Annotated in this window: 62 protein-coding genes and 1 tRNA gene (2 of these 63 running past the window's edge); 31 read left to right on the top strand and 32 right to left on the bottom strand. The window is 63.5% G+C overall.

The features are described 5' to 3' along the window. Window positions 1-981, bottom strand: partial view of an acetyl-CoA acetyltransferase gene (locus ACOQOU_RS13500; RefSeq protein WP_306025266.1) — the 5' portion only. 189 nt of this gene lie to the left of the window's left edge; only the first 981 of its 1,170 coding nucleotides appear in the window; it begins with the start codon at window positions 979-981; the stop codon falls past the left edge of the window. Window positions 982-1,105: 124 nt separating this feature from the next. On the opposite strand from ACOQOU_RS13500, the gene ACOQOU_RS13495 reads away from it, so the two are divergent. The 7 genes from ACOQOU_RS13495 (at window position 1,106) to ACOQOU_RS13465 (ending at window position 5,246) form a co-directional block, all read left to right on the top strand. Continuing rightward, complete coding sequence (locus tag ACOQOU_RS13495; protein WP_109766539.1) at window positions 1,106-1,567, top strand: Lrp/AsnC family transcriptional regulator; 462 nt, start codon at window positions 1,106-1,108, stop codon at window positions 1,565-1,567. Between the two features lie 171 nt (window positions 1,568-1,738). Continuing rightward, complete coding sequence (locus tag ACOQOU_RS13490; protein ID WP_306025265.1) at window positions 1,739-2,800, top strand: YihY/virulence factor BrkB family protein; 1,062 nt, start codon at window positions 1,739-1,741, stop codon at window positions 2,798-2,800. Next, entirely contained in the window at window positions 2,784-3,005 is a 222-nt protein-coding gene (locus ACOQOU_RS13485; protein WP_306025264.1) for a hypothetical protein, read from the top strand. Before ACOQOU_RS13490 ends, ACOQOU_RS13485 begins: the two co-directional genes overlap by 17 nt. A 39-nt stretch (window positions 3,006-3,044) precedes the next feature. Further along, window positions 3,045-3,710: an FAD-binding oxidoreductase gene (locus ACOQOU_RS13480; RefSeq protein ID WP_109766536.1), complete on the top strand. Its 666-nt coding sequence runs from the start codon at window positions 3,045-3,047 to the stop codon at window positions 3,708-3,710. Between the two features lie 237 nt (window positions 3,711-3,947). Further along, window positions 3,948-4,136 carry a hypothetical protein gene (locus ACOQOU_RS13475; RefSeq protein ID WP_109766535.1) on the top strand — a complete coding sequence of 63 codons (189 nt, stop codon included), beginning with the start codon at window positions 3,948-3,950 and terminating at the stop codon, window positions 4,134-4,136. Between the two features lie 73 nt (window positions 4,137-4,209). Beyond that, window positions 4,210-4,689 (top strand): DUF992 domain-containing protein, encoded by a 480-nt coding sequence (locus ACOQOU_RS13470; RefSeq protein ID WP_306025263.1) that lies wholly within the window; start codon window positions 4,210-4,212, stop codon window positions 4,687-4,689. A gap of 74 nt (window positions 4,690-4,763) precedes the next feature. Then, window positions 4,764-5,246, top strand: a complete 483-nt coding sequence (locus ACOQOU_RS13465) for a DUF2383 domain-containing protein (protein WP_306025262.1) — start codon at window positions 4,764-4,766, stop codon at window positions 5,244-5,246. Between the two features lie 318 nt (window positions 5,247-5,564). Here ACOQOU_RS13465 and ACOQOU_RS13460 read toward each other — a convergent pair whose 3' ends face one another. Genes ACOQOU_RS13460 through ACOQOU_RS13440 form a run of 5 tightly spaced genes read right to left on the bottom strand, consistent with a single transcriptional unit; the run spans window position 5,565 to window position 9,424 of the window. After that, window positions 5,565-6,476, bottom strand: a complete 912-nt coding sequence (locus ACOQOU_RS13460) for a mechanosensitive ion channel family protein (RefSeq protein ID WP_306025261.1) — start codon at window positions 6,474-6,476, stop codon at window positions 5,565-5,567. Between the two features lie 23 nt (window positions 6,477-6,499). Further along, complete coding sequence (locus tag ACOQOU_RS13455) at window positions 6,500-6,925, bottom strand: hypothetical protein (RefSeq protein ID WP_109766531.1); 426 nt, start codon at window positions 6,923-6,925, stop codon at window positions 6,500-6,502. Between the two features lies 1 nt (window position 6,926). Further along, on the bottom strand, window positions 6,927-7,277 hold the full coding sequence (locus ACOQOU_RS13450; RefSeq protein ID WP_109766530.1) for a DUF883 family protein: 351 nt from the start codon (window positions 7,275-7,277) through the stop codon (window positions 6,927-6,929). Next, entirely contained in the window at window positions 7,274-8,431 is a 1,158-nt protein-coding gene (locus tag ACOQOU_RS13445; RefSeq protein WP_306025260.1) for an AI-2E family transporter, read from the bottom strand. Before ACOQOU_RS13445 ends, ACOQOU_RS13450 begins: the two co-directional genes overlap by 4 nt. 45 nt (window positions 8,432-8,476) lie before the next feature. Next, window positions 8,477-9,424 (bottom strand): PRC-barrel domain-containing protein, encoded by a 948-nt coding sequence (locus tag ACOQOU_RS13440; RefSeq protein WP_109766528.1) that lies wholly within the window; start codon window positions 9,422-9,424, stop codon window positions 8,477-8,479. A gap of 190 nt (window positions 9,425-9,614) precedes the next feature. On the opposite strand from ACOQOU_RS13440, the gene ACOQOU_RS13435 reads away from it, so the two are divergent. After that, entirely contained in the window at window positions 9,615-9,938 is a 324-nt protein-coding gene (locus ACOQOU_RS13435; RefSeq protein WP_109766527.1) for a hypothetical protein, read from the top strand. A gap of 8 nt (window positions 9,939-9,946) precedes the next feature. Here the strand turns inward: ACOQOU_RS13435 and ACOQOU_RS13430 are convergent, their stop codons facing one another. Continuing rightward, complete coding sequence (locus ACOQOU_RS13430) at window positions 9,947-11,044, bottom strand: sensor histidine kinase (protein ID WP_306025259.1); 1,098 nt, start codon at window positions 11,042-11,044, stop codon at window positions 9,947-9,949. A gap of 83 nt (window positions 11,045-11,127) precedes the next feature. Between ACOQOU_RS13430 and ACOQOU_RS13425 the strand changes: the two genes are divergently transcribed. The 5 genes from ACOQOU_RS13425 to ACOQOU_RS13405 all read left to right on the top strand — a co-directional run bounded on the left by ACOQOU_RS13425 (window position 11,128) and on the right by ACOQOU_RS13405 (window position 14,063). Continuing rightward, window positions 11,128-12,762, top strand: a complete 1,635-nt coding sequence (locus ACOQOU_RS13425) for a phospholipase D family protein (protein ID WP_306025258.1) — start codon at window positions 11,128-11,130, stop codon at window positions 12,760-12,762. A gap of 70 nt (window positions 12,763-12,832) precedes the next feature. After that, window positions 12,833-12,994, top strand: a complete 162-nt coding sequence (locus ACOQOU_RS13420) for a hypothetical protein (protein WP_158585229.1) — start codon at window positions 12,833-12,835, stop codon at window positions 12,992-12,994. Between the two features lie 57 nt (window positions 12,995-13,051). Further along, window positions 13,052-13,558 carry a Dps family protein gene (locus ACOQOU_RS13415; RefSeq protein WP_306025257.1) on the top strand — a complete coding sequence of 169 codons (507 nt, stop codon included), beginning with the start codon at window positions 13,052-13,054 and terminating at the stop codon, window positions 13,556-13,558. A 5-nt stretch (window positions 13,559-13,563) separates the two neighbouring features. After that, window positions 13,564-13,761 carry a PLD nuclease N-terminal domain-containing protein gene (locus ACOQOU_RS13410; protein WP_109766523.1) on the top strand — a complete coding sequence of 66 codons (198 nt, stop codon included), beginning with the start codon at window positions 13,564-13,566 and terminating at the stop codon, window positions 13,759-13,761. A 14-nt stretch (window positions 13,762-13,775) separates the two neighbouring features. After that, window positions 13,776-14,063 (top strand): hypothetical protein, encoded by a 288-nt coding sequence (locus tag ACOQOU_RS13405; protein WP_109766522.1) that lies wholly within the window; start codon window positions 13,776-13,778, stop codon window positions 14,061-14,063. Between the two features lie 153 nt (window positions 14,064-14,216). On the opposite strand, the gene ACOQOU_RS13400 is transcribed toward ACOQOU_RS13405, so the two are convergent. Continuing rightward, complete coding sequence (locus ACOQOU_RS13400; RefSeq protein ID WP_109766674.1) at window positions 14,217-14,984, bottom strand: Crp/Fnr family transcriptional regulator; 768 nt, start codon at window positions 14,982-14,984, stop codon at window positions 14,217-14,219. Window positions 14,985-15,087: 103 nt separating this feature from the next. Between ACOQOU_RS13400 and ACOQOU_RS13395 the strand changes: the two genes are divergently transcribed. Then, window positions 15,088-15,492, top strand: a complete 405-nt coding sequence (locus ACOQOU_RS13395; RefSeq protein WP_306025256.1) for a hypothetical protein — start codon at window positions 15,088-15,090, stop codon at window positions 15,490-15,492. Here the strand turns inward: ACOQOU_RS13395 and ACOQOU_RS13390 are convergent. Both ACOQOU_RS13390 and ACOQOU_RS13385 read right to left on the bottom strand, forming a co-directional pair. Further along, on the bottom strand, window positions 15,489-16,034 hold the full coding sequence (locus ACOQOU_RS13390; RefSeq protein ID WP_109766520.1) for a sigma-70 family RNA polymerase sigma factor: 546 nt from the start codon (window positions 16,032-16,034) through the stop codon (window positions 15,489-15,491). The two genes, ACOQOU_RS13395 and ACOQOU_RS13390, sit on opposite strands and share 4 nt — an antisense overlap. After that, complete coding sequence (locus tag ACOQOU_RS13385; protein WP_420578732.1) at window positions 16,031-16,207, bottom strand: NepR family anti-sigma factor; 177 nt, start codon at window positions 16,205-16,207, stop codon at window positions 16,031-16,033. Before ACOQOU_RS13385 ends, ACOQOU_RS13390 begins: the two co-directional genes overlap by 4 nt. A gap of 143 nt (window positions 16,208-16,350) precedes the next feature. Here ACOQOU_RS13385 and ACOQOU_RS13380 point away from each other — a divergent pair, with 143 nt between their 5' ends. The 3 genes from ACOQOU_RS13380 to ACOQOU_RS13370 all read left to right on the top strand — a co-directional run bounded on the left by ACOQOU_RS13380 (window position 16,351) and on the right by ACOQOU_RS13370 (window position 18,434). Further along, window positions 16,351-17,145: a response regulator gene (locus ACOQOU_RS13380; protein WP_306025255.1), complete on the top strand. Its 795-nt coding sequence runs from the start codon at window positions 16,351-16,353 to the stop codon at window positions 17,143-17,145. A gap of 71 nt (window positions 17,146-17,216) precedes the next feature. Further along, a complete protein-coding gene (locus ACOQOU_RS13375) occupies window positions 17,217-17,381 on the top strand; it encodes a DUF1328 domain-containing protein (RefSeq protein WP_109766517.1) in 165 nt (54 codons plus the stop codon). A gap of 66 nt (window positions 17,382-17,447) precedes the next feature. Next, the gene (locus tag ACOQOU_RS13370) at window positions 17,448-18,434 is read left to right on the top strand and encodes a PAS domain-containing sensor histidine kinase (protein WP_306025254.1); all 987 of its coding nucleotides are present in this window, start codon (window positions 17,448-17,450) and stop codon (window positions 18,432-18,434) included. 67 nt (window positions 18,435-18,501) lie between these two features. Here ACOQOU_RS13370 and ACOQOU_RS13365 read toward each other — a convergent pair whose 3' ends face one another. Further along, a complete protein-coding gene (locus ACOQOU_RS13365; RefSeq protein WP_109766673.1) occupies window positions 18,502-18,765 on the bottom strand; it encodes a DUF7218 family protein in 264 nt (87 codons plus the stop codon). A gap of 40 nt (window positions 18,766-18,805) precedes the next feature. Continuing rightward, on the bottom strand, window positions 18,806-19,111 hold the full coding sequence (locus ACOQOU_RS13360) for a hypothetical protein (protein ID WP_306025253.1): 306 nt from the start codon (window positions 19,109-19,111) through the stop codon (window positions 18,806-18,808). A gap of 83 nt (window positions 19,112-19,194) precedes the next feature. Here ACOQOU_RS13360 and ACOQOU_RS13355 point away from each other — a divergent pair, with 83 nt between their 5' ends. Continuing rightward, window positions 19,195-20,490 carry a DUF2254 domain-containing protein gene (locus ACOQOU_RS13355; RefSeq protein ID WP_306025252.1) on the top strand — a complete coding sequence of 432 codons (1,296 nt, stop codon included), beginning with the start codon at window positions 19,195-19,197 and terminating at the stop codon, window positions 20,488-20,490. 76 nt (window positions 20,491-20,566) lie between these two features. Here ACOQOU_RS13355 and ACOQOU_RS13350 read toward each other — a convergent pair whose 3' ends face one another. The 7 genes from ACOQOU_RS13350 to ACOQOU_RS13320 all read right to left on the bottom strand — a co-directional run bounded on the left by ACOQOU_RS13350 (window position 20,567) and on the right by ACOQOU_RS13320 (window position 28,505). Then, a complete protein-coding gene (locus tag ACOQOU_RS13350; RefSeq protein ID WP_109766513.1) occupies window positions 20,567-20,764 on the bottom strand; it encodes a CsbD family protein in 198 nt (65 codons plus the stop codon). 313 nt (window positions 20,765-21,077) lie between these two features. Then, window positions 21,078-22,559 (bottom strand): aldehyde dehydrogenase family protein, encoded by a 1,482-nt coding sequence (locus ACOQOU_RS13345; RefSeq protein WP_306025373.1) that lies wholly within the window; start codon window positions 22,557-22,559, stop codon window positions 21,078-21,080. A gap of 65 nt (window positions 22,560-22,624) precedes the next feature. Next, the gene (locus ACOQOU_RS13340; RefSeq protein ID WP_158585232.1) at window positions 22,625-23,395 is read right to left on the bottom strand and encodes an ABC transporter permease; all 771 of its coding nucleotides are present in this window, start codon (window positions 23,393-23,395) and stop codon (window positions 22,625-22,627) included. Then, entirely contained in the window at window positions 23,395-24,570 is a 1,176-nt protein-coding gene (locus ACOQOU_RS13335) for an ABC transporter permease (RefSeq protein ID WP_306025251.1), read from the bottom strand. The genes ACOQOU_RS13340 and ACOQOU_RS13335 overlap by 1 nt, the downstream gene beginning before the upstream one ends. 77 nt (window positions 24,571-24,647) lie before the next feature. After that, window positions 24,648-25,715 carry an ABC transporter substrate-binding protein gene (locus ACOQOU_RS13330; protein ID WP_306025250.1) on the bottom strand — a complete coding sequence of 356 codons (1,068 nt, stop codon included), beginning with the start codon at window positions 25,713-25,715 and terminating at the stop codon, window positions 24,648-24,650. Between the two features lie 37 nt (window positions 25,716-25,752). Further along, entirely contained in the window at window positions 25,753-26,895 is a 1,143-nt protein-coding gene (locus ACOQOU_RS13325) for an ABC transporter ATP-binding protein (RefSeq protein WP_306025249.1), read from the bottom strand. 119 nt (window positions 26,896-27,014) lie between these two features. After that, window positions 27,015-28,505 (bottom strand): aspartate aminotransferase family protein, encoded by a 1,491-nt coding sequence (locus ACOQOU_RS13320; RefSeq protein WP_306025248.1) that lies wholly within the window; start codon window positions 28,503-28,505, stop codon window positions 27,015-27,017. Between the two features lie 74 nt (window positions 28,506-28,579). Between ACOQOU_RS13320 and ACOQOU_RS13315 the strand changes: the two genes are divergently transcribed. Continuing rightward, complete coding sequence (locus tag ACOQOU_RS13315; RefSeq protein WP_158585235.1) at window positions 28,580-30,097, top strand: PLP-dependent aminotransferase family protein; 1,518 nt, start codon at window positions 28,580-28,582, stop codon at window positions 30,095-30,097. A 343-nt stretch (window positions 30,098-30,440) separates the two neighbouring features. On the opposite strand, the gene pcaF is transcribed toward ACOQOU_RS13315, so the two are convergent. The 3 genes from pcaF to ACOQOU_RS13300 are packed head-to-tail and all read right to left on the bottom strand — an operon-like array spanning window position 30,441 to window position 33,045. Beyond that, window positions 30,441-31,643, bottom strand: a complete 1,203-nt coding sequence (pcaF, locus tag ACOQOU_RS13310) for a 3-oxoadipyl-CoA thiolase (RefSeq protein ID WP_306025247.1) — start codon at window positions 31,641-31,643, stop codon at window positions 30,441-30,443. 11 nt (window positions 31,644-31,654) lie between these two features. Further along, on the bottom strand, window positions 31,655-32,341 hold the full coding sequence (locus ACOQOU_RS13305) for a 3-oxoacid CoA-transferase subunit B (protein ID WP_306025246.1): 687 nt from the start codon (window positions 32,339-32,341) through the stop codon (window positions 31,655-31,657). Continuing rightward, window positions 32,338-33,045, bottom strand: a complete 708-nt coding sequence (locus ACOQOU_RS13300) for a 3-oxoacid CoA-transferase subunit A (protein WP_306025245.1) — start codon at window positions 33,043-33,045, stop codon at window positions 32,338-32,340. Before ACOQOU_RS13300 ends, ACOQOU_RS13305 begins: the two co-directional genes overlap by 4 nt. 115 nt (window positions 33,046-33,160) lie before the next feature. Between ACOQOU_RS13300 and ACOQOU_RS13295 the strand changes: the two genes are divergently transcribed. After that, window positions 33,161-33,919, top strand: coding sequence for an IclR family transcriptional regulator (locus ACOQOU_RS13295; RefSeq protein ID WP_109769296.1), 759 nt, complete (start codon window positions 33,161-33,163; stop codon window positions 33,917-33,919). Between the two features lie 436 nt (window positions 33,920-34,355). Then, the gene (locus ACOQOU_RS13290; protein ID WP_420578731.1) at window positions 34,356-34,682 is read left to right on the top strand and encodes a hypothetical protein; all 327 of its coding nucleotides are present in this window, start codon (window positions 34,356-34,358) and stop codon (window positions 34,680-34,682) included. Between the two features lie 2 nt (window positions 34,683-34,684). On the opposite strand, the gene ACOQOU_RS13285 is transcribed toward ACOQOU_RS13290, so the two are convergent. Further along, window positions 34,685-34,761 (bottom strand) — tRNA-Arg (locus ACOQOU_RS13285). A gap of 313 nt (window positions 34,762-35,074) precedes the next feature. On the opposite strand from ACOQOU_RS13285, the gene ACOQOU_RS13280 reads away from it, so the two are divergent. The 4 genes from ACOQOU_RS13280 (at window position 35,075) to ACOQOU_RS13265 (ending at window position 40,551) form a co-directional block, all read left to right on the top strand. Continuing rightward, the gene (locus ACOQOU_RS13280; RefSeq protein WP_109768712.1) at window positions 35,075-36,043 is read left to right on the top strand and encodes a TAXI family TRAP transporter solute-binding subunit; all 969 of its coding nucleotides are present in this window, start codon (window positions 35,075-35,077) and stop codon (window positions 36,041-36,043) included. Between the two features lie 90 nt (window positions 36,044-36,133). Further along, the gene (locus ACOQOU_RS13275) at window positions 36,134-38,770 is read left to right on the top strand and encodes a TRAP transporter permease (protein ID WP_306025243.1); all 2,637 of its coding nucleotides are present in this window, start codon (window positions 36,134-36,136) and stop codon (window positions 38,768-38,770) included. Between the two features lie 20 nt (window positions 38,771-38,790). After that, window positions 38,791-39,222 (top strand): universal stress protein, encoded by a 432-nt coding sequence (locus ACOQOU_RS13270; protein ID WP_109768714.1) that lies wholly within the window; start codon window positions 38,791-38,793, stop codon window positions 39,220-39,222. A 3-nt stretch (window positions 39,223-39,225) separates the two neighbouring features. After that, window positions 39,226-40,551: an aspartate aminotransferase family protein gene (locus tag ACOQOU_RS13265; RefSeq protein ID WP_306025242.1), complete on the top strand. Its 1,326-nt coding sequence runs from the start codon at window positions 39,226-39,228 to the stop codon at window positions 40,549-40,551. Between the two features lie 48 nt (window positions 40,552-40,599). Here ACOQOU_RS13265 and guaA read toward each other — a convergent pair whose 3' ends face one another. The 6 genes from guaA to ACOQOU_RS13235 all read right to left on the bottom strand — a co-directional run bounded on the left by guaA (window position 40,600) and on the right by ACOQOU_RS13235 (window position 45,554). Beyond that, window positions 40,600-42,162, bottom strand: a complete 1,563-nt coding sequence (guaA, locus tag ACOQOU_RS13260) for a glutamine-hydrolyzing GMP synthase (RefSeq protein ID WP_306025241.1) — start codon at window positions 42,160-42,162, stop codon at window positions 40,600-40,602. Continuing rightward, a complete protein-coding gene (locus ACOQOU_RS13255; RefSeq protein ID WP_306025240.1) occupies window positions 42,159-42,593 on the bottom strand; it encodes a GFA family protein in 435 nt (144 codons plus the stop codon). Before ACOQOU_RS13255 ends, guaA begins: the two co-directional genes overlap by 4 nt. Before the next feature lie 37 nt (window positions 42,594-42,630). Next, complete coding sequence (locus tag ACOQOU_RS13250) at window positions 42,631-43,242, bottom strand: 5'-methylthioadenosine/S-adenosylhomocysteine nucleosidase (RefSeq protein WP_306025239.1); 612 nt, start codon at window positions 43,240-43,242, stop codon at window positions 42,631-42,633. Window positions 43,243-43,300: 58 nt separating this feature from the next. After that, on the bottom strand, window positions 43,301-43,825 hold the full coding sequence (locus tag ACOQOU_RS13245) for a TspO/MBR family protein (RefSeq protein WP_306025238.1): 525 nt from the start codon (window positions 43,823-43,825) through the stop codon (window positions 43,301-43,303). An 86-nt stretch (window positions 43,826-43,911) separates the two neighbouring features. Then, complete coding sequence (locus ACOQOU_RS13240) at window positions 43,912-45,204, bottom strand: RsmB/NOP family class I SAM-dependent RNA methyltransferase (RefSeq protein WP_306025237.1); 1,293 nt, start codon at window positions 45,202-45,204, stop codon at window positions 43,912-43,914. 71 nt (window positions 45,205-45,275) lie between these two features. After that, window positions 45,276-45,554, bottom strand: a complete 279-nt coding sequence (locus ACOQOU_RS13235; protein ID WP_306025236.1) for a hypothetical protein — start codon at window positions 45,552-45,554, stop codon at window positions 45,276-45,278. A 189-nt stretch (window positions 45,555-45,743) separates the two neighbouring features. On the opposite strand from ACOQOU_RS13235, the gene ACOQOU_RS13230 reads away from it, so the two are divergent. Next, the gene (locus tag ACOQOU_RS13230; protein WP_420578730.1) at window positions 45,744-46,598 is read left to right on the top strand and encodes a hypothetical protein; all 855 of its coding nucleotides are present in this window, start codon (window positions 45,744-45,746) and stop codon (window positions 46,596-46,598) included. Between the two features lie 45 nt (window positions 46,599-46,643). Here the strand turns inward: ACOQOU_RS13230 and ACOQOU_RS13225 are convergent, their stop codons facing one another. Next, the gene (locus ACOQOU_RS13225; RefSeq protein ID WP_306025234.1) at window positions 46,644-47,060 is read right to left on the bottom strand and encodes a hypothetical protein; all 417 of its coding nucleotides are present in this window, start codon (window positions 47,058-47,060) and stop codon (window positions 46,644-46,646) included. Window positions 47,061-47,122: 62 nt separating this feature from the next. On the opposite strand from ACOQOU_RS13225, the gene ACOQOU_RS13220 reads away from it, so the two are divergent. The 3 genes from ACOQOU_RS13220 (at window position 47,123) to ACOQOU_RS13210 (ending at window position 50,182) form a co-directional block, all read left to right on the top strand. Beyond that, complete coding sequence (locus ACOQOU_RS13220; RefSeq protein WP_375566836.1) at window positions 47,123-47,911, top strand: hypothetical protein; 789 nt, start codon at window positions 47,123-47,125, stop codon at window positions 47,909-47,911. A gap of 123 nt (window positions 47,912-48,034) precedes the next feature. Beyond that, a complete protein-coding gene (locus tag ACOQOU_RS13215; protein ID WP_306025233.1) occupies window positions 48,035-48,565 on the top strand; it encodes a hypothetical protein in 531 nt (176 codons plus the stop codon). 72 nt (window positions 48,566-48,637) lie between these two features. Beyond that, a complete protein-coding gene (locus ACOQOU_RS13210) occupies window positions 48,638-50,182 on the top strand; it encodes a hypothetical protein (protein ID WP_306025232.1) in 1,545 nt (514 codons plus the stop codon). Window positions 50,183-50,187: 5 nt separating this feature from the next. Here the strand turns inward: ACOQOU_RS13210 and ACOQOU_RS13205 are convergent, their stop codons facing one another. Both ACOQOU_RS13205 and guaB read right to left on the bottom strand, forming a co-directional pair. Beyond that, window positions 50,188-50,724 carry a hypothetical protein gene (locus ACOQOU_RS13205; RefSeq protein ID WP_306025231.1) on the bottom strand — a complete coding sequence of 179 codons (537 nt, stop codon included), beginning with the start codon at window positions 50,722-50,724 and terminating at the stop codon, window positions 50,188-50,190. Window positions 50,725-50,732: 8 nt separating this feature from the next. Continuing rightward, entirely contained in the window at window positions 50,733-52,235 is a 1,503-nt protein-coding gene (guaB, locus tag ACOQOU_RS13200; RefSeq protein WP_306025230.1) for an IMP dehydrogenase, read from the bottom strand. Window positions 52,236-52,392: 157 nt separating this feature from the next. Between guaB and ACOQOU_RS13195 the strand changes: the two genes are divergently transcribed. Continuing rightward, window positions 52,393-52,704 (top strand): ArsR/SmtB family transcription factor, encoded by a 312-nt coding sequence (locus tag ACOQOU_RS13195; RefSeq protein ID WP_109768728.1) that lies wholly within the window; start codon window positions 52,393-52,395, stop codon window positions 52,702-52,704. After that, window positions 52,701-52,794: the beginning of a permease gene (locus ACOQOU_RS13190; protein ID WP_306025229.1), read on the top strand. 950 nt of this gene lie beyond the right edge of the window; only the first 94 of its 1,044 coding nucleotides appear in the window; it begins with the start codon at window positions 52,701-52,703; its stop codon lies beyond the right edge, outside the window. Before ACOQOU_RS13195 ends, ACOQOU_RS13190 begins: the two co-directional genes overlap by 4 nt.

Genomic DNA, 52,794 nt, shown 5'->3' with positions numbered 1-52,794 from the left:
CGGGTTGACCGGCAAGCGCCCGTCGCGCGCCGAAATGCCCTCGTCGATGACGCGGGCTCCCTCGCCCGGCTCGGCCAGACCCATCGCCTCGTACTCGATCAGTTCGGCGATGGTGAAACAGTCATGGGTCTCGACGAACGAAAGATCCTCGTTCGTGACGCCAGCGGCGGTGCGGGCCGCCGACCATGCGCGTGCCGCGCCCTCGAACACGGTTGCCGACTTGAGGCTCAACGGGAGATAGTCGTTGACCTGTTCGGCCGCACGAAAATGAACGGCTTTGCTTGCCGTACGAAGTGCCGTCTCCGTGCCGGTCAGAACGAGCGCCGCCGCGCCGTCGGAAATCAGCGAGCAATCGCTGCGCCTGAGCGGGTCGGCAACGAGCGGGTTCTTGTCGGACACCTGCCGGCAGAATTCATAGTCCAATGCCTTGCGCATGTGCGCACAGGGGTTTTTTGCACCGTTCTGGTGGTTCTTGGCCGCGATCCGGGCCAGGCTGTCGCTCTTGTCGCCATATTTCTGGAAATAGGCGCGGGCGATCCCGGCAAAGACGCCGGCGAACCCGCCCTGAACGCCCGCTTCCTGCTTGTGATATGATGCGCCGAGCAGGATTTCGCCCACTTCGGAGGTCGGCGTTGCTGTCATCTTCTCGACGCCGACGACAAGAACATGCCGCGCCGTCCCGCTTTCCAGCGCGCGCAAACCCGCATGGATGGCCGCTGAGCCGGTGGCGCAGGCGTTTTCCACGCGAACAGCCGGCACATGGCGCAATTCCGGCACGGCAAGGGCAACCAGCGCACCCAGAAAATCCTGCCGCCCGAATCCGTTGTTGAAGGCACCGACAATGACGGTGTCTATGTCTGCCGGCTCCAGCCCGGCGTCGGCAATGGCCGGACCAGCGACCTCGGCGATCAGCGCCTCGGCATCGACGGCCTCGGACTTGCCGAACCGTGAATGTGCCCATCCGGTGATGCATGCTGACATGTTGCCCTCCCGCCTGTCAGCCGCATGTTATGGTCGGTATGGAGCAAATTCTTGCCTGATTATCTTGATATGCATACTAATTGAACATACTATGTGCTTGATTTTCCAATTATGAGCATGTGCGATGCCTCACATTGACGATACGGATCGCCGGATTCTGCGTGTGATGCAGGAGGACGGATCGTTGACCGTCTCGGAGATCGCGGAGCGGGTAGGACTGTCGCAATCACCCTGTTCCAGGCGCATCAGCCGGCTGACAGAGGAAGGCATTATCCGCGGCAAGGCCATCCAGCTCGACCGCAAGAAGCTCGGTTTCGACGTTATCGTTCTGGTCCGGATCAAGCTGACCGAGCATGGCCGCCAGGCGCTGAACGTGTTTCAGGAAGCCGCAATGCTGATCCCCGAGGTGCAGGTGATCCAGCTCATGCTTGGCGAGTTTGATTTCAATGTTCGCGTCGTGGTGCGCGACATGGACCATTTCCAGACGCTGCTGCGCGAGAAGCTGGTCATGCTTCCCGGCGTCCAGGAAATCCAGAGCACGGTCATTCTCGAGGAGATGAAGTACACGACCTCGCTGCCGCTTTGAGAGGCCCGGGCGTTGTTCGTGCTCTCATGACCAAGCGGTGGGACGCCCTCTTGCCCGGATGCTGCCGTCTGCACATGCGACGCCGCAACCGGCGCCATGGCCGAGCAGGGAACCATAACGCCGGCAATGCGTTTTCAGCGCGTGGCCGATACCAACCAGCAAAAGTTGAGCATGGCGCAACGATCGGCGGTTCCGGGCGACACTGGCCTCGGTGCCGCAGCATCGCTTGACCGGGACGCGCCAACATCGCCGCGCCGGCTCAGCGCGCGCGCATGGTGGTCGGCCCTGAAGGCAACGGCGACCCGGGCGGCCGATATGGATGTCAGCTTGCGGTGTGCCGGCGTGGCGTTTTTCGGCTTCTTGTCTGTCTTTCCCGCCCTGAGCGCGGCGGTCTCGCTGTTCGGCCTGATCGCCAACCCGCTGGCGATCGCCGACGCAAACCTGGCGATCGCCATCGCCTTGCCGGTCGAGATCACGACCGTCATCACCGAACAGGCGGCTGCCTTTGCCGCTCGCGAAACCAAGCTGGGCATCGGGCTGGCCGTCAGCCTGGCGATCGCACTGTGGACCGGTTCGCGCGGCATGAACGCGCTGATTTTCGCGATCACCAAGGCGCATCGGGAAACCGATACACGTGGCTTTGTTGCCGGTGCCGTCACCTCGTTCATCGCGACCGTCAGCGCCTTCGTCACGCTCGGCATCCTGCTCATCGCCGTGACCGTGCTGCCGACGCTTGCGCTCATCTGGCCATTCGCCGAATCCCGCGAAAGCGCCATTTTGTGGCTGCGCTGGCCGGTGGTCGCGGTCGTGCTGTGGGTGGCTGTGCTGCTGCTTTTCCGCAATGCGCCCCACCGGCGGTCGCCCGAAACGCGCTGGGTGGTGCCCGGCGCGATCCTGGCGACGGCGCTGTGGCTGCTCGGTTCGGCCGCCCTTTCCTTCTTCATCGAGAATTTCGGCCGCTACGACGCGACCTTCGGCTCCATCGCCGCGGCCGCCGTGTTCATGCTGTGGCTGTACGTCTCGGCCATCGTCCTGGTCTCGGGCGCGGCGCTCAACGCCGAACTGGAATGGCGCACGCGAAAGGACACCACTGTGGGGCCGGACCGGCCGATGGGTCAGCGCAACGCCTATGTGGCGGACACGCTGGCCGCCGATACGGCGGATCCAATGTGCGAGCGAACACATCCGACCAACAATCGACATGAGGAGACTGGCGATGGCCAAACCCGATAGCAAAACGACGAAACTCACCCGCAGCGATCTGGCGTCCGACGAGATGGGCAACAATCGGTTGCAGGCAAAGGATCAATCCGATGTCCGCAACCAGCGGAAGGCGGTACCCGACGTCAAGCAGGAGACGGACGGCGTCATCGAGAGTTTCCAAAAGCTGGACAAGGATGAACGTGCAGAGCGCGATCTGGGCAAGGGTAACGCCTGAGCGGAGCCGGATCGTTCGTACCAACACCGAGGAAACCGCATGATCCATCGCCTGAAGATCACTGCCATAACGCCATTGGCGCGCAACGTCTTCCAATACGATCTCGAAAAGCCGGAAGGGCTCGTCTTCGAGCCCGGTCAGGCCGTCGATGTCTCCATCGGCAAGGAAGGATGGGAAGACGAGAAGCGCCCGTTCACCTTCACATCTCTGCCCTGCGACGACCGGCTTCAGTTCATGATAAAGAGCTATCCCGATCATGGTGGCGTGACCGAGCAGCTTGCGCGTCTGATCGTCGGCGACATGCTGATCATCGACGAGCCGTTCGGCACCATCGCCCACAGGGGTGAAGGCACGTTCATTGCCGGCGGCGCCGGGGTGACACCGTTCATCGCGATCCTGCGTGATCTCCAACGGCAGGGCCGGCTGGCCGGCCATCGACTGCTGCTGGCCAACAGGACCGAGCGCGACATCTTCCCGCAGGCCGAACTCGACGCGATGGCCGGCCTCGACGTCACCCACATATTGAGCGAAGAGCAAGGAACGCAGCACGAAACCGGACGCATAGACCGCGCTTTCCTCGAGCGCTCGATCGACGACCTGTCGCAGAAATTCTATGTGTGCGGCCCGCCGCAAATGGTCGAGGATGTCAACGACGCGCTCAAACAACTGGGTGCCGAACCGGACGGGCTGGTCTTCGAGGAGTGACCAGAGGACGGAGGCTCCGTCCTTGCTTTTCATATGTCCGGCCCGGCCTGCCCCTCTCCGCAGCGGGCCCAATCCGCGCCGCGTTCCAACTTCCAAACACCCGAGCGGTTAGGGTGGGCCGTCCCGACCTGCCGGCCACGCATCCATAGGCATTTTTTGCGCGATAACATGAAACCGATGTGGTCACACGGGCGTTTGTTACGCGACGGCAACCACTTCGCGCGGAGGTATATCGCGATGGCGCAAAAAGAACATGACACGACAGTTATTCGCACCGGAGGCGGAGGGGCAGGATGGTTCATCGCCGCCGTTCTGGCCGTGATCCTGCTCCTTGGCGGGTATTTTCTTCTGACCGGCGGCGTCTTCGAGACGCAGCGCTCGGTCGACATCGACGTCCAACTGCCTGCCGCCGAGGGCCAGCAGTAACACCCCAGCCGGAGGCTCCTGCCTTCTGACCAAGCCGGATGCCATCCGGCAATCAATCGAGAGGAAAACTTCGATGACCTTCAAGAACGCCACACTTGCCGCACTCGTGGGGGCCGCGGCCATCGCCGCCACGCCTGCCGCCGCTCAGACTGCCGGCGTGCAACTGGGCCAACTGGTCTGCCAGGTCGATGACGGAACCGGCTTCATTTTCGGTTCGTCCAAGGACCTTTTGTGCACCTTCACGCCGGCCAATGACAGTTTCGCCGAGGAAACCTACACCGGTGTCATCAACAAGTACGGCATCGATGTCGGCGTGACGGGCGAAGCCGTCATCCTGTGGACGGTTGTGGCTGCCGAGGAGGACGTCTACGAGCCCCGCGCGTTGACCGGCACCTACACGGGCGCCACCGCATCGGCGGCCTTCGCCGCCGGCCTGGGCGCCAATGTGCTGGTCGGCGGCTCGGACACGTCCTTCGCGCTGCAGCCGGTCAGCGTTTCGGTCACCGAGGGCGTCAATGTGGCCGTCGGCATTGCCGAAGTCATCCTGAACTGATCGGCAGACCGGCCTGCACGGCGGGGCGCACGCCCCGCCGTAAGCGACCGTACGACAATTGAAAGACCACCAACATGATGATGCAGCCCCCGGACGATCCGAAAATCAAGCGAGACGAGCGGCTGTCCGAACTGGCGACCCTTCAGGTCCGCCACACCGACGCCGCCAACGGGTACGATGCCGGCCTGGAAAACGCCGATGCGACAATGGACCCGGTTCTGCGCCGGCTGTCGGACATGCATCGCGATTGTGCCGAGCAGACGGCACGCATCCTGGTCGCCCATGGCGGCGAACCCGATCCCGACGGGTCCTGGTTGTCATGGGTGCACCGGTCGGTGATGGTGGCCCGCGGCATGATCGACGGGCTGGGCGCGGACGTCATTCCGGGCCTGATCGACGGGGAAAAGCGGGTACTCGAACAGCTCGACCGGGTTCTGGAACGAACCCATTGGACCGACGTCGATCGCAATGCGCTGATCGGCCAGCGTGACCGGATCGAGGCCGAAATCGCCGAACTGAACGCCATGAAAGCCGACACCGGCGGTGCAACATCATAAGAAAGCCGACCAGCCGGCGCAGCCCTCTTTGAAGCTGGCCGCTGGCGCGCCGTCGCGCAACGACGCATCCGTGACACGCCGACCGGCTCCCCGAAGGCGAGCTCGGTCAATACATCGAAACGCTGACGGGATCCTGGCCGGTGCGTTGACTGCTGCTGCTTCCCTGGGATCCGGTCTGACGCCCCGATCGTGTGCCGGTCGCCCACCAAACAAGATTCTGATCTCTGCAGAATGAAAGGACCACGACAACGAAGCCATGCGACCCCCTGGGAGCCGCCTGGGTTCGACCGGCTGTGTTCTGGCACGTCTCCGGTGCGGTCACTCCGCCGCCTGCCCCTGCCGCTGCCGCGCGATGGGCAGCGGTTCCTGCGGATCGAACAGGAGCTGGCGCTGCGGGAACGGAATGTCGATTCCCGCATCGTCCAGCGCCTCCTTGACAGCCTTGATCACATCGAGCTTGGTTCGGTAGAAATCGTCATTGGTCGTCCACCAGCGGGCGCGAATGTTGACCGAGGAACCGGCAAGATCGGCAACGCCGGCGTCGGGCGCCGGATCGTCGAGTACCGTGTCGAACGAGCCGATGGCATCAAGGATGACCGCCATCGCCCGATCGAGATCGGTATCGTAGGCGACGCCGAACTCGTACTGCGCGCGGATGGTGGGCGTGCGCGTGACCACCGTCATCGCATTGGTGAACACTTCGCCGTTCGGAATGGCGATGTCGCGGCCGTCGAAGGTGCGGATCCATGTCGAGCGTGTCGAGATCGCCGTGACAATGCCCTCATGATCACCAAGCTGGACCCAGTCGCCCCGGCTGAAAGGCTCGCGCAGCAGGATCAGGATGCCCGCGAGGAAGTTCTGCAATATGTCGCGGAAAGCAAAACCGATCGCCACCGAGCCGACGCCCAGGACCGAAAGGAGTTCGGCGGCACCGACGCTTGGCGCAACAATGCCGACAGCGGCCAGGAAACCGGCGAAGACGACGCCCAGATGCGCCAGACGTCCCAGCGCGTTGCCAAGGCCATCATGGTTCTTGGTGCTGGCGACCCTCCGGACAATACGGCGAACGCCCATCGCGACGAGATAGAACAACGCGAACACGACGAGCGCGATCGCCAGTTTGGGGAGCATGGCGAAAAAACCGTCGACCAGCGTTGCCAACGTTCCCCATGCGTTTTCGACTTCGTCGGACAGGGCGCCGACGACCTCGGTATTGCCTTGGTCTTCCAATGATTTCTCCGGAATTCAGGGGTTTATTCGTCGCCTGCCTCGTCTTCGCCGACCAGCCGGCTGGCGAGGAGGAGCCCCGCGATCGCGGCGATCAGAGGCAGCGCGGTGGTGCCCGAACGGCGAATGGCGACGAGGCCGGTGGCGAGCGCCGCGCTCTTGACGGCGGCGGATCGCGAATTGCGGCGACGGGCGCGCGCTGCGAGGGCGGCATTGACGATAACGGCCAGCGCCGCGATCGCCAGGAAGATGGCGGACATGATGACCAGCGCGACCAGCAGATCGTAGCTGCGCGCGATCGCCACGGTTCCGGCGGCCGCGCCGAAGCCGACGGCGAAAAGGCCGGCGATGCCGCCCACCGCATAGAACGCCGCAGCCGAAATCCAGCGCTGCTTGCGGCGCTTGAAATCGGCTGCGGTCAATTGCGTGATCGTTGTCAGCGCGGTGATCATGTTACCTGCGCATCAGGATGGCGGCGAGAAAACCGATGCCCGCGGCGATGCCCAGCGCCTGGATCGGGTGCTGCCGCACGGCGGTACCGGCCTTCACCTCGATCTCGTTGAGTTGGCGCGTCAGGTCGTCGATGAGCTGATCGCTGGTCTTCTGCAAGGCCATCGCGGATTCGTCGCCCCGTTGCTTGGCTTCTCGGACACCGGCACCGGCCACCTTACTCAGGCGGTCCGTCACGGCGGCGACCTCCTCGCGCAAGGCTGCGATCTCGGCGCCAAGATTCTCGGACTTGGTCGTCGAGGCGCTGCTGCGCGCCTTGCTCCGGCCCGTGGATTTGGTAGCGGTTGCGGTCATAGGACCCTCCTTTCGCGGGCTAAACGCGCCGCCCGCGAACGGGTTCCATACAGATTTGCTGCAATGCGCCCATCACGGCGGGCCCGCGGCGTCAGCATGCGGTTGAGCGCCGACAGGGCCTCGACGCGCTCGGCGACGGCATTGAGGACGACGAGCATGGGAATGGAGACCAGAAGGCCGGCAAAACCCCAGAGCCAGCCCCAGAACAACAGCGACAGGATGATCGCCAGCGGCGCGATGTTGACGCGGCGTCCCACCATGTTGGGCGTGACGAAATTGGCCTCGATGAAATTGATCACCAGATAGGCCGCTGCCGGCATCAGCATCTGAAAGATCGTGCCGAATTGGACGATACTGACCGCCAGAAGCAAGGCCGCACCGATCGTCGGACCGACGAACGGCATATAGTTGAGCACGCCGACGACGAATCCCCAGAAGATCGGCATCGGCACATCGAGCGCCCAAAGGACGAGCCCGACCACCGTGCCAAGACCGATGTTGATCAATGTCGTTACGAAGAAATAGTGGCTGACATCGCTCTCGACGCCTTTCCACAACCGCGCGGCATCGAGTTTGGAGGCCATCGTGCTTGCAGGAATGGTCGCCAGCGTGAGGAACGGGTTTCGGATGGCGAAGATGAAGCCGAAAATCGTCAGCGTCACCGCGATGCTGCCCAGGCCGCCGGCGAAGTTCGATGCGATCTGCATCCACAGATTGCCCTCGCGCACCACCACCTGCTCGACCTCGGTTGCTTCGCCCTCAAGAGCGCCACCCACCTCCTTGCCGACATCGACGATCGCTTCGCCGACCTTCTGCGCCTCGGCAAGCGATGTCTGGAGGCTGAACACCTTGCCGCGCAACTCGCCGATCATCTGCGGATAATCCTGGATCAGAGTGCGGGCGGGCGCGGAGACAAACAGTGCGAACAGCACCAAAGCGCCACACAGGATGGCGATCATCACGATCGCGGCGGCAAAGCGCGGCAGGCCGGCCTTCTGCAGCGCCGCCAGCGGAAGGTGCAGAAGAATCGCCAGCAAGAGCGCCACGAAGATCGGAATGAAAACGGCCTTGGCCAAAGACAAGGCGGCGACGATGGCGATCAGAAGCGCAATCGTCGCAAGCGAGCGGAACAGGTAGCTGTCATATCCGATCATTGGCAGAACCGCGCCCCGTCAAACGGGGCGCGGCCTCTCTTCTGGTTACATCGCCGGGGCGACCAGGATCACCGCGTCGGGATCGTTCTCATAACCAGAGCGCGAAAATGCCTGATGGCTTTCAAGCTGCTCGGCCGTCAGGCTGGTCTTGATCACCGACCAGTCGAACGCACCTTCGGCGCGCGCGATCATGAGGTTTTCGAGCGACACGGCAACGGGCTTCTCGCCAAGGCCGAGGAATCCGCCCACATCGATGATCACGGCCTGAACCTGGCCGTCGCCGCCGATCAGCACATCGCCGACTTCGCCGACATCCTCGTCGTTGGCTCCATGAACGTCCATGCCGATCAGACGGTCAGCCTCGAACGAGGCCTCGACGATCGGCACATAGTCGCGATCGTCGCCGGCCATCGCGGTTTCGGTGTCGGGCATGGGGTCGCTTTCGGCGGCGGTTTCCGTTTCGGTCATGTTCTCGGCCTCGGCGTTGGCATCGGCCGCCGCCATGGTCTCTTCTTCGGCCCCGCGGTCATCGGTCATCATCGCCTGCTCGCGGTTGGTGAGAACCGAGCGGTCGAAGCCGGGAGCTTCATTGAGCTGCTCGTCGGTCAGATCGCCGACCAGCCAACGCTCGCCGTCCGGTCCGGCCCGCCAGCTCAATTGATCGATGGAGATCGCCACTTCCTTTTCGCCGATGCCCAAAAAGCCGCCGACGCCGGCAATCACGGCCATCACATCGCCGCTCGTCGAAAAGACGACATCGTTGACGTCGCCGATGCTTTCGGCGTCATCGCCGGTGCCGTTGTAGATGTAAGAGCCGATCAGATTGGTGGCGAGCATGTGGGCCGCGTCGGCATCGTAGAAGGTGGACGCGTCTGCCGCCATCTCGCGGTCGAAGACGCCGCGTGTCGCGTCGGTGCCCGCCTCCGCGGCAAAGGCCGCAGCGCTGCCCAGTGTGACCAGGGCGGTGGTAGTGGTCATAAGGCGTTTCAGCATGATAGTCTCCCTTGTGGGTTGCTAAACTCACCCGCCCGGCTGAAGCAATTTCGCGGTTGTGATGCCGGGCGGACTTCTCTTTAACGCCGAGCCTGGCATTTGCGTTCCGCGCCCTCTCATCAGATGTTTCGCAGGGTCACCGGGAACCGTTTGACGGCCCTTTCCGTTATCAACGCGAAGGAGAGCCGAAATGGAAAATGCTGTCTTTGCCCTGTTCATGATGGGATGCGGCCATCAGCTGGACGTGTGCCGCCCGGTCGATACACATGCCGAACTCTTTGAGGATCGGACGACTTGCGAAGCCGGGCTCGAGAGCGCTGCCCGCAATGTCGACACCCATCCGATGGCCGTCGGCAAATGCGTGGCTGTCGATCCCGCCAGCGCAACGGCGGACATGCGGTTCAAATGGTTCTTCGCCGCCAACGGCGAGCTGGTCGTCGACCCGCTTTACGGAACGTCGAACGGCACCGTCATCGCGGACCGCGCCGATCGCCTGCCCGAACGGCAGGGTTGATCCGGCACCTAGGAGTTGACGTCGAGCGGGAAGGCGAGCCTTACGCGATAGCCGTCTTCGGTCGGCCCGCGCTCGATCGACCCACGCTCGGCCCGTATCAGCCGGTCGATGAGCTTGGAGCCGAACCCGGTGCTCTGGGCCCGCATGGCGATCTGGTCCCCCACATGGGTCTCCGTCCATTCGATGGTCAGCAGTCCGGCCCTGTCATCGGGCATGCAGCGCAGCACGATCGTGCCGTCGTCGAAACGCAGGGCGCCATATTTGATGGCATTGGTTGCCAGCTCATAGATTGTCAGGGCCAGAGCCTGGCCCAGCGATGGCGTCACGCCGACATCGACGATGTCCGTGCGGATACGGCGGCTCCAGTCGGCCGTATCTGTGAACGGGCCCATTGCCCCCTCCACCGCGGACCGCAGATCCACCAAATGCGTATCGCCTGTCGTGCCGATCGCACGTTGCGCAGCCGCAAGCGCGTCGATCCTGCCCCTGAACCGCTCCACGAACGCATCGACCGCGTCCGTCTCCCGCGCCGTCGCCGCGGCGAGAGAGTTGACCATGGCCAGCGAATTCTTGATGCGGTGGCGCATTTCGCTGACCACTGCCTCCAGCCGTTCCTCGCTCTCCACCAGCGCGGTGATATCCATGTTCAGGCCGATGATGACCGACGCCTTTCCGTCCTTGTAGCGCCTGTGGACCTCGCCGATGCCGCGCAGCCACTTCACGGTCCCGTCCTGGTGCGTGACGCGGAACCGGCAGTCGAACACAACCCCGGTCTCGATCGTCTCGTTCAAAGCCTCGCTGACGCCGAGGCGGTCGTCGGGATGGATGGAGCCGATGAATTCAGTGGCGGTAAAGTTGCCGGTATCCGACAGGCCGAACAACCGGTAGGTCGCCTGGTCGGCGTCCACGAGGTCGGTGCGCACATCCCACGCCCAGGTGGCCAGGCCGGCATAGCGCAGCGCGAGCCGGTGCCTGTCCTCGATCGACAGGCGCTCGAAGGTCGGCGAGGGGGTCATGTCCAGCGATTGCGTTGCGAATGATCCGGCGTCAGGTGGCGAGCCGGCGATCGGGTTTCTGTCGTCAAGACCATCGGCGAGTTGCCCCATGGCACACCTTTCATGAAATCGTGATGCCGCACGACTGACGGAACCCTTCGCCCCATATAGTAGTTGCAGCGGGGTAAAAGGCAATGCGAGGCGCGCGTGTGACGGACGAACTGACCAGTGCGCAACCGCTGGTGACCGCAGAACAGGCCTTCCCGGCCATGGAGGAGCTGGTCCTTGAAGCGCGCGAACGGCTCGACCTGGCGCTGCACATCTTTTCGCCGCGCACCAAGACGCGGTCTTCCGCGGCGCATTCGCGGCACATCGGCGACTGGGGCGCACTGATCGCCGATGCGCTGCGGCGCGGCGTGCGGACGCGGTTGCTGCTCAACGATTTCGATCCGGTGGGCGCGCCGGAAATGCATGCGGCGGTCTGGGAGCGGCTGCGCCTGCTCGCCGACGCCGTCAAGCCGCTGCCGCACGGCGCCCGGACGCATCTGACCGTCCTCGTCGCCCACCCGGGTGGCCAGAGCGGGATGGCGCTCAGGACGCTGATATGGCCTGTGGCACGCGTCAAGCAGGCGCGCATCGTCTCCCAGTTTCGCCGCAAGGGGCGGAACCTGCCGCCGGGACTTGCCGGACGGGCCGACCGGATCCCCCGATGGCCGCCACGGCGCAACTTCACCGCGACACTGCACCAGAAATTCCTGGTCGCCGACAAAAGCCTTGCCATCGTGGGCGGGCTCGACATCGACGAGCGCCGCTATGACGACCCCGATCACAACCGGTCGGCACCGGAAACCTGGCACGATGTCAGCGTCGGCGTCGCCGGCGGCACGGCATCGGACCTGGCGGACCATTTTGACCGGTGCTGGAACATCGTGCGGGCCGAAGGGGCCAGCCATGCGCCGACATTCGTCGCCATGAACCCCGATTGCCCGCTGCGGTTCGCCGCCATCGAAAAACGAAGCGTGCCCCGAACCGGGGAGCCAAAGCCGGCAACGCCAGAGAAGGGCATGGCGGTGGCGGCAACATTGCCCCGGCCAGGCCGGAGCCCGTTCCGGTTCGGCCCGGTGGCCGACCTGTGCGAACTCGAACGGGCCCATCTGGACCTGATCGCCCGTGCCCGCCGCTATGTCTATCTGGAGAGCCAGTTCTTCCGCTCTTCGACCATCCGCGACGGCCTGATCGCGGCACTCGGGCGCAACCGCGCTCTGCATGCGATGCTGCTGCTGCCCGGCGCACCCGACGTGATCGCCTACGAGGGCGAGAAATCGGGCGTCCAACGTTACGGCGAATGGCTGCAGATGCGGTCGCTGAACCGGCTGACGGACCTTTTTGGCGATCGCTTCGCGGCCTATTGCATCACCAACGACCGGACGCGCGAGGAAGAGATCGAGCGCGACGCACTTTACGGCAAGTCGATGGTCTATGTGCATTCCAAGGTCGCCATCGCCGACGACGACACCGCGATCGTCTCCTCGGCCAATCTCAACGGCCGTTCAATGCGATGGGACACCGAAGCCGGGATCGTTGCCCGCGACGCGACCTTTGCCGCCAGTTTGCGCGAAGCGTTGTGGCGCGCCCATATCGGGGGCGATACGCCGACACCCGATCCTGTCGACGATCCCGCAGGCGCGTTCGGACACTGGCGCACCATCGCCGACGCGCGCCGGATAGCTGGTGCCGAAGCCAACGGCACCGGCATCGTACCCTTCCCGCTGGAAAAGACACGGCGCTTCGCCAAGCGCCACATCCTCATTCCGCAGGAAATGGTGTGAACGCGGCGGAACGATCCGCCGGATCATGCGTTGTCTCCTCGTCCGCTCACAGACGGACGAAGGAGTTGTGATGAAAACGATTGATTCTGGTCAAGCACGCCAGGGCGGCCGCGGCCGCCGCGTACTTGTCATCCTGCTCGCCGCCATGGTGCTGGCGGGCGCGAGCGCGTTGGCGCTCGACCTTTTCGACCGTGACCCGGTGAGCGCCGACATCGGCGAACCCGGCGTCTGATCGACGGCCGAATTTCGGCCTCAACCTGCAACAAACTCAAGAGAAGGAGCTGTTTTCATGGCACAAGCTGCCCTCAAACCCGAATTGAGCGATGAACCCGTTTCCACCGGCATCGACGAGGCCGCGCGCGAGAAGATCGCCCAGGCGCTGTCGGCCATCCTGACCGACACCTACTATCTGGTGATCAAGTCGCACATCTATCATTGGAACGTCGTCGGCCCCATGTTTCACGCGATCCACAACATGACCGAGGAGCAGTACACGAACCTGTTTCAGGCAGCCGACGATATCGCCGAACGCATCCGCGCCCTGGGGCACAAGGCGCCGATCGCCGATGCGGCCGGTCCGAACCAGGCGGTGGTTTCGATGGACGCATCGGCCAAGTCGGCACACGACATGGTCGCCGATCTCATCGACGATCACGAAGCGGCCATCCGCAAGATGCGCGAAGCGGCCGACATGGCCGAGGAAATGAGCGATTTTGTCACCCACGACCTTTTGGTCGGGCGGATGACCTACCATGAGCAGGTCGTCTGGATGTGGCGCTCGCTGATTACGGAGTAAGACAGATGGGTATCGAAGTCGGCGGCCTTTTGGGCCTCATCCTGCTGATCGCCATGGTATGGGCGATTTACAGCACCTTTCAATCGAGCGCGTCCACGGGGGCAAAGGCACTCTGGACCGTCCTCATTCTCGTTTTGCCGGTGATCGGCCTGATCCTGTGGTTCATCTTCGGACCCAAGGGCGGACGCCGCGCAGCGGTCTGAGCGGAGGTGACGTCATGTCAACCAATCAAGACCCATCCATCGTCGGTGGCGCCCTGGGCGTCGAGAAGGACCTGACGCCGGAACAGATCGTCGAACGCGGCGACTGGTCGGAGCAGCAGAAGCTGGACCGTCTTGAGAAAATGAAACTCGACGCTATCGAAAAGCAGCGCGCCGCCAACGAAGGCATGGCCGGCGACGAGCCGGCGAATCTGCGGGCCATCGAACTGGCCATCGACGCGGTGAAAAGCGACGCAGCAGGCGGTCCGGAAACGGACGCGATAGCCGGACGGCGACTCGGCTGACCGGCACGACAGGCGCCGAAAACGACGCGCCCGGCGGGGATACAATCCGCCGGGCGTTTTCCTGAGCTTTCATGTGACCTTTACCTGGCGCGGCGGTGACCGCTCTTTGCCGCGGCTGCCCCCCTCACGCCTGCGAGCGCTCTGCGGCGCCGCTCAGATGAACGGCCGCATACCGTCCGGAAGTCCGTCCCATCGCGCAATGTCCTTCAACCTGGCGATGTCGCTGATACGGAAGCCGGCTTCTTTCCAACGGATTGCCTGCCGATCCTGCAGTTTGCGCAGCGTCTTGTTTGTATGCACAAGTGACAAGCCGAGCGTATCGGCCACATGCTGTTGAGTCAGCGGCGAGATCTCCGGTGCGTCCTTGAACAGGCCCACCCGGCTCGCACGGTCGTGCAGGTAGGCCAGAAGATAGGCCGCTCTTTCCAGGGCGCTGCGCTGGCCGACGCTCAGCAGGTGCTCGTCGAGAATTTGCTCCTCGCGGGCAGCCAGCCAGGTGATGTCGAAGCCGAGAGCGGGATTGGACTTGTAGAGGTCGCCGAGCCGGTCGCGCTCGAACATGCACAGCACCATGTCCGAAAGGCATTCGAGCGAATGCTCCATCTCGCCGAGCAGCGTGCCCTGGAGGCCCACCAGATCGCCCGGCAACACATAGTTCAGGATCTGCCGCCGGCCGTCTTCGAGCGTCTTGTAGCGAAAGCCCCATCCCGAAATCACCGTGTAGAGGTGCGGGCTGTGGCTGCCTTCCACGAAGATCGTCGATCCGGCCTCCGCTGTCAGTTCGCCCCGCTTGAAACCGGAAACGAACGACACTTCCTGTTCGGTGAAATCGCGAAACCGGCCGCTCTCGCGGAGCGGACATGCCTCGCAGGCGATCTTTCGGGTGCGTGAGGGTGCCGATGTGTCGGGTGATGCGCTCATGGCTTTCGTCATTGCTCGCTGCGATATGTCAAAGTTTAAAGACGGGCGGATGCGGAGCGGGTAATGAGACCGCTCCCAGGAACGGTAAGGGGAATGATTCCCCATGTTGAACCCGATGGCCATGCCGCAATTGCTTGCCGACAAAACCGTTCTCATCATCGAGGACGAGATGCTGATCGCCATGGATGTCGAACAGATCGCCAATGATCTGGGCGCCCGTCATGTCCTCGTTCTGCGGGTTCGCGAGGCGCTGCGTCACATGCTGGAAAATGTCGTCTCTCCCGATGTTTGCTTTGTCGACTACCGGTCGGCCGATGGCGAGCGTCGCAGCGTCGCCGAATTCTTTGGCTCAACCGGCGGAAAACTGATCGTCATGACGACGGACGGCGACCCGGAAAAGGATCCGTTGGTGGCAAATGCCGACGCCGTTTTGCGCAAGCCGTTTGGCGCCGAAGAGGTCGGCCAGGCTTTTCGCGATGCGCTCGGCGCCAGATCGAACGACACTTAGGCCGTTTTCGCCATTACATGGGTCGCCACTGCATCCGGACCGTACTCCGACGCGTCATCGATGTCGAGAATGGCCGCCAGGCGGGCCCTGGCGCGCGAAACCCGGCTCTTGACGGTGCCCGTCGCGCAGCCGCAAACCTCGGCCGCCTCCTCGTAGCTCATGCCCGACGCGCCGATCAGGATGATCGCTTCGCGCTGGTCGTCGGGCAGCATCTGCAAAGCCCGCTGCATGTCGGCCAGATCGAGTTTTCCCATCTGGTCGGGATGAACCGCCATGGCTTCGGTCAGCGTGCCTTCCGCATCCGAAACCTCACGCCCCTTCTTGCGCATCTGCGAGTAGAACTCGTTTCGCAGGATGGTGAAGAGCCATGCCTTGATGTTCGTACCGGGCTGGAAACTTGCCTGCTTGTGCCAGGCCTTGACCAGCGTCTCCTGGACGAGATCGTCCGCCCGATCGCCGGCTCCGGTCAACGACAGGGCGAATGCGCGCAGATTGGGAATGGCGCCCAGCAGATCCGCCTTGAAGTCCGCATGAGCGGTCATTGGTCCTGGCCCTGCTGTCCTTCGGACTTTTCAAGTTCGTCCAACAGGGCCGCAAACCGGTCGGGGACCGGTTCCTTGACGACCTCGTCGAACGATTCCCGTAACTTTTTCCCGATCTGCCGCACAGCCATCTCGTTGAGCGGACGGGCCTTTCCGTCTTTCGATGTGTCCATTGCCAAGCCCATTGATTGCATCTTTCCTCAATCCATCTATCCCGGAACGCCGCGTTGGCAAAAAAGTTCCGAAAAAATGGAACCACTTTGTCTCGCGCGCGTTCAAATACCGTTCATCTCTCAAGAGCCGGCAGGGAGTTCACATGTCGCTAGCCGCACAGATTTCACCCCATGTCCCTCTTTTGCGCCGCTTCGCGCGGGCGCTCACCGGATCCCAGCGCGCCGGCGACACGTATGTCGCCGCCTTGCTGGAGGCACTGGTGGCCGACCGGGCCAATTTTCCCGATCTCGATGATGTAAAGCTCGCACTGTACAAATCGTTCCTCGATTTGTGGTCCTCGGTCGATATCAATCTGAAGGCGGACCCGGATGTACCGGCCGAACAGGCCCGCGGCGAGCGCAATCTGCAGGCTATCGCGCCCATGGCCCGCCAGGCTTTTCTGCTGACAGCGGTCGAGGGGTTTTCGCCCAAGCAAACCGCACAGATTCTCGGCATCGAGGCCGGAAAGGCGGACGAACTGCTGGAACAGGCCGCTCGAGACATTGCGGGACAAGTGGCGACCAGCGTCCTGATCATCGAGGACGAACCGCTCATCGCGATGGATGTGGAGGCGATGGTCGAGGATCTGGGACACCGGGTCACCGGTATCGCGCGCACCCATACCGAAGCGGTGGCGCTCTTCGGCAAGGAGCGCCCGGGTATCGTTCTTGCCGACATTCACCTGGCCGACGGCAGCTCGGGCCTCGATGCCGTCAACGAGATCCTGCAGTCGGTCGAGGTGCCGGTCATCTTCATCACCGCCTATCCGGAACGCCTGCTGACTGGCGAGCGCCCCGAGCCGGCCTATCTCGTCACCAAGCCGTTCCAGCCGGCCATGGTCTCGGCACTGATCAGCCAGGCACTTTTTTTCGACGAATCATCAAAAAAGGCGGCGTAAGCCGCGCCATGGGCGGAACCCGATGCGCGCTCAAGCCGTTAGACAGGTGATCACATCGAAGGAGGATCATCATGCTTGGTTGGGCACTCATGTTTCTTATCGTGGCACTGGTTGCCGGCGTCTTGGGGTTCGGCGGCGTCGCCGGCGCCTCGGCCGGCATCGCGCAGGTTCTTTTCTTCCTGTTTCTGGTGCTGTTCGTCGTCAGCCTGGCTTTCCGCTTCTTCCGGAAAGTCTGAGGCGCGACTGTCTGACAACTGATCAATCGGGCGGGTTTTCCCGCCCGTTTTTCGTCCACTGATTCCATGAACGTCCACGAGCCCGATCACAACAGTCTCGCCATCGCACTGGAAGGATCGCCTGTCACGATCTTCTTTCAGACCGCAGACGGCCGGTTTGCATGGTTCGAGAACCAGCAATCGGTCTGGGCACGCAAAGACCTGGTCGGCCTGAGCGACGCCGATGTGTTCAATGGCGCCAGCGCTTCCGCGTTCGCAACAGCAAAAGATGATGCCCGACGATCGGGCCAGCCTGTGACGCTGGAACTGCAGACGCTGTCGTCGGTCGCCGCGGACGGCAAGGATTGCTTCCTGAAAGTCACGGTGAGGCCGGCCTGTGACGAGGCTGGCCGGACGTCGGGTTTCTTGTGCTCCTCGGTGGAGATCACCGAGGAGAAGATTCGCGAACAAACGCTCAAGACGCTGCTGATGGAGGTGGCCCACCGGTCCAAGAACATGCTCGCCATGGTTTTGAGCCTTGCCTCGCAAACCGCGCGGTCGTCGCGATCCGTGGACGGGTTCGTACGCGCCTTCACCGGCCGGATCCAGTCGCTCGCCAAGTCGCAGAATGCGGTGACGGACAGCGACTGGCGCGGCGCGCGTTTCAGCGAACTGGTCAAGTTGCAGGTGACCGATGTGGTGCCGCTCGGGGCAAGCCGCATCGAGATCGCGGGCGACGATCCCACTTTCTCGCCGTCGGCGGCGGTCCATATCGGGCTGGCCCTGCACGAACTGGTGACAGACGCACTTGTGAACGGCGCGCTCCTCGATTCCCGGGGCACCATCCGGATCGACTGCAACATCCTGACCCAGGAAGGCAGCACTCCTGTCGCCGAAATCCGATGGACCGAGGAACGCCGCGTCCAGCCAGAGGACGCGGAAACGCAGAAAGGATTCAGTCGCACCGTGCTCGAACGGGTGGTCCCGTCCGCAGTCAACGGCGAAGCCCAACTCGACGTGGACAATCATACCGTCAGCTACCGGCTGTCCGTCAATTTTACCGAATTCCGGTAATGCGAGGATCGCTGCGCGCGGGCGTGCTTCAGCCTTGCTACCCTCCCGGGCGCCTGCCTTGGCCAGTTCAATGATTGCGCAATGCGTCGATCAGTTCACTCTTCGACATGTAGGAACGGCCTTCGATGTCGAGTTCGCGCGCACGATCGTAAAGGTCGGCTTTCGACCAGTCCTCATAGGCCTTGGCGGACCCGCCCTTTGCGGACGGGTCCTGATCTTCGGAGGCTTGTGCATTGGCGATGCGCGCCGCCTTTTCCTTCGACGCGCCCTTGTCGCGGAGCGCCTCATAGGTTTCATCGTCCTTGACGGACGGCCCGTGGCTGGAGGCCATGTTCATTTCCGTTTTTCGTTGAGGGTCTCAGGCCGGCGGCTCATTCGGACGCCGTCGCCGACCGCACGCCGGCTTCGCCGCCGGGGCCTGACAGGTTCTCGATCGCATTGTCGACTTCCTCGACCAGCGGAGCCAGATCGCCGCCGCCATCGGCCGAAAGCCGGGCCTCGAGCTCGGTTTTCATGCTCTTGAGCGCCGCCAGCCGTTCATCGACCGGTTCGGCGGAAATCGCGACGGCCCTGATGTCCCGCGAAGTGATCGACTGGGCCGTTTTGTCGGCATCGTCTCCGGTACCGTCCCCGGTGTGTTTGCGGTCCGACTGGTTCATGTCCTTCATCACTGTCATTATCGATCTCCTCTCTTTACCTTCACAACGCGGGAACCGGGTTGGGGGTTCCCGCGTTTTCGATGCGGATGGTGGCAGGATCGATGATCGGACGTGCATTGAGGCAGTTGGGCAGCGTCCGGGGGCTGATCACCGTGCCCGGCGCGCTTGCGCTGACACTTTGGCTGAGCGCGTTCATCGCGCTTCGGCTCGACCGGATGCTGGCGCGCAGCGATGCGGTCGAACTCTACCGCATCCTCCAGACCGACTACGAAACGGCGGTCACAATCCTGTCGACGATCTCCGGCGCTTCGATTACGACGCTGAGCCTTGTCTATTCGCTGGTGCTGGTCGTCTTCACCCTGGCCGCCGGCAACATCGCGCCGCGGCTGTTGCGGCGATTCACCGGCGACCGTGTCAATCAGGTGACCGCCGGCCTTCTCGGCGGCACCTTCCTGTTCTCCCTGACCATCCTGCACCAGACCGGCCCCGATACGGTGCCGGGCGTTTCGATCGCCATCGCGTTCTGCCTCGCCGTGATCGCGGTGCTGCAATTGATCTTCTTCGTTCACACCGTTTCGCGCAGCGTGACGATCGACGAGGAGATCGCCGCCATTTCCACCCAACTGGAAGAGCGCCTCACCGGAATCGTCGCCGATAATGATGACAAAGCCCTGGATGCGTCGTTCGACCGGGGTGACGCGGCGGCGTTCGAGATCACCGCCGGTGAAAACGGCTATATTGTCGGCATCGACGAACAGCGTCTGACCGCGCTGGCCGACCAGTTCGACGTGCGCGTCGAGATCGTCGACAAGCCGGGAACCTTCGTCCTCAGGGGGCAGGCTCTGGCCAGCATTTTCGGCGATGCGGGCGATGGCAAACGCGGTGCCATCGAAGAAGCGTTTGCCGGTTCGGTGACCCTCTCCCCGGTGCGCGGGTCGGGCGACGACATCGAGTATGCGATCAGCGTGCTGCTTGAGATCGCGCTGCGCGCGCTGTCGCCGGGCGTCAACGACACGTTCACGGCCATCGCCTGCGTCGATCGGCTCAGCGCAGCCTTCGTGACGCCGGTCTACAGGGGATTGCGCCAGCGCCTTATCAGCGACGGGGACGGCGTCGTCCGCGTCAGCATTCCCGGCCTGACGGTCGAGGACATCGTCAACACGGCATTCCACCCGCTGCGACGCGCGGCGGCCGGCAATCTCCTGATGGTGCAGAACATCGCCGACGCGCTGATGCGGCTGCATGACATTGCCGATGATGAAGTCGGGCCGATCTTCGAGCGGCACGCCATGCTGCTGATGGCCTCGTTCGAAAGAACCGATCCACTCGATGCCGACCGCGATTTTCTGGCAAACCGGCTTGCCCCGATCTTGGGCCGCGACGGCACGACCGGCTGATGCGAGCGACGCTTTTCCGCCGCACAGCAAAAAGCCGCCCCGAAGGGCGGCCTCCTGACTGGCCTGCGCGACGCGATCAGACCGAGTCGGCCCATTCGTCGATTTCGCGTTTGGCTTCCTCGCGGGTCTTGCCGTATTTGGCTTGGATCTTGCCGGCCAGTTCCTCGCGATTGCCCTGCACCTGATCGAGTTCGTCGTCGGTCAACTCGCCCCATTTCTGGCGCGCCTTGCCCTTGAACTCGGTCCATTTGCCTTCGATCTGGTCCCAATTCATGGATAACTCCTTTGCGGTTGATGTCCTTGGAGGAAACGCCGGACAGGGCCAGCCGTTCCCTGAAAAGACTCTTGCCGCCCGCCGCAGGCTTCCATTCCCAGCGGCGGCTACGAAGTAGCGTATTTCGGAAAGCCGCGGCAGTTTTCGGCAGTCAGTGCCAACAAGAAGGCTTCGACTTGACGAAAAGACTCGGACGTCCAGCTCATCACGCTCCTTACCGGAGCACATCCATGAGCGCTCCCCAGTGTTTGACCTGTTGTGGCCATCGCTCCTCACCGGTTTTCAATTGGCAGACCCTCGAGTTTTGCCACCGTCAACCGACCATTGCCGGCCAGCCCGATACGGACTTCAGCTCGAGAAATTCCTCGATACCCCAGATGCCGCCCTCGCGCCCCACGCCGGAGAGCTTATAGCCGCCGAATGGCGTGCCCGAGGCTCTCAGATGGCCGTTGATATGCACCATGCCGGACTGCAGCCGGTTGGTGACGTGGCGAATACGCTCGGCGGACCCGCCATGCACATAGGCGGCCAGCCCGTATTCGGTATCGTTGGCGAGCGCGATCGCCTCGTCCTCGTCACGGAAGGCGCGCATGCACATCACGGGACCGAAAACCTCTTCGGCATAGGCGGCCAGCGTGTCATCCGCATCGGCGAAGATCGTCGGCCGGACGAAATATCCGGTTTCGAAACCCTCGGGTCGGCCCGGTCCACCCGCGACGACGCGCCCTCCGGCGGCGACCGATCGGGTGATGAAGTCCTGCACGCGGCTGTACTGCAGCGCCGATGCGACGGGGCCGATATGGCCTCCTGGTTGCCGGGGCGAACCGACGACGGTTTCATTGGCGAAACGTGCCGCGATCTCGACGGCACGCTCGTAGAGGCTTTCATCGACAAGTATCCGCGAGGGCGCGTTGCACGACTGGCCCGAATTGCGCATGCCCTGCTCGACGATGAAGCGGATGGCCGGTTCAAGATCCGCATCCTTCAATACGATTGCCGGATTGTTGCCGCCCAGTTCCAGCGTCATTCGCTTCAGCGCACGCGACGCCGTGGCCGCAACTCCGAGGCCGGCGCGCGTCGACCCCGTAAACGACACCAGGTCGACCTCGTCATGGGCCACGAGAGGCGCACCGCCCCCCTCGCCCGTTCCATTCACCATGTTGAAGACACCGGCCGGCACGCCGGCGTCGTGGAGAATTTCGGCAAAGATGCGATGGGTCACCGGCAGATGCTCCGAGGGTTTGAGAATCATCGTCGCCCCGGCGGCCAGCGCCGCTCCGACCTTGAGCGTCACCTGGTTCATTGGCCAATTCCAAGGCGTGATGAGCGCACAAACGCCGACCGGCTCCTTGAAAAGCATGTCGGTCTTGCTGCCCGCGACAGACGGCGTGCAGAGTTCCATACTCGAAAGAGCCGCGGCATAGGCGCGTAAATTAGACAGCCCGCCCGCGACCTGAGCGCTCCGTGCAAGATCGATCGGAGCGCCGAGTTCCAGCGAGATGGCGGCGGCCAGTTCGGTTTCCCTGGCGGCATATCCCTCGATCACCCTGTTGAGGAGATCGAGACGTTGTTCACGCCCGGTGGCCGCCCAATCCGGAAAAGCCTGACGGGCGGCCGCGACCGCGCGGTCGACGTCGGCGGCGGAACCGCAGGCCACGTGATTGATGACGTTTTCCGTTGCCGGATCGATATTGGCGAGCATCTCGCCTGCCTGCGGCGTCTGCCATTGCCCGCCGATATAGAACGCCCCGTCGTCTGCGTGGGTGTCGCGATCCGGGTGCGGTTCGATGTTCATGGGATTTCTCCGGTCAGGTAGAAAACATGTGGTGATGGGGCCTGCTTCTGGGCGACGCGAACGAATTAGCGCCGAATGAGGGCGAGCAGGCCGAGCAGGCAGCACGAGAGCCCGATCGTCACAGTCGCCGCGGCGACCACGGCGGGGCTGATCGATTCACGAATGCCGCTGAAGATCTCGCGCGGCAGCGTGGTGTGTTCCGGGGAGGCCAGGAACAGTGTCACCACCACCTCGTCGAGCGATACGGCAAAGGCGAACACGGCGCCCGACAAAACGCCCGGCGCAATGAGCGGCAGCGTCACCGTGAGGAAGGTGCGCAGACGACCGGCGCCAAGGCTTAGGGCAGCACGGTCGAGCGTGAAGTTGTAGTTTCGCAAGGTCGCAAGAACAGTGACAACGACGAAGGGAAGGCCGAGCGTGGCATGACCGAGAATCAAGCCGGTCCGCGTGCCGACCAGCCCAAGCTTGCTGTAGAAGTAGAAGAGCGAGACCGAGACAATGACCACCGGCACGAGCATCGGCAGCAGCAGAAGCCCGAAGGCGATGCGGGAAAAGATCGAGCGCATATGCACCAGGCTCAGCGCGGCCAGCGTCCCGAGCACCGTGGCGATGGCGGCGCTGCTGACGCCGATCACGAGCGAGTTGACGAAGGCGCGCTGCCAGCGGGCGTCGCTCAAAATCTCGCCATACCATCCCAGGGAGAACCCGGGCAGCGGGTAAATGAAGAACTCGCCGGAGGAAAACGACATCGGAATGATCGCGATCACCGGCGCCACCAGGAAGAAAAGCGTGGCCGCCACGAAGGTGCCGTACAGGATCCTCGAGAGATGGGGCATTAGGAAACAGCCCATTTCTTGCTGGAAAGCGTGCCGCCCACGACAGCGATGAATGCCATGGCGAACACGATCAGCCAGAGCCCGAGCGCGGCGGCGAGACCCCAGTTGAGGCTACGATTGACGAAGGTGGCGACGAGATTGCTGATCATCTGGTCGCCGCCGCCGCCCAGTAGCATCGGCGTCACGTAGAAGCCGAGAGACAGCGTCATCACCAGAACGACCCCGGCACTGAGACCCGGCAGGGTCAGCGGCAGGTAGACGCTGACCAATGCCCGTATTCGGCCGGCGCCGAGGGACTCGGCGGCGTTCATATAGTTGGGCGGAATCTTCTTCATCACGCTGATGAGCGGCAGCACGACGAAGGGAAGCATGATGTGAGTCATCGACACGATCACCGCGAAGCGCGTGCGCAGGAATTGCAGCCCTTCCGACATCAGGCCCGCCTCGATGAGAACGCCGTTGAGAATGCCCTGCCGCTGGAAGATGACCATCCATGCGAGCGTCCGCACCAGAAGCGACGTCCAGAAAGGCAAAAGCACCAACAGCATGAGGATGGCCGCCGTCCGGGCCGGCGCGTTGGCCACGGCATAGGCCAGCGGATAGCCGAGCAGAACGCAGATCACGGTGACCGTCAGCGAGATCGTGAGGGTCCGGGCATAGACGCCCAGAAACAGCCTGTCATCGACGGGTTTGACGGAGACGCCGCCGTCAGGACCCGCTTCGAGGTCGAGGGATTCGAGGATGTTGTAGGTCGTGAACGTGCGCGCGCTCTGCCGGATCACCCGCCAGATTTCCGGACTTGCCCATGCGCCGTTGATTGCTTCGAGCCGCGCGCGCGCTTCGCCCCCCAGATCGGCCTCCAGTTCTCTGGCGGCTTGCAGGATGAGGCGTCTGTTGCCCGCTTGCCTGAAATTGAGTTCCCGGGCGAGCGAAGCGACATCCGCCGGCTCGGCTTGTGTCAGATCCCGGACCAGCGCCTCGAAGACATCGTCTTGCGGAAGGCCCACCCCGTCCCAGCCGGCAATCGCCTCGGCCGTTGCGGGAATGACGGAGACGACCGGACTGCCGTTGGTGGCCTGGGAGAGAAACCACAGGATGGGCAGAAGGAACGCGAAGACGACGAACAGCAGCGCAGGCATCAGGGGAAGCGCGATATGCGCGTTTTTGGCAAACATACGGACCGTTCCGACTGCGATTAAGGTCTGAAGACCACTGTCTCCCGGGCGCACGGTGCGCCCGGGAGACAGAAAGCTCATCTCGAGGCCCAGGCGAGGAACCGCTCGTTGAGCGTGTCGAAGTTGTTGAGCCAGAAATTCGCGTTCGGCGGCACCGCATCGTCTTCAAGAGCGGGGTTTCCCGGCATGATCGCGAGCCGTTCCGGCGAGATCAGTTCATGTGCCTTGCGGCTGATGACGCCGTAGTCGATGCCGTTCATGAAATCGGCCTGTTGTTCGGGACGCAGCGCGAAAGCCAGGAAGCCCATCGCGGCCGCCTTGTGCTTGCTCCCCTTGAGGACCACCCACTGGTTTCCGGTCAAGATATGACCGGCTTCCCAGGCCATGGCGAGATCCGCGCCCTCGGTCTTCGCCGCGCTTGCCACGCGACCGTTCCAGGCCGCAGCCATCACATACTCGCCCGAAAGGAGACCCTGGATCTGTTCCGTGCCCGAACGCCACCAGATGATGTGATCGCGCAGTTCATCGAGTTTTGCGAAGGCACGGTCCTGTCCGTCCTTGGTTTCCAGAACCTCATAGACCTCATCCACCGCCACACCGTCGGCGAGGAGCGCGACGATGAGCGTGTCGGTGACCGAAAAGTTGAGCCCGCGACGTCCGGGAAAGCGGTCGACATCCCAGAAATCCACCCAGCTTCGCGGACCCTCGCCTTCGAATTCGGCCGCGTTGTAGGCAAGCACCGTCGAGGCGAGAAGGGACGTGACGGAACAGCGGGTGACATGCGCAGCCGGGATGTCGTCAACGTCGATGATGCTGGTATCGAGCGGTTCGAAAAGCCCCTCCTCGCAACCCAGCGCCGCTTCCGCGAATTCCGGCTCGGCGATGTCCCAAAGGATGGTGCCGCTTTCGACCTGGGCACGGATGTTGCTCAGTTCGCCGTTGAAGGAGTCGTCCAGGATCTTGATGCCGCTCTCTTCCGTGAACGGGTCCCAGAAGGATTTCCTGTGCGCCTCGGAAACAACGCCGCCCCATGACACGATCGTCAGGCTCTCTTCCGCGGACGCAGTGCCGACAGCACCGCCGCATACCGCGAGAAGGGCCATGCCTGCGGCCCCGCTGATACTCTGTTTCAAGATATGTTTCATTCTTCTCTCCTGTCAGGTTGAACTTTTTTGACGCTTTTCAGGTTGCGGCCTCTTCAAGCGGGTAGGCCCTCACGTAATCGGGGAGAAACCGGATTCCGACGTCGGCGCCGATTTCGTATTTCTGATCGGTTGCGTGCTGTTCGATCTTCGCCACGAGCGAGCCGCCACCGCTCGTCGCGATGGTCAGTCGAAGGTGATCGCCGTAGAAAATCCGCTCCTCGACGCGCCCGGGCAGAGTGTCGAAATGCCCTGTTTCGGTGGAACTCTGTCGCGCCTCGACGCAGACATGCTCGGGGCGGACCAGAAGCTTGACTCCCTGCCCCGGAACCATCCCGCCACTCACCTGACATGTCAGCCGGACGCCATTCGGAAGACGAACGCTGCCCTTGCCCTCCGCGATCTCGTCGAGCGTCGCCTCGATGACGTTCGTCTCGCCGATAAAGGTCGCGACGAAGAAGCTACCGGAGCGGTGATAAACGTCCTCGGGCTTGCCGACCTGCTCTATCGCACCGTCGTTGAGAACAACGACGCGATCCGACATGGTCAGCGCTTCGGCCTGATCGTGGGTGACGAACAGCACCGTGAGGCCCAGCTTCTCGTGCAGCCGCTTGAGCTCGATTTGCATGTGATCGCGCAACTGCCGGTCAAGCGCGCTCAACGGTTCATCCATCAGAACGAGGTCGGGATCGAAGACCAGAGCCCGCGCCAAGGCGACCCGCTGGCGCTGACCTCCGGAGAGCTCGGAGGGCCGGCGATGGCCATAACCCTCCAGCCTGACGAGAGACAGCGCCGCATTCACCTTCTCGACCTGCTGATCGCGCGGAACCCGGCGGGCGCGGAGCGCGTATCCCACGTTTTCGGCAACCGTCATGTGCGGGAACAGGGCATAATCCTGGAAGACCACGCCGATGTTGCGCTTGTTCGGGGGCATATGCGTGAAATCCCGGCCACCCACCACGATCGTGCCGGCCGTCGGCTTTTCGAAACCCGCCAGCATCATCAGAAGGGTTGATTTTCCCGAGCCAGACGGACCCAGAAGCGTCATGAACTCACCCTTCCTTACGGAAAGGTCGAGATTGGCAATCACATCGACCCCGCCGGGGTAGCTCTTCTTCACAGCCTGAAAACGAATGAAGTCGTCGTCCCCCTGCGCAATCTCTATGTCGGTTCCGTCGTTCAAAGGTGTTTCCTTGTTTCGATGTCCCGGCGGTCGCGCCGGGACATCCGATCGCCGAGCAAAGCCTCCCATCCTATTTGTCCCTGAAACAGAGCCATTTTTCTGATTTTGGGAGGTCCACTTTATGCGAGGGAGGCTTGGCCCTCCTCCACTTCGTGCGCGACTTCGGCGGCGACCTGGTCAAGCGATGCGCGCAGAGCGCCGAACAGCACCTCCAACTCGTCCTCGGAGATAACAAGCGGCGGGCACAAGTTGACGGTCTCGCGTGTCCAGCGAGTGATGACTCCGTTTTTCTGGAGAGCGCGGCCGATCTTCAGCGTGACGTTTTCCATCGCATCAAAGCGCCGGCGCGTCGTCTTGTCCGCCACGATTTCGAGCGCTCCGAGCAAGCCGGCATTACGCGTTTCGCCGACGATCGGGCAATCGGCGATCGCGGCCAGATGCCGCTCGAATGTCGCGATGGTTGCGTGCAGGTTTGCCCGGAAATCCGCTTGCGCATAGATCTCCAGCGCCGCGCTGGCGACCGCGCAGCCAATCGGATGACCGCCATAGGTCAGCCCATGTCCCAGCAACCCCGATTTGGCGCTTTCAAGCGTCAACGTATCGTAGATCTCGTCGGTCATCAGCACCGCGGACAGCGGGAAATAGCCCCCGGTCAGCGGTTTGGCGAGCGTCATCAGATTCGGTCGAAGACCGTATCTGGTCGAGCCGAAAGGCGAATCCAGGCGACCGAGCGCGCAAACCACCTCGTCTGCGATCAGAGCAACATCATGGCGCCGAAGCACCTCGTCGACCAACTGAAAGTACCCCTTCGGAGGAAGGAGACAGCCCGCCGATGCCATGACCGGCTCGGCGATGAATGCCGCCACGGTATCGGGCCCGACCGCAAGGATCGCCGCCTCCAGTTCCGCCGCGCATCGCGCCGCATAGGCCTCTTCGCTCTCGCCGTCGTGGCCGTGGCGGTAGTGGCAGACCTCCGGAATGAAGCTGACATCGGGGGACACGCTGTCCGACCCGAAACGCATGTGGGCCTGCCCGGTGACGGACGCGCTGAGCGTCGTCGAGCCGTGATAGCCGGCATGCCGCGCAATCACCCGCCGCTTTTCGGGCTTTCCGCGGCTGATATTGACGGCGCGGACGATCCTGATCGCCGCGTCATTCGCCTCGGAACCGGAATTGGCGAAGAGCACGTGGTTCAGATGCTCGGGCGCCATCGCGCTGAGCTGCCGTGCAAGGCGCTCCGCGGGCTCATGAGACTTCTGCGCGAAGAGGTGATAATACGGCAGTTTCCCGGCCTGTTCCGTCATCGCCTGGACAAGACGCTCGTCGCGGAATCCCAGACTGGCGCAGGACGACCCCGACATCGCATCGATGTAGCGGTTGCCCTCGGCATCGAAGACATGAACGCCCTCACCCCTGACGATTGTGGTCGTTTCGCCGTTTCGATGGGCCTGAAGATCCGAGAACTGGTGAACGAGATCCAATCCGTGTCGCGCCGATGCCGTCATTCGTCGTGCCTTTCGGTTTCTCACATCGAAACCGAGAGCTACCGACCAACTGGATCTGGAAACAGAGCCAATTATCTGTTTATAATTGGACCACTTCGCGGCCATTCGGTCGCAAAGGAGATCTTCTGCCCCCGCGCGGTGCGGCAAGGCGACAGAATACGAGGACAAGGGGGAGTGCCGTGGCGCGGTTTGTTGGGCTGTTCGAATTCCTCGACCTTGATCGCAACAGCCAGCGCACGCTCGCGACGCAGCTCTTCGACGGCATCCGCGAGGCAATTCTCGACGGCACCCTGTTGCCCGGCACCGATCTTCCCTCGACACGCAAGCTCGCCAAACAACTGAACCTGTCGCGCAACACGGTCACCGCAGCCTACGAGCAGCTCTGCGTGGAGCAGTATCTGGTTTCGGTTCAGGGCGCGGGCACGAAGGTCGCCGATTTACCGGCGCTGCGGGAGGTCCGCCCCGGCAAGGAAGTCATCGACGAACCGTCCCTTTCACGCATTCGGCTCTCGCGCCGCGGAGAGAGCCTGAGCGACAGTCCGCGCTATCTTCCGCAATACAAGGACAGATCGTTCGCCGCCGGACTGCCGGCGCTGGACCTCTTTCCCCACCAGCTTTGGGCCCGCTACATCAACCGCGCCGCCCGACGGTCCGCCATCAGGCGGTTCGACTACGGCGAAATCGCCGGGACCCTGGAACTCAAGCGCTCCATTGCCGACCATCTGGCGACAACCCGTGGGTTCCGCCCGGAGACGGATCAGATCGTGGTGCTGAACGGAGCGCAGGCCGCTCTCGATCTGCTGGCGCGGGTCACCACCGACATCGGCGATACGGCCTGGATCGAAGAGCCGGGCTATCTCGGCGCGCGCGGCGCCTTTCGCGGCGCGGGTTTGACCATACGGCCGATAGAGGTCGACAGTCAGGGCCTTCACCCCCCTGACGACATCACCCCCGCGCCGAAGCTGATTTATACCAGCCCCTCGCACCAGTGTCCGACAGGCGTGCTGCTCTCACTGGTACGGCGCCTAAAGCTTCTCGATGCGGCGCGGCGCTCTGGAGCGCTGATAATAGAAGACGATTACGACAGTGAATTCCGCTATGCGGGTCCGTCGATCTCCACACTCTGGAGCCTCGATCAGGGACGTTCGGTGGTCTATATGGGCACCTTTTCCAAGACCATGTTGCCCGGGATCAGGATTGGATACCTCGTCGCTCCGCCGCAGCTGTGCGCCGCCATCACCAACGCCCTGCACCACACAGGTCAGGCGGCCAGCAAGGTGGTCCAGTTCGCCCTGGCAGAGTTCATCGACGACGGCCGGTTCTCCGAGCATGTTCGGCAGATGAAGAAGGCCTATCTCGCGCGCCGCGCCACCTTCCTCAGGGAGATAGAGCGCCAGATCGGAGGCGCCGTCACCTACAAGCCGACGAGTACGGGAATGCAGCAGACGGTTTACCTGAACGGAGATCTGTCGGATGTCGCCCTTTCGGCCGCGGCACGCGACAAAGGCGTCGTAGCGCCGACGCTGTCGCGCTTCTATATCGGCCGAGATAAGACAAATGGCCTTTTGCTCGGATTTGCCTCTTCCGAAGAGCCGGAAATCAGGAAAGGCATGGAGAAACTGGCCTCGGCTTTTGACCAGATCACCAGATCGGGGCAAACCACGCGAAGTGCTTGTACCAACGGTCATAACGATTGACCGCCGTGGGCCCATTCACGCATTCCGATGGAGGAGATCGTGCATGGGTTCACCGTCAGCTTGCGCCATGCCTCGCAGACTGCATCTGGTATGGCCTCGTAGTTTTTTGTGCACGCGATTTGAGAGCCAATTGGCGCGCATGTCGAAGCAGGCGAAGCGGTGCGTCATTTTTCCTGGGCAGATGTTTTAATATAGTAAAGAAATGATGCTTCGAACAAAACAGTGTCCCTTTACCTAGCTGATTGATGGAATAATGCCTCTAGCGTTCATAATGAAGAGACTATGCAGAAAGGCGCCAGAAATTCATAAAAAATGATGTAATACTTCTGAATAATGCAAGATATCATACGGCGGCGAGCGCAATGGCTATGCCCTGGCCGACGCCGATGCACATGGTGGCCAGTGCGCGCCTGCCGCCGCGCATCTGCATTTCGAGCGCCGCCGTCCCGGTGATCCGCGCGCCCGACATGCCGAGCGGATGACCGAGCGCGATCGCCCCGCCATTCGGATTGACGTGATCCGCGTCCTCGGCAATGCCCAGATCGCGCAGGACCGCGATGCCTTGGCTGGCAAAGGCCTCGTTCAGTTCGATCACGTCTAAATCCTGCGGCGTCCAGCCGATGCGGGCGCACAGCTTCTTCGTCGCAGGCGCCGGGCCGATGCCCATGATCCGCGGCGGAACGCCCGCCGTCGCCCCGCCGACGATGCGCGCGATCGGCGTCAGCCCGTATTTCTTCATCGCTGCCTCCGAGGCGATGACCAGCGCCGCCGCGCCGTCATTGACGCCGGACGCATTGCCCGCGGTCACGCTGCCATTCTCACGGAACGGCGTGCGCAACCTGGCAAGCGCCTCCATCGAGGTCTCGCGCGGATGCTCGTCCGTGTCGACGATCACCGGGGCACCCTTGCGCTGCGGGATCGTCACCGGCGCGATCTCTTTCGCCAGCCGGCCGTTGTTTTGCGCCGCTGCGGCCTTGGCCTGCGAACGCAACGAGAAGGCGTCCTGATCCTCGCGCGTGACCTTGAAGTCCTCGGCGACGTTCTCGCCGGTCTCCGGCATCGAGTCGACGCCGTACTGTTTCTTCATCACCGGGTTGACGAAGCGCCAGCCGATGGTCGTGTCGTAGATCTCGGCCTTGCGCGAAAACGCCGTGTCGGCCTTGGGCACAACGAAGGGTGCGCGGCTCATGCTTTCCACGCCGCCTGCGATCGCAATCTCGATCTCGCCTGCCTTGATGGCCCGCGCCGCCATGATGACGGCGTCCATGCCCGAGCCGCACAGGCGGTTGATCGTCGTGCCCGAAACGCTGACCGGCAGGCCCGCGAGCAGCGAACTCATGCGCGCGACATTGCGGTTGTCCTCGCCGGCCTGGTTGGCGCAGCCGTAATAGACCTCGTCGACGGCTTCCCAGTCGATGCCGCGATTGCGTTCCGTCAACGCCTTGATCGGGATCGCGCCAAGGTCGTCCGCGCGGACCGGGGAGAGCACACCACCGAAACGGCCGATCGGCGTGCGGATGTAGTCACAGATGTAAGCGTCGGGCATGACATCGTCCTTCAGAGTTCCGGCACGGCGAGGTCCGCGACATCACCGTGGACTTTCAGCTCAGCGCCGGTTACCGACTGAAGATCCTCGAATGACAATTGCGGCAGCTTCTCCCGCAGAACGAAGCGGCCGTCCTCGACATCGATCACCGCGAGCGAGGTGTAGACCCTGGTCACGCATCCAAGCCCCGTCAGCGGCAAGGCGCATCGCTTCAAGAGCTTCGGTTCGCCTTTCCGGGTCACGTGATCGGTGACGACAGCGACACGTCTCGCGCCATGAACCAGGTCCATTGCGCCGCCGACGGCGGGCACGCCGCCCTTGCCCGTCGACCAGTTGGCGAGATCGCCGTTCTCGGCAACCTGGTAGGCGCCGAGCACGGCAAGGTCGAGATGGCCGCCGCGCACCATGGCGAAGCTGTCCGCGTGGTGGAAGAACGCCGCACCCGGCTTGAGCGTGATCGCCTTTTTGCCGGCGTTGATCAGGTCCCAGTCTTCCTCGCCCGCCGCCGGCGCCTCGCCGAAGCCGAGCACGCCGTTTTCGGTGTGGTAGACAACGTCGCGGCCTTCCGGCTGGAACTTCGCGATCATCTCCGGAAAGCCGATGCCCAGATTGACATAGGCGCCGTCTTCCATGTCCTGCGCTGCGCGCCAGGCGATCTGCGCGCTGGACAGCTTGAGTGTATCGAGTGCGGCGCTCATGGATAAACGGCTCCCTCGCGGTTGAGGCTCTCTTCCTGTTCCGGATCGGGCACTTCCACGATGCCGTCGACGAAAATGCCCGGCGTGACAACCTGTTCGGGATCGATCTCGCCAGCCGCGACGATGCGCGTGACCTGCGCGACCGTGCGCGTGGCCGCCGTCGCCATCAGCGGATTGAAGTTGCGCGCGGCCATCCGGTAGGTGAGATTGCCGAGCGGGTCGCCCAGTTCCGCCTTGATCAGCGCGAAATCGGCCTTCAGCCAGCGTTCCTGCACGTAGTGGCGGCCTTCGAACTCGGCCACCAGCTTGCCCTCGGCGAGTTCCGTGCCGTAGCTCGTCGGGGTGTAAAAGGCGGGGATGCCCGCGCCGCCGGCGCGGATGCGCTCGGCAAGCGTCCCCTGCGGCACGATCTCCAGTTCGATCTGTCCGGCGAGATAGAGATCCGTGAATACCTTGGGATCGGCCGAACGCGGAAACGAGCAGATCATCTTCGCGACCATGCCCTGCTCGATGAGCGCAGCCAGCCCCACATGGCCGTTGCCGGCATTGTTGTTGATGATCGTCAGGTTCTTCGGGCCCGCATCGATCAGGGCGTGGATCAATTCGATCGGTGCGCCGGAACCGCCGAAGCCGCCGATCATGACGGTCGTGCCGTCACCGATACCGGCGACCGCTTCGCTCGGGGAGGCGATTGTCTTGTTCATGTCGCGGATCCCTCAAACGTGGCTTCCGCGGTCGTGATCGGCGGGATAGACAGCCAAGACAAGGAAATTTGTGCGCATATTGACATTTGTTCAATAACTGCACCAGCGTGTGCGCATGGTGAACAACACCGACATAATCGCCTCCTTTGCAAAGGGATTGCGCGTTCTGGAGTGTTTTGGCGCAGAGCATCCGCGCCTGACGATCGCCGACGTGGCCGAAGCGACGGGGCTCGATCGCGCGACGGCGCGGCGGTGCCTGCTGACGCTGCACAAGTTCGGCTACGCCGAGTATGACGGCAAGTTCTTCGGTTTGACGCCACGGGTTCTCAGGCTTGGTATGGGCGCGCTGGCCGCCCTGCCCCTGCCGCAGATCGTGCAGCCCTGGCTGGACCAGTTGTCGGAACAGATCGGCCAGTCTGTCTCCACGTCCATCCTCGACGGCACCGACATCGTTTATGTCGCGCGCGCCGCCCAGCGCCGGGTCATGTCAATCGGTCTGATGCCGGGATCGCGGCTTCCCGCCCATTGCACGTCGATGGGCCGCGTGCTCCTGGCCGCACTGCCTGAAGAAGAGGCCCGCGCGGTGGTCGAAGCGTCCGATCTCACACCGCGTACGCCGTACTCCCTGACCGACCCGAAAGACATCATGGACACGATCGCCGATGTGCGGGTGAATGGATATGCCGTGATCGACCAGGAAGTTGAACTCGGTCTGCGCTCACTCGCGGTTCCAGTGTACAACGCCCGAGGCAAGGTGATTGCGGCTCTGAATACCGGGATGGCCGCGATACATTCCGAGACGAGAAAGATCGTGAACGACTACCTGCCGGCGTTGCTGAAGGTTCAGGACGGTCTGCGGCGGATGGTAAACTGATTGACGACCGTCTGCATCCACGAAGGACCTAAACCGACCAAAGAGCGAGGGCAGCAGTTCGGCAAGGACTGGAGTTGCAGTTCCCCCGGTTTGATGGACACTTTTGACTGCGATGGAAAGGGGCTCACATGCCCGGAACGAGAAACCCGTAGCCGGCGGAATTCCGGGAACAGATTGTCGAGCTTCACAGAGCTGGTCGTAGCGCTGATGACCTTGCCCGCGAGTTTAAACCGTGCGTTGCAACGATCCACGGTTGGATCAAGCAAGCCGCACGTGACGATGGCAAGCAGGCCGGCATTCTGAGCAGCACAGAACGAGAAGAGCTCGGTCGCCTCCGTGGAGAGAACAAGCAGTTGCGGCAGGAGCGCGACATACTCTCAAAGGCGGCGGCCTGGTTCGCACAGAACGACACGACCGGTCCGAGGTCTTCGAGTTCATGATGCCGAACCAGGCCGAGTTCCCAGTTCAGACTTTGGCGCGCAGCATGGGTGTATCACGCAGCGGCTTCTATGCTTGGCAGACGCGAGAACCATCCGCCCGGGATATCGCCGACCGGGAACTGACGGAGCTGATCCGCCAGATCCATGCTGCTTCAGGGAAAGCTATGGTGCGCCACGCATCCACGCTGGACTGGCTGATGCCGGAGTCCATGTCGCTCGCAAGCGTGTCGAACGGAGAACCTGCCACCGGGAGAAGGGGTATTCGAACCCCAAATAATCCTACCATTCAATATGTTAGGAGGTATCGAGATGGGAAAATGTGAAATGGCGCACCCGACAGGATTCGAACCTGTGACCTCTGCCTTCGGAGGGCAGCGCTCTATCCAGCTGAGCTACGGGTGCTTTACCGGCGCGGCTCTGCCATATCAAAGCGCTGCGCATGCGTCCAACGCAAATTGACCAACGGGGCGGCCCGGCTGCCGGACGGCCGCAAGGCGCCGCCCCGGCGGGCACGAGCGAGCGCCACGGCCTGATGTTGGCGCGCCGGCCAAGCCTGGGCCAGGCGGCAGGCCGCATGACGTAACGTGAGGAAAACCGGGGCACAGTCCCGGTAACCGTTTCATCGGCCCGGGCGACTTGACGGCGCATCCGTTATTCGGTGTTGTCTGGGGACCGCCATCGCAAGTGGCGGCCAAGAAAACAGGGAGTTCGCGCAATGAGAAACAAGATGATAGGCGTGCTGGTTGCAACTGCGACAGCGCTCGCAGCCGGCGCAGCCTTTGCGCAGGATAGTTTTATCGCCATCGGTACCGGCGGCGTGACCGGGGTCTACTACCCCACCGGCGGCGCGATCTGCCGGTTGGTCAACCGCGACCGTGCGGAGCATGGCATTCGCTGCGGCGTGGAATCGACCGGCGGCTCGGTCTTCAACATCAACGCGATCCGCAATGGCGAACTGGAATTCGGCGTGGCCCAGTCCGACTGGCAGTTCCATGCCTATAACGGCTCGTCGCGTTTTGAAGAGCAGGGACCGTTCGAAAACCTGCGCGCGGTCTTCTCGGTCCACCCCGAGCCGTTCACCGTGGTCGCGCGGGCCGATGCGGGCATCGAAACCTTCGAGGACCTGCAGGGCAAGCGTGTCAATGTCGGCAATCCCGGTTCCGGCCAGCGCGGCACGATGGAAGTGGTGATGGAAGCCATGGGCTGGACCATGGACGATTTCGCGCTGGCATCGGAACTGCAGGCCGCCGAACAGAGCCAGGCGCTGTGCGACAACAATATCGACGCCATGATCTACACGGTCGGCCACCCGTCCGGTTCGATCCAGGAAGCGACCACGGCCTGTGACAGCGTGCTGGTCGACGTCTCCAACGACGCGGTGAATGGTCTGGTCGAAGAGCGGCCCTATTATCGCACGGCGACCATCCCCGGCGGCATGTATCGCGGCAATGACGAGGACACGACGACCTTCGGCGTCGGCGCAACCTTCGTGACCTCGGCCGACGTGCCCGAGGAGACCGTCTATGTCGTGGTCAAGGCGGTGTTCGAGAACCTCGACCAGTTCAAGGGTCTGCATCCGGCATTTGCCAACCTGACCGCCGAGGAAATGGCCAATGACGGCCTGTCGGCGCCGCTGCATCCGGGTGCCGAGCGCTACTTCCGCGAAGCGGGCCTGATCGAGTGATCACCCCCGTCATGGACTGATTGGTTTCCGCGGCCGGCGCCCGTCGGCCGCGGATTTTGTTTTTGGGATCGATTTTTGCGGGGGCGCGCAATGAGTGAAGCGACCGGTAGCCAAGGCAGGCAATATACCGACGAGGAACTGCAGGATCTGGTGGCCAGTGCCGACAGCGGCGCGCGGGTCCCGATCAACAAGACAGTCGCCGGCCTGATCGCCGGCCTTGCGCTGGTCTGGTCGCTGTTCCAGCTCTGGATCGCGCAGCCTCAATTGTGGTTCGGCGAGTATCTGCCGGTCCTCAACTCGTCGCAAACCCGGCCCATCCACCTGACCTTTGCCGTGGTGCTGGCGTTCCTGGCCTATCCGGCGCTCAAATCCTCGCCACGCCACCATGTTCCCATTCTCGACTGGGTTCTGGCGGCGATTGCGGGGTTTTGTGCCTTCTACGTGTTCTGGTTCTCGGACGAGCTGGCGCTGACCGCCCGCTCCGGCCTGCCGACCCAGGCGCAGGTGATCATCGGCGCGGTGGGCCTTGTCGTCCTGCTCGAAGCCAGCCGGCGCGCGCTCGGCCCGGCGCTGACGGTGGTCGGCTCGCTTTTCCTCGCCTATGCCTATTTCGGGCAAGGCTTGCTGATCCCGGACCTGATCGAGCATGAGGGGCTGTCGTTCACGGCTTTGATCAACGCTCAATGGCTGGATACGGGTGGCGTGTTCGGCATTCCGCTGGGCGTTTCGACGGCGTTCGTCTTCCTCTTCGTCCTGTTCGGCTCGCTGCTCGACAAGGCCGGCGCCGGCAATTACTTCATCAAGCTCGCTTTTGCCGGGCTTGGCCATCTGCGCGGCGGTCCGGCCAAGGCCGCCGTCGTCGGCTCGGCCATGACAGGCGTGATTTCCGGCTCGTCGATCGCCAATGTCGTCACCACCGGCACCTTCACCATCCCGCTGATGAAACGGGTCGGCTTCACCAACGAACAGGCCGGTTCGGTGGAAGTCGCCTCGTCCGTCAACGGGCAGATCATGCCGCCGGTGATGGGCGCAGCCGCGTTCCTGATGGTCGAATTCATCGGCATTCCCTATGTGGAGGTGATCAAGCACGCCTTCATACCGGCGGTGATCTCCTACATCGCGCTCGTCTATATCGTGCATCTGGAAGCGCTGAAAAAGGAAATGCCGGCGCTCGGCGAATCCAAGTCCATGACCGGCATGCTGGCCAAGTTCCTTGCCGGCTTCATCGTTGCCGGCGTCGCCTTCACCGCGCTGATCTACGGCGTCGATGCGCTGGAGACGGCCCTGCCGGACCTGTCGGCGCCGATCATGATGATCGTTCTGGTCGCCCTCTATATCGGCCTGGTCATGGTCGCGTCGCGCCGGCCGGACCTTGAGATCGACGACCCGAACGAGAGCGAATTCAAGCTGCCGACGGTGGGCGAAGTCTATGCGACGGGCCTGCACTATGTGCTGCCGATCGTCGTCCTGATCTGGTTCCTGATGGTCGAGCGCCAGAGCCCGGCCAAGTCGGCCTTCTACGCCACCTCGCTGATGTTGCTGATCATCGTCACGCAACGGCCCCTCAAGACGGTGTTCCGGGGCGAAGGCGGTGAGCTGGTGAACGAGTTCATGGCCGGCCTGGTCGATCTGCGCGAGGGCCTGATCGCCGGCGCCCGCAACATGATCGGCATCGGCGTCGCAACGGCAGCGGCCGGCATCATCGTCGCCACGGTCACCAAGACGCCGATCGGCACGGAACTGGCCGGCCTCGTCGAACAGCTTTCGGGCGGCATTTTGCTGGTCATGCTGGTGCTGATCGCGATCTTCTCGCTGATCCTCGGCATGGGGCTTCCGACCACGGCCAACTATATCGTGGTCTCGTCGCTGATGGCCTCGGTCGTCGTCTCGCTCGGCGCCCAGGAAGGGCTGATCGTGCCGCTGATCGCGGCGCATCTGTTCGTCTTCTATTTCGGCATCATGGCCGATGTGACGCCGCCGGTCGGCCTTGCCAGTTTTGCCGCGGCCGCCGTTTCGGGCGGCGATCCGATCAAGACCGGCTTCACCGCTTTCTTCTACAGCCTGCGGACGGTGGCGCTGCCGTTCCTCTTCATCTTCAACCCGACACTGATCCTTTACGGTGTCGATCTGGGGACATGGGAGGGAATCGCTCAGGCCGTGTTCGTCTTCATAACGGCGACGTTCGCCATGCTGCTTTTCGCAGCGGCGACACAGGGCTATTTCCTCGCCCGGTCGCGCATTTACGAGAGCGCGGCCCTGCTTCTGGTCGCCTTCACCCTGTTTGTGCCCAATGTCTGGCTCAACATGGTGCAGAGCCCCTATCGCGACGTGCCTCCGGTGCAGTTCGAACAGGTGGTCGGCGATGTGGCGGAAGGCGACCGCATCCGACTTCTGGTGCGCGGTCCCGACTTCAACACGGGAGAAACGGCCGAGACGACGCTGGTCATGTATGCCGAAGGCGCAACGGCGGCCGAACGGGTCGCCAATTCGGGCCTGCTGCTGATCCCCGACGGCGACACGGTGCGTATGGACGAGCCGATGTTCGGCACCACCACCGCCGAGAAGCTCGCCGATTTCGATTTCTATTCCGACACGCCGGTGGAACTGGCCTCGGTGCAGGTGCCCAACCAGCGCATGCCGGCGCAGGTCTTCTACATTCCGGCACTGCTCCTGCTTGGCGTGGTCATCATGTTGCAGCGCCGCCGCCAGACCCAGCCGGCCTTTTGACGATTTGAGGATCACGAGCCATGTTCAAGACCGTATTGCTGCCCATCGACCTGTCCGCCGACGCCTCCTGGAAGAAGGCGCTGCCCGCGGCGCTGCGGCTCAGCAAGCCGGAAAACCCGGTATTGCACGTGGTCACCGTCATGCCGGACTTCGGCATGTCGGTGGTCAGCGGCTATTTCGACAAGGATTTCGAGGACAAGGCGCTGCGTGAGGTCGGCGAGAAGCTCACCGAATGGGTGCGCGTCAACGTGCCCGACGATATCGAAGTGCACCCGCACGTCATGCACGGCAGGGTCTACGACCAGATCATCACGGCGGCGAACAAGCTGGGCGTCGATGCCATCGTCATGGCCTCGCATACGCCGGAGCTGAGCGATTATCTGCTCGGGCCGAATTCGGCGCGTGTCGTCCGCCACGCAAAGCAGTCCGTGTTCGTGGTTCGCGGAGAGTGACCGATGACGAGCCGTATCTTCGGGCGGGGGGCCGCCGCCCTGCCCGCCGCCGTACGCGGTGAGGGGTGCTACATCGTCGATGAGGCCGGCCGGCGCTATCTGGACGGATCGGGCGGCGCGGCGGTCTCCTGTCTGGGCCACTCCGATCCCGACGTGCGGGCGGCAATTCACGACCAGCTGGACCGGATCGCTTTCGCGCACACCGGCTTTTTCACATCGAAGGCCGCCGAAGAGCTGGCGGACCGCCTGGTGGCGAACGCGCCGGAGGGAATCGGCAAGGTCTATCTTCTATCCGGCGGATCGGAAGCGGTCGAAGCGGCGATCAAGCTGGCGCGCCAATACTATCTGGAGATCGGCCAGCCCGAGCGGCGCCATCTGATCGCCCGGCGACAGAGCTATCACGGCAACACGCTCGGCGCGCTGGCCGCCGGCGGCAATGCCTGGCGGCGCGAGAAGTACCAGCCGCTTCTGGTCGAGACCCATCATGTCGCGCCGTGCTTTGAGTATCACTTCCGTGAAGAGGGCGAGAGCGCCTTCGATTATGGCCAGCGCGTCGCCAACGAACTGGAAACGGAGATCGAACGGCTCGGAGCAGAGACCGTCATGGCGTTCATCGCCGAGCCGGTCGTCGGCGCGACGGCAGGCGCGGTGCCGGCCGTTGACGGCTATTTCCGGCGCATTCGCGAAATCTGCGACCGTCACGGCGTACTGCTGATCCTCGACGAGGTGATGTGCGGCATGGGCCGGACCGGCACCTTGTTCGCCTGCGAGCAGGACGGGATCGCGCCCGACATCGTGACCTTCGCCAAGGGGCTCGGCGCCGGCTATGCGCCGATTGGCGCGATGCTGTGTTCGGACGAAATCTACGGGGCGATCGCGAGCGGCTCGGGCAGCTTCCAGCACGGGCACACCTATCACGGCCATCCGCTGGCCGCAGCCGCCGGCAAGGCGGTGCTCGATGCCATTCTGGACCGCGACCTGCTGCACCGGGTCCGCGCGCGAGGCGAAGCACTGGAAGCGGCCTTGAATGCGGCCTTCGGCCAGCATCCGCATGTCGGCGACATTCGCGGCCGGGGCCTGTTCCGGGGCATCGAACTGGTCGAGGACCGGGCGACGAAGACAAGCTTTGATCCCGCGCGCAAGCTGCACGCAAAGATCAAAGCGGCGGCGATGGCGGAAGGCCTGATCTGCTACCCGGCCGGTGGCACGGTGGACGGGCGCCGCGGCGACCACGTTCTGCTGGCACCGCCCTTCATCATCACCGAAGACCAGATCGGTGAACTGGTCGGCAAGCTCGGCCGGGCGATCGACACGGCACTGGCCGCTTGATCCGGAATGCCTTCCGAGGAAGGCGCCCGGCCAATCGGCGATTTGGGATCATTCCCACTCGATGGTGCCGGGCGGTTTGGATGTCACATCGTAGACGACGCGGTTGATGCCGCGGACCTCGTTGATGATCCGGGTTGCGGCGTCGGCCAGAAACGTCATGTCGAAATGATAGAAGTCGGCGGTCATGCCGTCGACGGACGTCACGGCGCGCAGCGCGCAGACGAATTCGTAGGTCCGACCATCGCCCATCACGCCGACGGTCTGCACCGGCAGCAGCACGGCGAAGGCCTGCCAGATCGCGTCGTAAAGGCCGGCCTTGCGGATCTCGTCGAGATAGATCGCATCGGCCTGGCGCAGGATGTCGAGCTTGTCGCGCGTCACGCCGCCGGGGCAGCGCAGGGCGAGGCCGGGCCCGGGGAACGGATGGCGGCCGATGAACTGCTCCGGCAGGCCGAGTTCGCGACCGAGCGCGCGCACCTCGTCCTTGAACAATTCGCGCAAGGGCTCGACCAGCTTCATGTTCATGCGCTCGGGCAGGCCGCCGACATTATGGTGGCTCTTGATGGTCACGGACGGACCGCCGGTGAAGGAGACGCTCTCGATCACATCAGGATAAAGCGTCCCTTGCGCAAGGAGATCGGCGCCGCCGAGCTTGGTCGCCTCGGCTTCGAACACGTCGATGAAGAGCCTGCCGATTGTCTTGCGCTTGGTCTCGGGATCGTTTTCGCCTTCGAGCGCGTCGAGGAATGTGTCGGACGCATCCACATGGACGAGCGGGATGTTGTAGTGCTCGCGGAACATGTCGACGACCTGGGCCGCCTCGTTCAGGCGCATCAGCCCGTGATCGACGAGGATACAGGTGAGCTGATCGCCGATCGCCTCGTGGATCAAGAGCGCGGCGACCGAGGAATCGACGCCGCCCGACAGGCCGCAGATGACCTTGCCGTCGCCGACCTGTTCACGGATCGCGGCGATCGCCTGATCCTTGTAGGCGGCCATCGTCCAGTCGCCCTTCAGGCCTGCGATCTTGTGCACGAAGTTGGACAGGAGCTTCGCGCCGTCGGGCGTGTGCACCACTTCGGGGTGGAACTGGACGGCATAGTAGCGGCGCGCCTCGTCGGCGGTGGCAGCCAGCGGCGCATTGGGCGACGAGCCGATCACCTCAAATCCGTCCGGCAGTTGCGTGACACGGTCGCCATGGCTCATCCAGACCTGATGCTGTTCGCCGACACTCCACACGCCCTCGAACAGCGGGCTTGGCGCATCGACGGTCATGAAGGCGCGTCCGAACTCGCGATGATGGCCGCTCTCGACCGAACCGCCCAATTGCGCCGCCATCGTCTGCTGGCCGTAGCAGATGCCGAGAACCGGCAGGCCGGACTGAAAGACGATCTCCGGCGCGCGGGGGCTGCCTTCTTCGGGTACGCTCCCCGGCCCGCCCGACAGGATCACCGCCTTGGGTTTGAGACGCTCAAAGCCCTCTTCGGCCGACTGGAACGGCACGATCTCCGAATAGACGCCGGCCTCGCGCACCCGACGCGCGATGAGCTGCGTCACCTGGGAGCCGAAATCGACGATCAGAACAGTGTCGGGATGGGGCGTGTCGGTCATGTTGTCTCGTCGTCCGTTGGCGCGTACATGGCGAAGATTTCGGCGCCGGTGAGCATCTTGGTTTCGTTGGCGAAGGCGTAAAAGTCCGGGGTCTTGTCGGTGAAGACCTGAAGTGTGAACCGCAACCCGGACTGGTCGTCAAAAAGGCCCACGGCCATCTGGTAATCGTTACTGTCGATGATGCGATAGAACAGGTTCGAGCCGCACTTGGAACAAAAGCCGCGTTCGGCCCAGTCCGACGAGCGGAAGCGCGTGATGTGCTCCTCGCCCTCGAATCGGACGCCGGCGCACTCGATTTCCATGTAAGGCGCCGAACTCCAGCGGCGGCACATGGAGCAATGACACGCGCCCACATGCGGCTTGTTCACCGTTGCGGAAAAGCGCACGGCGCCGCACAGGCAATGGCCCGTGCGCTGGCTGTCATCGCTCATTGGCGTGGTTCCCTTGATCGGTGATCAGGTCCACCGCTTACGCGAACGCGGCACCGCTTTCAATCGCCGCCTCGATCCGGTCGACCGCGCCTGCCAGCTTCTCGTCGATGACGTGAAGATATTGGGTCCAGTCATCGAAATGATGCAGATCGTCGGCGCCGTCGGAAATGCCGCGCAGGCCGACCAGCGGCACATCGAACATCATGCAGGCGCGCAACAAGGCAAAGGTCTCCATGTCGACCATGTCGGCATCGATGGCATCATAGGCCGCACCCGAAACGATGTTGGCGCCCGTCGACAGGCGCTTGGCCGGTATGTCGCCCATGACCGTCAGCGGCAGCTCGGCGGGCAGGTCGAGAAACGGCGTGCGGCCCTTCTCGAAGCCAAGGGGCGAGGCGTCCATGTCGCGGTAACTGACAGAGGCGACCTCGTACACCTCGGCCTGCTCGAGCGTGCGCGAGCCGGCCGAGCCCAGCGAAATGACGATGTGGGGTCTTTCGGACGCCAATGCACGGGTCAGATTGACGGCCGATTCGACCGGTCCGACACCGCACACCAGCGGCGTGAAACGCGCCTGCAGGTGCGGGCCATATTCCGCATCGGCGGCCATGACATAGAGTATCGATCTCGATCCGACTGTCTTGAGCATCGCCTTGCCCGCCTTTCAAGCCACCCTGGCGCGCCGCCTGACGCGATGTCAGCGCCTGTCAGTTCATCCACCAGATGGCGAGATTGATCAAGCCGGCGAAGGTCACCCACGCCATGTAGGGCAACATCAGAAGGGCGGACGTGCGGTCGGGCTTCCAGGTCAACTGGATGAAAAGAAAGGTCAGGGCGCCCATGACGACGATGACCAGAAGTGCAAGGCCGGGCAGCTGCATGCCGAAAAAGGCCGGTGACCACATGAAGTTGGCGGCGAGCTGAAGGAACCAGAGCTGCATGGGCAGGCCGCGATAGCCGCGCAGCCATGTGCGCCAGCCGGCGATGGCGACCATCACGTAAAGCACCGCCCAGACCGGCCCGAACACCCAGTTCGGCGGGTTGAAGAAGGGCTTTTCCAGCGCCTCGTACCAAGGGCCGGGCGCGGTGACGGCGCCGATCAGCGTTCCGCCGCCCAGCGTGAACGCAATGAACAGCACCAGCGAAAGCCAGCGCCCGCCGGGGCCCGACGCCCCGCCCGTGCCGCGATGGTCGCCGCCGGTCAGATCATCAAGGGAATTGGTGTCGGTCACGGTTCAGCTCCGGAATTGCGGCACAACGCACATCGGGCACGTTCGGCCCGGCCATACGCCATCGGCCGGAAGCCCACAACCGCCAATCACCCCTGCCCCTCGCGCTGCATTACCGCAAAGAAGAAGCCGTCGGTCTGCGTCGCGCGCGGCGTCAGCGTGATGCAGTTGAGATCGGCCGACCAGGGCTGCGGCTTGTCGAAGCCGAACAGATCCTGCCAGACCTCGCCCGCCGACAGGAGCGACCAGCCGGCGTGACGGTCGCCGAAGGCGTAGACCTGCGCCTCGTTCTCCTCGGCAAAGACCGAACAGGTGATGTAGCACAGGTAACCGCCGGGCCGGACGAAACGCGTCGCATCGTCGAGGATCGCGCGCTGTTCGGCGACGCGCTTTTCGAGCTGTTGCGGCGTCAGGCGCCATTTGGCGTCCGGATGGCGGCGCCAAGTGCCCGAACCCGAACACGGCGCATCGACGATCACCCGGTCGAACCGGCCTTCCAGCGGCGCCAGATCCGCATCGGCGGCGTGGACCTGCACATTGCGCGTGCCGGCACGCTTGAGCCGGTCGAAGATCGGCGCAAGGCGCTGCTTGTCGGCATCCCAGGCATGCACCTGGCCCTTGTTTTCCATGGCAGCGGCGAGCGCCAGCGTCTTGCCGCCAGCGCCGGCGCACAAATCGAGCACCTGCTCGCCGGCTTGTGCGAACACCAGATCGGCGACGATCTGCGAACCCTCGTCCTGAACCTCGAACCAGCCCTTCTGGAATGCCGGCTCGGCCTGGACGTTGGGCAGGCGCCCTTCCCGGCGCGGCGGCTTGATGCGGATGCCCTGGCGGGCGATGGCAGCGGGTTTGGCGCCCGCCTTGGCCAGCGCCTTGAGCACCTTGTCGCGGTCGGCCTTGAGCGTGTTGACGCGCAGATCGAGCGGTGGGCGCGCCGCGAAGGCCTTGGCTTCCTCGACCCACTCCTCGCCAAAGCTCTCGGCCATCAGGTCGCCGCACCATGGCGCGACATCGGCCTCGACCCAGGGATCGGCAAGCGCCAGTTCGCGCTCCGCGACGGCCTCGAGCCGCGCCAGCGGAATGTCGGGCGCGAACTTGTCGCCGTCGAGCGCTTCGGCGATCTTGTCCGGCGCCATCGCCCATGAGACGGCGAGCGCGCCGAAAGCGAGCGAAGCGGGGCTGTCATCGTCCATCAGGAATGCCAGCGAAGCGCGGCGGCGCAGCGCGTCATAGACCAGATTACCGATCGCCGCGCGGTCGCCCGAACCGGCAAAGCGGTGCGCCCTGCCCCAGTCGGCGAGCGCCACCGAAACGGGTCTTGAATGGGTGTCGATGTCGGCGAGCACGTCGATCGCGGCAGCCAACCGTCCGCCAAGGCGCATGAAATCTGTCTCCGGTCTCAGGGCGTGCGGCGCGGCTTAGCCGATGGCGGGCCGATTGGAAAGCACGTCCCTCAGGCACAGCCGAGACTTTGGCGTTCTTCCCTGACGATGGCGATGTTGCGCTCGATTGTGCCAATGCGATGGTTGATTTCACGCAGTTCGTCGCGAAGTCGCGGCAGGTCGCGGTCGCGCAGTTGTGCCAGGCGCCGCTTCGCTGCTTCCAATTGGACGTGATTGGCGGCGCCGACAATTCCGACCGCGATACGACCCGGCAGGGGCAGGAGCCCGCCAGAGCCCGCCAGAGCCCGGAGCCAGGGCCAAAGCTTCCAGCCGAGCAACTTCGTTTTCATGCTGTGAGATCTCGCCGCGCTTGCGCGTGATCTGGTTGCGTTTGTCGCTGGCATTCAACTCGGCTCGATGGAGGTCGTGGTTAAATTGCCTCAGGTCAGCGTTCAATTCAGCGCAGCGGCGGGACTTGATATCGAGAGTAGGCATTTCCATACTTTCGTTTAACTCATTGTGTCGTCCGCAATATTGGCATGCAGGGAACCGCGTTGGATAAGTTGTACACGTTCGGCCTGTTCTTCATGATCTTCGCGTGGACGCACGGGGCGGCCGTGGCGGAAACGCGGCTCCTTGAGGTCCCCGATTTTTCCGAGTTTCCGGCGCCCGAAGTCCGCGAACTGAGCCATTCTGTCAGCATCAGACTGCTCCACGCAGACGACTATGGGATGGGCATCGACCATGCGGGCTGCGCGGAACGGATCGACATTCTGCTCGATGTCTATGTGGAACGATGGCCGCAGTTCGCGCAGTGGGCGGATGATCCCGACTGGCGGAACTATTGGGCCGATCATTTCGGAAAGACCGTCTATCGCGGCGAGATCGGCTGCCACTTCGTCAATCCCATTGTGGCATTTCTACTCCGGGACGGCACGTATCGCACCGATGTCGAACCGGCCGACCGCATACCGCGCTGGTGCGGCCGCTGGCGGGACGGGCAGCCGACGATCGAAGAGGATCATACGGTCGCCGCGCTCATCGAACTGGCCTTCGAAGACGCCATTCCGGCGGCGGCAAGCGAACTCCATGTGATGTCCCAATCGCACTTCCGGTCCTATGGGCATCTGGTCGCGATGAACCCGGACGTGCTGCTGCTGCTGATGGAGCGGTCGAAAGTGATGGCCGACCGGCGGAACTTCATCTTCGCTTTCAAGCTGAACGAGGAGGATAGCCGCTATGGCATGCTGCACATGGTGCCGGACGCGCGCCGCGCCGCGGTGGAAGAGGCGGCATGGAACGGGGACTGGCGGTCGATCCTTGAGACCACGGGCCCCTGCCGGCCGCGCGATGTGGTGATGCGGGAGGCCGGCCTGCCGCAGCGGCGCTATTGAACGTAGACTTGGCAGGAAGTTCGGGCGGCAATACAAAATCCCACGTCAGCAGCCAAGATCCCTTCGGCGGCGACGCGCGGTATCAATATTGTTCTTGGTCGCGTTGATCCGCTGACGCGTTGTTTTGATTTCGGAATCGAGGATGCCAACGGCGATCTCGGCGCGTCTGATCTTGTCTCGTTCGACGCGGATCGCTGCTGAAACAGCCGCGGACGTCAAAGGAGCGACGATCCGCGCGGTCGGATGTCGAATGTTGGCAGAGCCTTGCGCCGCTCCTCTCATGGCTTCGAGTTGGTTGATGCGGTTCTCGGCTTGCGCAATTTCTCCTCGACGATTGGTTCGACGATTCTTCAGTGCAGATTCCTGCCTTTGCAAGCCGGATAATTCGTCGTTCGAGCGATCAATCGACATTGCAAGGACGCCGCATTCATTGTTTTTTGCTTCGGTTGCTGTAGGTTGCATAATGTAATCCAGTTCATAGAGACAACCAGATGATCTCATGCAACGCAAACCGTTGGATAAACTTGTTCCGATACTTAGTTGGATTCACCATACTGGCCCTATCCCAATCCACTTTGGTCGGCGAGGCAGCTGAAAGCGCCGAAAACCAGCCGCCGCAGTTCTTCCTGCCCTACCCGCTCCAATCCATGTTCGGCATCGACGCGGAGACTTTCGACGCGGTTCGCGAAGCCGAGTATGACGGAGCCGAGCGGGCCTGTGCGGGCAAGGTCGATGCCCATATTGACGGCTATGTCCGCCGCTATCGGGCCTATGCCCCGTTCCGGGACGATCCGGACTGGCGGGCGGCCTGGCTGGAACGCTTTGCGCTGACCACGCTGCGCGAAGAGCTGGGCTGTCATTTCATCGTGCCGCTCCGGCGAACGCTGGAGCGTGCCGAACGGGCGCGGTTCCATTCAGAGGATGACAGCGGCATGCCGGTCTGGTGCGGCCGCTGGTCGGACGATACGGTCGATGCGTCACTCAAGGCAGCCATAGCCGGCCTGGTGCCGCTTGCCTTCGACCATGGCATGCCCTCCGCCGAGATCATCTTCACATCCAGAACGGCATCAGCGAACGAAACCGGGCGCTACGCCACGATCCATATGAACCCGGACGTGGCCCTTTTTCTGGTGGAACGCGTCGTCTTGCTCGCGGCGCCTGAATTCGGCGTCCATCCCACGCAATTCGCCGACGCGGAAGGGCGTGCGCGGCTGCGGCTCGATGCGGTTTCACCCGAACGAAGGGCGGAGGTGATGGCGGCGGTGGAGACGGGCGACTACCAGTCGATCCTGGACACGACGGAACCGTGTTAGCCGCGCGAGGATTTTCCGCCCTCAATCGATGCGCAGTGACCGGCGCTTGCCGGGCCGGGTTTCGGGCTTAGGTGAATGAGGATCAGGCCGCCCTCGGCGCCTCACACCGACCGGTTGCCCACCATGCCAAACGACTCACTGCCATCCCTCGCCCTGTCCGTGCGCCAGCCATGGGCATGGGCGATTATCCATGGCGGCAAGGACATCGAGAACCGCACCGCCGGTTCGATCCGCGCCGGAGGGATGGATTGCCAGCGTATCTGCATCCATGCAGCCTCGGGCATGCGCCAGTCCGAACATCGCTGGGCCGTCCATAAGCTTGCCAAGGTTGGCGTGAGAGCGCCGGCGCCCGACGCATTGGTGCGCAGCGCCATCATCGGCACGGTGGACGTGATCGACATCGTCGCCGAAAGCGACAGCCCGTGGTTCGACGGGCCGTGCGGGCTGGTCCTCGACAATCCCGAAGCGATCGTGCCCATCCCGGCCAAAGGGGCGCTGGGCTATTTCGCCTGGGAACGGGCGGGCGCGGTCGCGCCCACCCTGCCCTGGATGACCGGCTGGGGCCGGGCCGGGGGCGATGATGCCACGCTGGCGCTGTTCGACGATCTGCCGACCGGCTTCAAGACGCCGCCGGCAAAACCGTTCAAGCGCTGACCGGTACCGCTTAAGCCCTTGGCAAGCACTGGGCGGGCACAATGGGCCGACCGCGATCAAGGCCACCGCCCCATGTCCGACATCATTCATCACGGCCCAACGGCCGCTCCATCGACCGCGACGCGGCCCGTCGCGCCCGGGCGCATCATGGCCGGGTTCGGCGCGCTGGCACTGCTGATCGCCGGGCTGATGCTGGCGCTGGCCGCACCCAAGCTGCTCAACGATCCCGACACGCTGTGGCACATCGCTCTGGGGCGGGACATTCTGGCCACCGGCGTCTTCCCCGTCGCCGACAGCTATTCGCACACCTTCGCCGGCGAACCGTGGATCGCCAAACAATGGCTCTCCGGCGTGCTGCTGGCACTGGCGCACATGGCCGCCGGCTGGACCGGCGTGGTGGCGCTGACGATCGGCGCGCTGCTGGCGACGATGGCGATCGTGCACCGGGCGCTGGCGCGGCATCTTAACCCGGTCGCGGCACTGCTGCTTGGCGTCTGGTTCTTTGCCATGGCGAGCAGCACGTTTCTGGCGCGACCGCATGCGCTGGCCTTGCCCGTGGTGGTCTGGTTCATCATCCACGTGTGGGACGCGGCCGCACGCCGGACGGCGCCGCGCTGGGCGGCGCTCGGCGCAATGGCGCTGTGGGCCAACATGCATGGCGGCTTCACACTCGGCTTCGTCGCCGCCGCCGCCGCGTTCGCCCATTTCATTATGAACGATCCATTGTGGCCGCGTTGGCGCAAGTGGACACCGGCGCTGATCTGGCGGCATCGCACGGTGCGCCGCTGGATCGTCTTTCTGGCGCTTCTGCCGGTCGTGGCATGCATCCATCCCTATGGGTGGCAGTCGATCGCCTCGACCTTCGTGATCGCCGACAATCCGGCCCTCGCCCATATTCGCGAATGGCGGTCCTATGCGTTTGGCGAGGACAGGGTGCAGACGCTGCATCTGGTCGCGGCGTTCGTGCTGCTGCTGACGACGGGCCTGCGCACATCGTTGGCCAAGGCGGTGTTCATCGCCTTCCTCATCTATCTGAGCCTGGCGCATATCCGGTTCGTCACGCTTTTGCATCTGCTGCCCGCCGCTCTTCTTGCCGGTGAGATCGCGCGCGCCTTTCCGGCCCTGTCGCTTGACCGTTGGCGCGAAAAACAGGTGCGCGACGGGCTGGAAACGCTGGCCGGCCGTCATCCCCGAGCGCTTATGGCGGCGGCGGTTGCCGGCGTCGTGCTGGCCATGGTGCCCTCGGTCGCAAACGACCGTCTCTCACCGGCGGCGCGCACCTATCCCTCCGCGGCGCTCGAGGCGGTGCGCGATGCGGGGATCGCCGGCAATGTGCTGAACGGCTACGGGTTCGGCGGCGCGCTGATCTTCCATGGCATTCCCACCTTCATCGACGGGCGGGCCGACCGCCTGTTCGACAATGGCGCGTTCATTGCCGCGCATTTCCAGGAAGCGGGCGATGCGGATGCACTGGCTGCAACGCTTGTCGATCACGGGATCGGCTGGACGCTGCTGCCGCAAGGCGATCCGGCGATCGCGTTGCTCGATGCGCGCGAGGACTGGGTACGCCTTCACACCGACGAGCATACCGTGGTGCATGTGCCGGCCGGCTCCTGAGGCGATCAGGTGCGGCGTGCGTGCCGCGACGCAGCCAGGCGGAACACGAACAGCGCGCCCAGCGCCAGCGCGACGAACGCCCATTTGAGCAGCGTGTAGGCGCTCGCAAGCCCGACCGATGCGTCGTTGACCGGCACGGCACCGGTGAGCATGTCGGCGACGAGGCCGTTCTCGAGCACATCGAACAGGCCGTAGGGCGCGACCAGCGCAAGCGGCACGGCGATCTGCGTCCAGCGCGGCAGATGCCTGTAGCGCGGCAATCGGCGGAGCGTCTCGCGCATCGCAAAGACGACGGCGGCCATCATCAGCCATGGAAAGACGAAGTCCGCAAAGCGCGAATGCCAACGCAGGAAGGCAGCCTGCCCGTCGGCGCCGAGCGCTGCCTGCCAAGCCGCGAAATCATCGGCGGCATAGCCCCAGGGGCGCGAATCGGGCGCCCGCAATCCGCCGGTCATCGGCTCGAACCAGAACACGTGCATGCCCGCCATGGCAGCGAACCAGACGATGGCGAGCGCGATCAGCGCCTTGGTCTGAATGGACATGGCGGCGGTCAGTTGCCGCCCGGATAGTTCGGGCTTTCGCGGGTGATGGAGACGCCGTGGGTATGGCTTTCGCGCAGGCCCGAATTGGTGATGCGCACGAATGCAGCTCGCTCATGCAGATCCTTGAGCGTCGCCGATCCGGTATAGCCCATCGCCGCGCGCAAACCGCCGGCGAGCTGGTGCAGCACGCCCGAGACGGGGCCCTTGTAGGGCACCTGACCCTCGATGCCCTCGGGCACCAGCTTGAGCGTGTCGCGCACTTCGGCCTGGAAATAGCGGTCGGCCGAGCCGCGCGCCATCGCGCCGACCGAGCCCATGCCGCGATAGGCCTTGTAGGAGCGGCCCTGGTGCAGATAGACCTCGCCCGGGCTTTCGTCCGTGCCGGCCAGAACCGAGCCGACCATCGCCGCCGAAGCGCCGGCGGCCAGCGCCTTGGCCAGATCGCCCGACAGCTTGATGCCGCCATCGGCGATCACGGGAATGTCCTGTTTTTGCGCTTCTTCGGACGCGGCCATCACGGCGGCCAGCTGCGGCATTCCGACGCCGGCCACCATGCGCGTCGTGCAGATCGATCCGGGCCCGATGCCGACCTTGACCGCGTCGGCACCGGCGTCGATCAACGCCCTGGTACCGTCGGCGGTCGCCACATTGCCGGCGATGATCCGCACCGCGTTCGAGCGCTTCTTGACCTCGCCGACCGCATCGAGCACGCGGCGCGAATGGCCATGGGCGGTGTCGACCACGATCACGTCGACGCCCGCCTCGGTCAGCCGGTCGGCCCTGTCGAGCGCATCGGCGCCGACGCTGACGGCCGCGCCGACGCGCAGGCGTCCCTGCGCATCCTTGGCAGCATGAGGGTTGAGCTGCGCCTTCTCCATGTCCTTGACGGTGATGAGGCCGACGCAGAACCCTTTTTCGTCGATTACCAGCAGCTTTTCGATCCGGTGGGTGTGCAACAGCCGCTTGGCTTCGTCCTGGCCGACATTTTCGCGCACCGTCACCAGGTTTTCGCGCGTCATCAGCTCATAGACCTTCTGGCCCGGGTCATCGGCAAAGCGGACATCGCGGTTGGTCAGGATGCCGACCAGACGGCCCGGCCTCTGGCTGCCGATGCCGGCGTCTTCGACGACCGGAATGCCGGAAATGCGGTGCGCGCGCATCAGCGCCTTGGCGTCGGCGAGCGTCGCGTCGGGACCGATCACGACGGGATTGACCACCATGCCGCTTTCGAATTTCTTGACCTGGCGGACCTCCTCGGCCTGCTCCTCGGGGTTGAGGTTGCGGTGGATGATGCCGATGCCGCCGGCCTGGGCCATGGCGATGGCAAGGCGCGATTCGGTCACCGTGTCCATCGCCGCAGACAGGATCGGCAGGGACAGTTCAATGTCCCGGGCGATGCGCGTGGTGATGTCGGTCTGCGCCGGCATGATCTCGGAGGCGCCGGGCTGCAGAAGCACGTCGTCGAACGTCAGCGCATAGGCGCCGCTCGCTGTATCAATGATCTTGGCCATCGTTGGGGTCCTGGATTGGGGCGCGGAAAGGCGCGCCGCCCGGTCACGTTGGCAGTGGGCCGTAACACGGCTTGAGGGCGATCAAAAGACCCTTGGCACGGATTGACACCGCTTTCATCTCTATATAACTAGATTTCTAGTTTTATAGGAGAACACCATGGACATAGAGCGCGCCGCGCAAGGCTTTGCCGCCATCGGTTCTGAACCGCGGCTGGAAGTGCTGCTGGCGCTGGTCAAGGCCGGCCCGGACGGCTTGACGGTCGGCGACATTCAGGCGCGTTCGGGGATGGCCGCATCGACGCTCGCCCATCATCTGCGCTTTCTGGCGTCGGGCGGGCTGATCTCCCAGGAAAAGCAGGGTCGCTCCGTCATCAACCGCGCCGAATTCGACCATCTGGAAGAGTTGGGCGCCTATCTGCTGCGCGAATGCTGTGCCGACAGCGCCGCCGGGAAGGAAGAAGCGGCATGACAACGCTCGATACCGCTCAGGAGGCTCGACCAGGCCGGACGACAAACCCGCTATCGGTGCTGGCGACGCCGTGGACCGTCGTGGTCGCGG

The sequence above is a fragment of the Oceaniradius stylonematis genome, from assembly GCF_965223445.1.
Classification (GTDB): domain Bacteria; phylum Pseudomonadota; class Alphaproteobacteria; order Rhizobiales; family Rhizobiaceae; genus Roseitalea; species Roseitalea stylonematis.
Note: the sequence above shows the minus strand (reverse complement) of the source record. Positions and strands in the feature narration are given on the sequence as shown.

What these genes read in the sequence shown, in the direction of transcription:
- ACOQOU_RS13415 (WP_306025257.1), top strand. Translation starts at nt 13,052, where the DNA reads ATGGCACAAGCTGCCCTCAAACCCGAATTGAGCGATGAACCCGTTTCC.
- ACOQOU_RS13465 (WP_306025262.1), top strand. Translation starts at nt 4,764, where the DNA reads ATGATGATGCAGCCCCCGGACGATCCGAAAATCAAGCGAGACGAGCGG.
- ACOQOU_RS13250 (WP_306025239.1), bottom strand. Translation starts at nt 43,242, where the DNA reads ATGCTCAAGACAGTCGGATCGAGATCGATACTCTATGTCATGGCCGCC.
- ACOQOU_RS13195 (WP_109768728.1), top strand. Translation starts at nt 52,393, where the DNA reads ATGGACATAGAGCGCGCCGCGCAAGGCTTTGCCGCCATCGGTTCTGAA.
- ACOQOU_RS13385 (WP_420578732.1), bottom strand. Translation starts at nt 16,207, where the DNA reads ATGGACACATCGAAAGACGGAAAGGCCCGTCCGCTCAACGAGATGGCT.
- ACOQOU_RS13445 (WP_306025260.1), bottom strand. Translation starts at nt 8,431, where the DNA reads ATGATCGGATATGACAGCTACCTGTTCCGCTCGCTTGCGACGATTGCG.
- ACOQOU_RS13255 (WP_306025240.1), bottom strand. Translation starts at nt 42,593, where the DNA reads ATGAGCGATGACAGCCAGCGCACGGGCCATTGCCTGTGCGGCGCCGTG.
- ACOQOU_RS13290 (WP_420578731.1), top strand. Translation starts at nt 34,356, where the DNA reads ATGATGCCGAACCAGGCCGAGTTCCCAGTTCAGACTTTGGCGCGCAGC.
- ACOQOU_RS13475 (WP_109766535.1), top strand. Translation starts at nt 3,948, where the DNA reads ATGGCGCAAAAAGAACATGACACGACAGTTATTCGCACCGGAGGCGGA.
- pcaF (WP_306025247.1), bottom strand. Translation starts at nt 31,643, where the DNA reads ATGCCCGACGCTTACATCTGTGACTACATCCGCACGCCGATCGGCCGT.
- guaA (WP_306025241.1), bottom strand. Translation starts at nt 42,162, where the DNA reads ATGACCGACACGCCCCATCCCGACACTGTTCTGATCGTCGATTTCGGC.
- ACOQOU_RS13375 (WP_109766517.1), top strand. Translation starts at nt 17,217, where the DNA reads ATGCTTGGTTGGGCACTCATGTTTCTTATCGTGGCACTGGTTGCCGGC.
- ACOQOU_RS13350 (WP_109766513.1), bottom strand. Translation starts at nt 20,764, where the DNA reads ATGAATTGGGACCAGATCGAAGGCAAATGGACCGAGTTCAAGGGCAAG.
- ACOQOU_RS13450 (WP_109766530.1), bottom strand. Translation starts at nt 7,277, where the DNA reads ATGACCGCAACCGCTACCAAATCCACGGGCCGGAGCAAGGCGCGCAGC.
- ACOQOU_RS13345 (WP_306025373.1), bottom strand. Translation starts at nt 22,559, where the DNA reads ATGAACATCGAACCGCACCCGGATCGCGACACCCACGCAGACGACGGG.
- ACOQOU_RS13280 (WP_109768712.1), top strand. Translation starts at nt 35,075, where the DNA reads ATGAGAAACAAGATGATAGGCGTGCTGGTTGCAACTGCGACAGCGCTC.
- guaB (WP_306025230.1), bottom strand. Translation starts at nt 52,235, where the DNA reads ATGGCCAAGATCATTGATACAGCGAGCGGCGCCTATGCGCTGACGTTC.
- ACOQOU_RS13370 (WP_306025254.1), top strand. Translation starts at nt 17,448, where the DNA reads ATGAACGTCCACGAGCCCGATCACAACAGTCTCGCCATCGCACTGGAA.
- ACOQOU_RS13225 (WP_306025234.1), bottom strand. Translation starts at nt 47,060, where the DNA reads ATGCAACCTACAGCAACCGAAGCAAAAAACAATGAATGCGGCGTCCTT.
- ACOQOU_RS13390 (WP_109766520.1), bottom strand. Translation starts at nt 16,034, where the DNA reads ATGACCGCTCATGCGGACTTCAAGGCGGATCTGCTGGGCGCCATTCCC.
- ACOQOU_RS13305 (WP_306025246.1), bottom strand. Translation starts at nt 32,341, where the DNA reads ATGAGCGCCGCACTCGATACACTCAAGCTGTCCAGCGCGCAGATCGCC.
- ACOQOU_RS13470 (WP_306025263.1), top strand. Translation starts at nt 4,210, where the DNA reads ATGACCTTCAAGAACGCCACACTTGCCGCACTCGTGGGGGCCGCGGCC.
- ACOQOU_RS13320 (WP_306025248.1), bottom strand. Translation starts at nt 28,505, where the DNA reads ATGGCCGCGAAGTGGTCCAATTATAAACAGATAATTGGCTCTGTTTCC.
- ACOQOU_RS13330 (WP_306025250.1), bottom strand. Translation starts at nt 25,715, where the DNA reads ATGAAACATATCTTGAAACAGAGTATCAGCGGGGCCGCAGGCATGGCC.
- ACOQOU_RS13355 (WP_306025252.1), top strand. Translation starts at nt 19,195, where the DNA reads ATGATCGGACGTGCATTGAGGCAGTTGGGCAGCGTCCGGGGGCTGATC.
- ACOQOU_RS13235 (WP_306025236.1), bottom strand. Translation starts at nt 45,554, where the DNA reads ATGAAAACGAAGTTGCTCGGCTGGAAGCTTTGGCCCTGGCTCCGGGCT.
- ACOQOU_RS13455 (WP_109766531.1), bottom strand. Translation starts at nt 6,925, where the DNA reads ATGATCACCGCGCTGACAACGATCACGCAATTGACCGCAGCCGATTTC.
- ACOQOU_RS13490 (WP_306025265.1), top strand. Translation starts at nt 1,739, where the DNA reads ATGGCGCAACGATCGGCGGTTCCGGGCGACACTGGCCTCGGTGCCGCA.
- ACOQOU_RS13295 (WP_109769296.1), top strand. Translation starts at nt 33,161, where the DNA reads ATGGTGAACAACACCGACATAATCGCCTCCTTTGCAAAGGGATTGCGC.
- ACOQOU_RS13275 (WP_306025243.1), top strand. Translation starts at nt 36,134, where the DNA reads ATGAGTGAAGCGACCGGTAGCCAAGGCAGGCAATATACCGACGAGGAA.
- ACOQOU_RS13210 (WP_306025232.1), top strand. Translation starts at nt 48,638, where the DNA reads ATGTCCGACATCATTCATCACGGCCCAACGGCCGCTCCATCGACCGCG.
- ACOQOU_RS13485 (WP_306025264.1), top strand. Translation starts at nt 2,784, where the DNA reads ATGGCCAAACCCGATAGCAAAACGACGAAACTCACCCGCAGCGATCTG.
- ACOQOU_RS13480 (WP_109766536.1), top strand. Translation starts at nt 3,045, where the DNA reads ATGATCCATCGCCTGAAGATCACTGCCATAACGCCATTGGCGCGCAAC.
- ACOQOU_RS13400 (WP_109766674.1), bottom strand. Translation starts at nt 14,984, where the DNA reads ATGAGCGCATCACCCGACACATCGGCACCCTCACGCACCCGAAAGATC.
- ACOQOU_RS13205 (WP_306025231.1), bottom strand. Translation starts at nt 50,724, where the DNA reads ATGTCCATTCAGACCAAGGCGCTGATCGCGCTCGCCATCGTCTGGTTC.
- ACOQOU_RS13420 (WP_158585229.1), top strand. Translation starts at nt 12,833, where the DNA reads ATGAAAACGATTGATTCTGGTCAAGCACGCCAGGGCGGCCGCGGCCGC.
- ACOQOU_RS13425 (WP_306025258.1), top strand. Translation starts at nt 11,128, where the DNA reads ATGCGAGGCGCGCGTGTGACGGACGAACTGACCAGTGCGCAACCGCTG.
- ACOQOU_RS13300 (WP_306025245.1), bottom strand. Translation starts at nt 33,045, where the DNA reads ATGAACAAGACAATCGCCTCCCCGAGCGAAGCGGTCGCCGGTATCGGT.
- ACOQOU_RS13410 (WP_109766523.1), top strand. Translation starts at nt 13,564, where the DNA reads ATGGGTATCGAAGTCGGCGGCCTTTTGGGCCTCATCCTGCTGATCGCC.
- ACOQOU_RS13265 (WP_306025242.1), top strand. Translation starts at nt 39,226, where the DNA reads ATGACGAGCCGTATCTTCGGGCGGGGGGCCGCCGCCCTGCCCGCCGCC.
- ACOQOU_RS13405 (WP_109766522.1), top strand. Translation starts at nt 13,776, where the DNA reads ATGTCAACCAATCAAGACCCATCCATCGTCGGTGGCGCCCTGGGCGTC.
- ACOQOU_RS13230 (WP_420578730.1), top strand. Translation starts at nt 45,744, where the DNA reads ATGCAGGGAACCGCGTTGGATAAGTTGTACACGTTCGGCCTGTTCTTC.
- ACOQOU_RS13365 (WP_109766673.1), bottom strand. Translation starts at nt 18,765, where the DNA reads ATGGCCTCCAGCCACGGGCCGTCCGTCAAGGACGATGAAACCTATGAG.
- ACOQOU_RS13340 (WP_158585232.1), bottom strand. Translation starts at nt 23,395, where the DNA reads ATGCCCCATCTCTCGAGGATCCTGTACGGCACCTTCGTGGCGGCCACG.
- ACOQOU_RS13360 (WP_306025253.1), bottom strand. Translation starts at nt 19,111, where the DNA reads ATGACAGTGATGAAGGACATGAACCAGTCGGACCGCAAACACACCGGG.
- ACOQOU_RS13270 (WP_109768714.1), top strand. Translation starts at nt 38,791, where the DNA reads ATGTTCAAGACCGTATTGCTGCCCATCGACCTGTCCGCCGACGCCTCC.
- ACOQOU_RS13435 (WP_109766527.1), top strand. Translation starts at nt 9,615, where the DNA reads ATGGAAAATGCTGTCTTTGCCCTGTTCATGATGGGATGCGGCCATCAG.
- ACOQOU_RS13240 (WP_306025237.1), bottom strand. Translation starts at nt 45,204, where the DNA reads ATGCGCCTTGGCGGACGGTTGGCTGCCGCGATCGACGTGCTCGCCGAC.
- ACOQOU_RS13440 (WP_109766528.1), bottom strand. Translation starts at nt 9,424, where the DNA reads ATGCTGAAACGCCTTATGACCACTACCACCGCCCTGGTCACACTGGGC.
- ACOQOU_RS13380 (WP_306025255.1), top strand. Translation starts at nt 16,351, where the DNA reads ATGTCGCTAGCCGCACAGATTTCACCCCATGTCCCTCTTTTGCGCCGC.
- ACOQOU_RS13215 (WP_306025233.1), top strand. Translation starts at nt 48,035, where the DNA reads ATGCCAAACGACTCACTGCCATCCCTCGCCCTGTCCGTGCGCCAGCCA.
- ACOQOU_RS13495 (WP_109766539.1), top strand. Translation starts at nt 1,106, where the DNA reads ATGCCTCACATTGACGATACGGATCGCCGGATTCTGCGTGTGATGCAG.
- ACOQOU_RS13430 (WP_306025259.1), bottom strand. Translation starts at nt 11,044, where the DNA reads ATGGGGCAACTCGCCGATGGTCTTGACGACAGAAACCCGATCGCCGGC.
- ACOQOU_RS13395 (WP_306025256.1), top strand. Translation starts at nt 15,088, where the DNA reads ATGTTGAACCCGATGGCCATGCCGCAATTGCTTGCCGACAAAACCGTT.
- ACOQOU_RS13335 (WP_306025251.1), bottom strand. Translation starts at nt 24,570, where the DNA reads ATGTTTGCCAAAAACGCGCATATCGCGCTTCCCCTGATGCCTGCGCTG.